Below are 56,066 nucleotides of genomic sequence, written 5' to 3' on the forward strand. Positions count from 1 at the left end.
ATGCGCGGCTTTGGCTTCAAGGCGTTTTTCGGCGACCCGACCCGCCCCGAACTCTTGACTGCGGCAGGGTTAGAAGAGGCCAAGGTTCTTGTCGTTGCGGTCGACAACAAGGAAAGCGCGGTGCGTCTTGTCACCTATGCGCGCCGCATCAGGCCAGATCTCCATATCACCGCACGGGCGCATGATCGGCTGCATGTCTACGAGCTTTATAAGGCAGGTGCAGATCATATCGTGCGCGAGATGTTCGACAGCTCACTGCGGGCCGCGCGTTATGTGCTTGAGGATATGGGCCTGTCTGATTACGAGGCCCATGAAATGGAGATGGCCTTTTACCGCCATGATCGCCAAAATCTGCGCGATTTGGCGGAACTATGGAAACCAGGCGTGCCGATTGCTGAGAACCCCGCCTATATGGAACGGGCACGCGAATTGAACGCGAACCTTGAGGCGGCGCTGCTCAGCGCATTAGACGAAGCCACGCGCGAGAACGCCATGGGGGAAGGCCCGACTGATCGCCGCCGCGCGCGCGGTGATGCCAGCGCGCTTTCGGGCAAGCTGTCGCGCGGCGGTGCGCGGGATGCCTCTTAACCCGCGCTGACGCCAGCTTCAGCAAAGCTCGCCATGCCTGAGTGGCAGGCTAGCGCCCCTTTAACAATTTGAATGGCCAAGGCGGCCCCGCTGCCTTCACCAAGACGCAACCCAAGGTTCAGCAAAGGCTCTTTGCCAATCGCATCCAGCAATTTGCGATGCCCCCCCTCAGCCGAAACATGGCCTGCCACACAATGATCCAATGCACCCTTATGGGCCTGCTCCAAACAGGCGGCTGCCGCGGTGCAGATAAATCCATCAAGGATGACGGGGATGCAGTTTGCGCGCGCCGCAGCAATCGCGCCCGCCATGGCAGCAATCTCGCGCCCGCCCAAGCATCGCAAAGCCGTCAATGGATCGCTCCGTGCCTCAGGGTTTGCGGCAATCCCCCGCGCCACCACATCCGCCTTGCGCGCAAGGCCCGCATCATCCACGCCCGTGCCGCGACCAACCCAATCGGCCCCCGTGCCACCAAACAGCGCGCAGGCCATCGCCGCAGCCGCGGTGGTGTTGCCAATCCCCATTTCCCCCACCACCAAAAGGTCAGAGGTTGGATCAACAGCCCCCCAGCCTGTTGAGAAGGCAGTCAAGAATGCGGCCTCATCCATTGCAGGGCCTTGCGTGAAATCTGCGGTTGGCTGTTCCAGATCAAGCGCATGAACATCCATCTGCGCGCCAGCAAGCTTGGACAGTTGATTGATCGCTGCACCGCCTGCCTCGAAATTAGCAACCATTTGCACTGTGACCTCAGCGGGAAAGGCACTGACGCCCTGAGCTGTGATCCCGTGGTTCCCTGCAAAGACAATCACCTGTGGGGCGTCAATTTGCGCACGCGCATTGCCGCGCCACCCGCAATACCAGATTGCCACCTCCTCAAGCCGCCCCAATGCGGCAGGGGGCTTGGTCAATTGGCTGTTGCGCAACTCGGCAGCCTCCAACGCGGTTGCATCAGGTTTGGGGGCTGCGACAAGGGCCGCGTGAATGTCGGAAAGGGTCTCAAATTGCATGACGAGCTTTGTCCACCAGATCAAAGGATTGCGTGCTGCCCCCCTATCCGATAGACAATGGCGGGGACAACAAGAACATCGCAAGAATGACCCATAACTTTCTGCATGGAAACCGACCAAAACTAGGCGATATCGCCGTTGCCTTTGCGCTTTTGAGCCGCCTTTCCCTGCCGTTCAAACCCGATTACACGCGCGGCGCAGAGGCCGCATGGGCCTATCCGCTTGTCGGCGCGGCTATCGGCGCGATTGGGATGGGGCTTGGCGGTGCGGCTTTGGGGCTGGGCCTGCCGCTTAGCGTTGCAGGCATAATCGCGCTTGCCGCCCTCATCCTCAGCACAGGCGCGATGCATGAGGACGGTCTCTCGGATGTGGCTGATGGGTTTTGGGGCGGATGGAGCGTGGAAGATCGCCTGACCATCATGAAAGACAGTCATGTGGGCGTATACGGCGTCATTGCCCTGACCTTATCGCTGCTGCTTCGCGCAAGCCTAATCATCACGGTTTTACCGCAAGCCCCGCTTGCCCTAATTGCCATCGCCGCATTGAGCCGCGCGCCCATGGTCGTGCTCATGCGCTTTTTGCCCAATCCCCGCGCCACAGGCCTGTCGCGCAGCATGGGAACCCCGTCTAACGTCACCACGGGCGGCGCGGCTATCCTTGCCTGCCTGATAACATTGGTCCTCATCGGGCCGCTTTCGGGCCTCTTGGTGATTGGCGTTGCGGCCTTGGCGGCATTTGGCCTTGGTCTGTTGGCTAAGGCCAAAATCGGCGGGCAAACGGGGGATGTGTTGGGGGCAAGCCAACAGATCACCGAAATTGTCGCCTTGGCGACAATTGCAGCTGTCTCATAACGAAAACGCCGCGCGAAGATCCCTTCACGCGGCGCATCCAATGTTTCAAGAAATGGCTTAGGCCGCGCGGGCGGTCAAAACCTCATCCACGCGCTGCTGCGCGCCGCGCTCATCCATGCCTTGCACGGCTGCCAACTCGCGGGTCAAACGCTCAAGCGCTGCTTCATACAGCTGACGCTCAGAATAGCTTTGCTCACGCTGGTCATCCGCACGATGCAAATCGCGCACCACTTCGGCAATTGCGATCAAATCGCCCGAATTGATCTTTTGCTCATATTCTTGAGCACGGCGCGACCACATGGCCCGCTTCACCCGCGCCTTACCCTTCAGCGTATCTAGCGCCTTGGACACGACATCGGGGCTCGACAGCGAGCGCATTCCGACCTCAGTGGCTTTTGCGGTTGGCACCCGCAGGGTCATTTTGTCTTTTTCAAACGAGATCACGAACAGCTCCAGATTGATGCCAGCAATCTCTTGCTCTTCAATCGAGATGATCTGACCCACACCATGGGCGGGATAGACCACATAATCATTGGGGCTGAATTCTTGCGATTTACGCGACTTGCTCATAAGCAGTGTTTCCTTTGCACGGGCCACCCACGGCAATCAGCCGAAAAAACCGCATGCAGAAAAGAGCTGCTTTTCTACATTGGCGATTGTTACGGAATGTGAGGCGATGGCCTAAGCCCGTGAATATGTTGGTTTGGGCAGTGATTCCAAAAAAGTTTGCAACAGGAATGTAACACAAAATTACGCTGATTCAAAGTTGGCGCAGCAGACCTGCGCCCGTATCCCTATTTTTTCAGATAAATTTGCGCACAAATAAAGGCCAGCACAAACAGAACACAGGCGAATCAGCACCAGAATCGCCGCGCCCTTGTTTGCTATTTAACCACCTTCACCGGGCTTTTCGGAAAAGAGATCCATTTTGCCCGGCTTACCGTCCATCTCCTCTGCCTCGGGCAGCGGGTCTTTCTTGGTGATGATCACAGGCCATGCTTCTGACCATTTGCGGTTAAACTCAACCCACTGCTCCATATCTGGCTCAGTGTCGGGGCGGATCGCATCGGCAGGGCATTCAGGCTCGCAGACGCCGCAATCGATACATTCGTCTGGATGGATGACCAGCATATTCTCGCCCTCGTAGAAGCAATCCACGGGGCATACCTCAACGCAGTCTGTATATTTGCAGGCAATGCAATTGTCGGTCACGACATAGGTCATAGGGTCATCACTCTTTTCAAAAGATCATGCGGCATGGGTTTACTGCCCTGTCGCGCATCATTCAAGCACCCCTTGGCGCAAAGAAATAGCCTGCCGCCTTTCGCGTTTTGAGGGGCGTCCATGTCCCTCCAATTGGGGCTTTTCTGGAACAGTTTCTTTGATCTCGCTCAAATCGGCGTAACAGGCCTGCGACTCCGAGGCGGGGCCGCGGCGGTCGGGCAAGGATATAACCCGCACCACGCGCACGGTCTGGCCTTGCGCGAAGGTCAGAACATCCCCCGCGCCGATGGCAGTTGCGGGTTTGGTAACCCGCGCGCTGTTCACCCGCACCGCCCCCTCCTCAACAATACGGGTGGCGAGGCTGCGGGTTTTGAAGAACCGCGCGTGCCACAGCCATTTATCAATCCGCAAGGTCGGGCGGGGTTGGGTCAACCTTTCTCCTTCAGACCCATCAAGGCCTGCGCAAATGGGTTATCGGGATCAATGCGATCTTTTTTCTCGGGCTTGGCACTGAAACTGCGCGCTGCTTCGGGCTTGCCGCCCTGACCCTTCCCTTTGGGCCCACGCTGCGGCTTGCCACCTTTGCGCGGAGGCCGTCCTGATCCATCCGTCTCACCCGCACCTTCGCGGCGCGGGTTTGGTTTACGATCCCGCCGTGGTGGCGCCCATTTGAAGTTATAGAAAACTTCCATCTCTGGGGCATCCTCTGGGGCATCGGGTGCAGCAGCATCTGCCACCTGTGGCACTTCGGCGGTTGGCTGAGGGGTGGTTTCACCGGGTTCCGCATCCGTGGCGGCATCAGGTGCTGCGATCTCGGCGGGGGCAACGACCACGGCCTTAACCTTCACCCGTTCACCCCTCTCAGCGCGATAGCCAAGACCTGTCATCAGTTCCGCGAATTGCTCCAGCGTGAGGCCCGTGATGGACAGCATATCTGCATTGCCCTCGAACCCTGCGCGGCTGTCTTCCTTGCGCAGCATATCCGCGAGACGTTCAAGCATATCAATACGGATGGCACGCGTGCCAGCGGGACGGTAGCCTGACATTGTGAAATACCCCTCTGGCGCTTCTGCGTCATTGGGGATTGTCACCAGCCCCGGAGGGGGGCTTTCGGGGAATTGATCCAACTTGCCCGCCAACGACCATAGAACCAAGCGCAACCGTGTCGGCGCAGGCTTTAGCAAGGCAGGCATGAATACTGTGAACTGACCAAAGCGCACCCCATGTTTGCGCAAGAGCGCGCGTGCCTCTTGATCAAGGGCTTTGACGTCTTCTGCGACATCGCTGCGCGGCAAGATGCCCATGGCCTCAGACAGGCGGAAGGCAAAACCGCGCGCAAGCCCCGTGATGCCCTCATCTTTTTGCATCGCTAACATGGGCTCAAACAGGGCTGCAATTTTGCGATCAATAAAATGCTGTAAGCGCCGCTGCACTTTCTGGATAACCTCGGGGCCAGCATCCTCGTCAACAAAGGCCTCAGCCAAGGGGCGTGTTGCGTCACTGCCAAAGGTGAGTTTGCCAACCGCAGATTGGCCCCACATCAGCCCACCTTGCTCGGTGAAGTCAAATTCCGTGTCGGGCGCATTATACAGACGATCTGCGCGCAGATGCAGCTCGGGCTTGAGGGCAGCCACGGCGGCTTGGCGCAAGGTTTTTGCCTCATCAGGGGTGGCAGCACTATCTTGGCGGAAGCGGAACCCGTCCAAACGACCAATGAATTGGCCCTCTACGGTGACTTCCCCGTTTTCATTCACTTCGGCCACAAGGCTCTCCTTCTGTTTCAATCGCCGCATCAAAACCGATGTGCGCCGATCGACAAATCTTTGGGTCAGTCGCTCATGGAGCGCATCTGACAGGCGGTCTTCTACCGCACGGGTTTCCTCGCGCCAATACGCGACATCATCCACCCAAGCAGCACGTTGTGCGACAAATGTCCATGTGCGGATATAAGCCAAGCGTTTCGATAATGTGTCAATGTCGCCATCTTGCCGATCAATCCGCTTCACCTGCCGCGCAAGCCAATCATCAGGCACGCGGCCCAATTCATGCAAATATTGAAAGATACCCGCCAAGAGGCTGCTATGCTCGGCGGGGCTGATCCCCCGAAAATCAGGGATACAGCATACATCCCACAAAAGCCGCACATCTTGGGCATCTCTGATCCGATGGGTCACATCGGCCCGTTCCGAAAGCGTCCGCAGCGCGATAACATCATCGGCTGCACGCGCCCGCGTCAGCCATTCATTGTCAGTTTGCGCCTCCAAAGACATCAAAAGACGCGAAATTGATCCAAATGACAGGCGACTGTTGCGCCATTGTAATTTACGGATGGGGGCAAAACGATGCTCGGTGATGGCTTTTGCCACTTCATCATCTAATGGGCTTGCCTCGCCCGTGACACCAAATGTGCCTGGCAATGTATGACGGCCCGCACGGCCCGCGATCTGGCCCAATTCATTCGGAGCCAAATCGCGCATCTTGCGGCCATCAAATTTGCGCAAACCCGAAAAGGCCACGTGTTTGATATCCAGATTAAGCCCCATGCCAATGGCATCGGTCGCCACCAGAAATTCAACATCGCCGTTTTGATACAAATCGACCTGTGCATTGCGCGTGCGCGGGCTAAGCGCACCCATCACAACCGCAGCACCGCCCTTTTGGCGGCGCAAAAGCTCGGCAATGGCATAGACGTTTTCAACCGAAAACCCGACAATGGCCGAGCGCGGCGACATGCGCGACAGTTTCTTTGAACCAGTATAGGTCAGTTCTGAAAAGCGTTCTCGGCTCAGGAATTGCGCCTTCGGCACAAGCGCCGCGATTGCGCCCCGCATTGTATCTGCGCCCAGAAACAACGTCTCATGCAGGCCCCGCGCATGAAGCAAGCGGTCGGTAAAAACATGGCCCCGCTCTGGATCAGCACAAAGTTGGATTTCATCCACAGCCAAAAAATCGCATGCGTGATTTGTGGGCATCGCCTCGACTGTGCAGACCCAATATTGCACGCGGTCAGGGATTATGCGCTCCTCACCCGTGATCAGCGCGACCACGGAAGGGCCGCGTATGGCCACGATGCGATCATAGACTTCGCGCGCCAAGAGGCGCAAAGGCAGGCCAATCACGCCCGTGCGATGCGCCAACATCCTCTCGATGGCGTAATGGGTTTTGCCCGTATTGGTGGGGCCTAATACGGCAGCGATCCGCCCTTGGCCCATCAATGTGCCCGTCATGCCGCCCATCTTGCCCGTTTTAGGCAGAGCCCTGCCCGCCTCCTGCCTAGAGGCTGATTCCTTCAAGCTGGCGCTCCAGCCGCTCCACTGCCTGTTCTAGGTCGGGGCGATGCGGATGTATAGCGCGCGCGGCACGAAAAGCGTCCAAAGCATGGGAATAGGCCTCGACCTGCTCCATAATCATGCCCAAGCCCGTGAGCGCCCCAAAATGATTGGGGTTCAGGGCCAAAGTGCGCGCGATATCATCAAGGCTTAGGCCATAATCCCCCATTTCATAAAATAGGGTCGCGCGCGCGTTCCAGCCTTCCGCAAATTCAGGCGCATGATCGGTCAAGGCCGTCAAATGGGTCAATGCAGCGGAATAATCCCCCCGTGCCATGGCCTGCCTGCCACGGCGCAGCAACAAATCCATCGCGGGAGAGCCCGAGCGCGACCAAAGGTTCAGGATTTCGGCTTCGACCCGTTCCCAATCGGGCAAAACGGGGCTTTGCAACTCACTTAACAGGGAAGCGAGCCTTGCATCGGATGCAGCCTCCTCACTTGATGCAACAGGGGCAGATTGGGCGAGGGCAGCACCGCAGAGGGCCGTATTTATTGAAAATACCGCGATCAGGATGTTGAAGCTGACCCGAAATAGCCACATCATAGTTTAGAAGTTAGCAGCCAATCACGCGACATCCAGTCCTGATTTTCAAAATCCTTGCGGTGAGGCCGCGTTATGAAAGAGAAATTCCAATGTCCGATTTGATTGCCGCAGCCGTGGATGCAATCGCCAAAAAACTGGTCAAACCTTACGATGGCGCGGCAAAATTCGTGATCGAGGGGGCAGGTTGCGTGATTATCCAAGGCGCAGACGTGCGCCCCAGTGACGAGGCTGAACCTGCCGATGTGACCATGCGTGCAACATCAGAGGTGTTCCAAGACATCCTCGCAGGGCGATTAAACCCCGCCATGGCATTTATGTCGGGCAAACTTAAACTTGAGGGCGATATGAGTGCCGCCATGCGCCTTGGTGGGGTTCTGGCGTGACCCCTCCCCCGTTTTACGGCGCAGATCGGCCCGAGGATATACGTTGGATCACCGCCGCAGACGGCAAACGCCTACGGGCGGGCCATTGGCCGAAGGGGCAAAAGGGAACAATTCTTTTGTTCACGGGGCGCACCGAATTCCTTGAGAAATACACGGATGCGGCCCAAACTTTTGCCGCGCTTGGATGGGGGATGGCCTCGCTTGATTGGCGGGGTCAAGGCCTTTCGGAGCGGCTGCTAGAAGATCCACAAATCGGTCATGTGGGTGATTTTTCCGAATATCAACGCGATGTGGATGCGTTTCTTGCCTATTGCGCGCGTTGCGATTTGCCCAAGCCATGGGTCATGTTCGCCCATTCGATGGGGGGCGCTATCGGCCTGCGCGCCCTTCACAACGGGTTTCGCCCCGCGGCTGCGGTGTTCTCTGCGCCAATGTGGGACATTCAACTGCGCCACGTCTTGCGGATCTTGGCAAAGCTTGCCTATTTCATCGCCAAGCCGATTGGCCTTGCCGCGCGCTACGCGCCCACACAAGGCCCGCATGAGCCGATGGTATTTGAAGGCAATCCTCTCACCCATGATCAGGCGCGTCTCGATTGGATGAAGGAACAAGCTAAGGCAGACCCGCTGCTGACCCTTGGGGGGCCCTCCATTTCATGGGTCTATCATGCCTTGACCGAGTGTCAGGCCCTTGCCGCACTGCCCGCGCCAAAAGGTGTTCCGACCCTTGGCTTTGTCGGCACGGATGAGCGCGTGGTCTCGCGCGAAAGAATTGCAGAGATCATGGCGACATGGCCTGATGGTCAATTTCTTGACATTGAAGGCGCCGCGCATGAGGTGTTGATGGAAACAGATCCCCTGCGCGATCAAGCCTTGCGCGCCATAGCCCAGATTTTGGGACGCGTTGCCCCTTAGGGGCGATGCGGGGCAATCTGCCCTTGGGATAACACCACCACCCGATCCATGCGCGCGGCCAAGGCGTGGTTATGGGTGGCCACAAGCGCGGCCATGTTGGAGGCGCGCACCAGATCAAGCAGCATATCAAACACCATATCCGCCGTATCAGGATCAAGATTACCCGTTGGCTCATCCGCCAAAAGCATCCGTGGTGCATTAGCCAAAGCACGGCAAATTGCCACGCGTTGCTGCTCGCCTCCCGACATTTGGGCGGGGCGATGCTGCGCCCTTTGCGAGAGGCCAACACGATCAAGCAAGGCGGCGGCGCGTGCCCACGCGGCCCCCTCACCATGGCCAAGGGCCAATTGTGGCAGCACGATATTCTCAAGCGCGCTGAATTCAGGCAAGAGATGGTGAAATTGATACACAAACCCCAGATCGCGGCACCGTGCGGCACTGCGCGCCGCATCAGTCGCGCGCGCCATGGCCTGACCGCAGAGATCAACCTGCCCCGCGTCAGGCGTATCAAGCAGGCCCGCGATATGCAAAAGCGTGGATTTACCAGCACCTGACGGCGCAATGAGCCCAACAATCTCGCCTGCATGAATGCGCAGATCCGCACCCGACAAAACACGCGTTTCATTGGGACGACCAAGGTTATAGGACTTTTCCACCCCCTCAAGGCGCAGCACAGGCTGATCACTCATAGCGCAGCGCCTCCACAGGGTTCATTCGTGCGGCACGGCGCGCAGGGAAAATCGTCACCAAAAATGACAACCCAAGCGACAGGGACATGGCGGAAAGAATATCGCCCATCTCCAATCGGGCAGGCAATTGCGACAGATATCGAACCGAAGGATCCCAGACCCCGCCCCCTGCCATCCAATTCACAGCAGCAAAAATGGGATCAATATAAATCGCGAAGGCCGACCCAAGGGCCACGCCACATAGCGTTCCCGCCACCCCTACAGAGGCCCCACAAATGAAAAAGACGCGCAAAATCGCCCCTTGCGTAAGGCCAACTGTTCGCAAAATCCCAATATCGCGCCCCTTGTTTTTAACCAACATGATAAGGCCAGAAACAATATTGAGCGTGGCAATCATCACGAGGATCGACAAGATGATGAACATCACATTGTCCTCCATTTGCAACGCTTGCAAAAAGGCGCCAGAACTGTCTTCCCAAGTCCACGCTGTGGCCATGGGCCCTGCTGCACCCAGCACAGGGGTCACGGCCGCATTTGCTTGTTCGGGGTCGTTCAGCATCACATCGATGCGATCAACCAGACCTTCGCGGTTAAAATAGGGCTGTGCTTGATCAAGTGGCATATAGACCCGCACGCGGTCGATGTCGAAACGGCCCACTTGGAAAATATACACCACTTCAGCATTCACAATCCGCGGGCTTGTGCCAAAAGCGGTGCGCGCCCCATCGGGCGAAATCAGGCGGATTTGATCCCCAACCACCACCCCTAATTCCCGCGCCACGCCCGAGCCGATGGCGACACCTTGATCAAATTGATCCAGATCGCCCCATGCGCGTTCAGGGTCCGCGACAAGGGGCAGACTGCGCAAATCTGCGCCTGTGATCCCCACAACCTCAACGCCCGCATTGCGGCCAAAAGCGGCGGCCATCACCTGCCCCGTGACCACGGGGGCCACATGGGCCACGCCATCTAGCGTTGCAATTGTCGAAGCAATATCTGTGTAATCCGAAATCTCGCGGCTCATCGCGCCTGTTGCGCTGTAATTGGGCGCACCATAGACCGAAATATGCGGGTTCGCGCCCAAAATCGTGCCAACAAATTCGTATCGAAACCCCGCCCGCACTGAGAGGGTCGCAATCAGCGCCGCCACGGCCAAAGCGATGCCAAGAAAGCTGATCCATGTCATCGCGGACACGCCCCCCTCAGCACGGCGGGCGCGCAGATAGCGCAAGGCGATCATAAATTCAAACCGCGCAAACGGGCGCGGGGAACGAGGGGCGGGGTTGGCGGTGGCAGCGGTGGTCATGACCACTCCTTCGCAGGGCTTCCTTGCCCTGATTTAGGCCTTCTTGAGGCGCTCTACAACTTGGCGCGCGTTTTCGTCAGGCGGAAACACGGGATAGATCACATCTTCGATCACCCCATCGCGACAGATCAGGGTAAGGCGCTTCAACAATACCTCCCCCGCGACCTCAAAACTGGGTAGCCGCAGCGCATCACGCAGTGCAAGCCCCTGATCCGATAGCATCGCATAGGGCAAATGCAGACGCAGAACCGCCTCAGCCTGATAGGCGCTGTCTTGAGTTGAAAGGCCAAAAAGATGATCGACCCCAAGCGCGCGCAAATCTGCGTGAAGATCACGAAACGCGCAAGATTGCGGGGTGCAGCCCCGCGCGCCGGGTATGTCATTCCACCCGTCTGGCAGCGCGACATCAGGCCGTCCCGTGCGCGGATAGGCAAAGATCACGCTCCGCCCCTGAAGCGCCGCCAAAGAGACGACCGCCCCATCAGTGGCAGGCAAAGATACATCAGGCAAGGTCATACCGCGCAAGTGATCTGCCGCGCCATCATCAACAGGCGCAGGGATGGTTGACCAATCAATCTCAAGCCCGTGCTTGGCAGATGCAGACATGGCCGCGCTCCTCAGTTCTGGATATGCCCGAAATGCGGGGCGTAAATCTCGACCAAGCGCGCAATCGCATCTTCTGGCTTCATCTCAACGCTTTTGCCCGTGCGCCGCGAGGTCAATTCAACCACACCATTGGCAAGACCACGCGGGCCAACAGTGATGCGCCATGGCAGGCCGATCAAGTCCATCGTGGCGAATTTGCCCCCTGCCCGCTCGGTGCGATCATCATAAAGCGGCTCTAGACCCTTGGCACTGAGGGTGTTGTAAATCTCGTCACAGGCTGCATCCGCGGCAGCATCACCCTGCTTGAGATTGACAATCCCGCAATGGAACGGGGTTACGCCTTCGGGCCAGATGATGCCATTATCATCATGGTTGGCTTCAATAATCGCACCCAAAAGACGGCTCACCCCGATGCCATGGCTGCCCATATGGACGGGCACACGATTGCCATCACGATCTGAGACAACAGCCCCCATTGCCTCTGAATATTTTGTACCAAAATAGAAAATCTGGCCCACCTCAATCCCGCGCGCCACGCGCTGACGCGCTTCGGGCACTTGCGCGAAAATCTCGGCATCATGTGTTTCATCTGTGCGCGCATAGCGGCTTGTGAATTCCTCCAGCACGCTTTGGCACTGGTCGACATTGTCGTAATCAATATCCCGATCACCAAAGCGCAGATCCGTGATTTCGCTGTCATAGAATACCTCAGACTCGCCCGTCTCGGCCAGAACAAGGAATTCATGGGTGTAATCGCCGCCAATTGGGCCGCCATCAGCGCGCATCGGAATTGCTTGCAGCCCCATACGTTCATAGCTGCGCAGGTAACTGACCAAATGGCGGTTATAGGCGTGCAGCGCATCCTCTTTGGTCAGATCGAAATTATACCCGTCCTTCATCAAGAATTCGCGGCCCCGCATGACACCGAAACGTGGGCGGATTTCATCGCGGAACTTCCACTGGATATGATAGAGCGTCAGCGGCAAATCCTTATAACTGCCGACATGGGCGCGGAAGATATCAGTGATCAATTCCTCATTGGTCGGGCCATAGAGCATATCGCGGCCATGGCGGTCTGTGATGCGCAGCATTTCTTGGCCGTAATCATCATAGCGTCCGCTCTCGCGCCAAAGATCGGCAGATTGCAAGGTGGGCATCAACATCGGAATATGGCCTGCGCGCACCTGCTCTTCATGCACGATCGTCTCGATGCGCTTGAGAAGCTTATAACCCAAAGGAAGCCAGCTATAGATCCCCGCGCTGGCCTGTTTGATCATGCCTGCGCGCAGCATCAAGCGGTGGCTTGCAATCTGCGCCTCGGAGGGCGTTTCTTTCAGGACGGGCAGGAAATAGCGGGTCAGGCGCATAGCGATCCTCATGGATTATGATGATGCGCCCTCTCAATCAGGCGCAATACGTTTGACAAAACCGCTTAGGCCATCATCCGCGATGCGGCAAGGGGCCTGTGGCCAAGATGCTAATGTGTGCTGTTGGAAAAAAGCTGCACCACCACAATGCCGCCCACGATCATGCCAATCCCAATGATGCCCGCAAGGTCAAGTTTTTGCCCATAAACCCACAGTCCCACCAGTGCGATTGCGGCAATCCCGGCCCCTGACCAAATCGCATAGGCCACGGCCAAATCAAAAACGCGCAAGGCCTGTGAAAGCATGACAAAGGCCAAGCCGTAACTGATCACAACCACCACGGATGGCAAAACCCGTGTGAACCCATCAGAGGCCTTGAGCGCGCTTGTTCCCGCAACTTCAGCGCATATCGCGATGGTAAGATAGATCCAATGCATGGGGTAAGCTACCTTCTACCCGAGAGAGGGTTAGTCAAAGAAGGGCATCGGATCGATGGCTTCGAACCCGCGCCGCACCTCAAAATGTAAGAAGGACGGCGAACCAGGCCCAACCTCGGCAATGGTTTGACCGCGGCTGACGCGATCCCCGCGCGAGACGGTGATGTCGCGGATATTGGCATAAACGGTCAGCAACCCATCAGCATGACGCAAAACCAAGATCGGCACTTGATCCGTATCTTGGGTAATCGCCGCCACTTCGCCCGCCTCGGCGGCACGCACGGGCGTGCCAACTGCCGAGGCGATATCAACTCCCTCATTGCTGGCCGAGAAGACACGGATGATATTGCCCGATACGGGGCGTAACAAAGCCCCCCCTGCATCTGCAACTGCGGGCGCGGCTGCTTGCGGCTGTGCAGCAGGTGCAGGCGCGGGTGCGCTGCTTTGGGTCGCGGGGCGCGGCGCAGGCGCAGTGCTGCTTGCAGGTGCGGCCGCGCTTTGTTGCGCGGGCAGCGTTTCACTGGTGATGGGGGCTGGCAAAGCTTGGCTTGCAGAAGGCGGTGGGGGTGGGGTCGAGGCACCAGGCACCGCCCCATCGGCAATGTTGCCTGTGGCGGTTTCTAGGGCCAATGGGATGATGAGATATTGCCCCTCACGCACCTCAAGATCGGGGCCAAGCCCGTTCCAATCCGACAAGGCGCGCACAGAGACATTGTAAAGACGCGCAATGGAATAGGCCGTTTCTCCGCGTGTCACGCGGTGGCGCACAGGCTCTTGACCAGATTGCACGGCGGGCGATTGCGGGCTGCGTGTCTCAGCCGCATCAATGGCCGAGCTTGCAATCTGCGTGATGTCACGCCCCGCACCGCCACTGCCCACACGCGCATCGCGCGGCAAGGCCAAAATCTCGTTCGGGCGCAGCGGATCATCCGCAGTGCGGCCATTGAACCGCGCCAAGCTGTCCGCATCAATACCGATGCGCGATGCCACGCTGCGCACTGTGTCACCAGACCGCGCGACACCAAGCTGATAATTGGGATAGGTGATTAAACCTTGCGCATCAGGTTCAGGCCGTGGAGCTGTGGCGCTGACATCCGTGTTGGAAATTGCGTTTCCACGGAAATCAAAATCCAAATCGCTGACCTCACCAACGCAGCCCGACAATAGCGCAGCGCTAAGCCCGAAGGCGAGAATATTGGTCACAGGCAAGTGGCGCGCCACCGAAAATTTGCGTTTCATCATCTGCTCTTTCAGCTTCTGGCCGCTCAGCCAGAGGGAGGGCATCGGTTTCACCGCTGCACGTTCTTTACGCTCAACTATATATCAAAGATGCGGGTCGTTTCTACCCTTTGTCCCGCGTTATTGCGCGCTTTATGGCTCGGCCAAGCCTTCGACAAGCGGGACAAAGCGCACAGGCATCAATTCTTCGTAGTCAAACCCGTCCTCATGGCGCACAACTTTGATCAGGCTTTGCACCTGATCGGATTGCCCCACAGGCAGCACCATGATGCCGCCCACCTTCAGCTGCGCCAATAAGGGTGTCGGCGGATCTTCGGCCGCGGCCGTAACGAGGATACGATCAAACGGGGCTTGTTCCTCCATCCCAAAACACCCGTCTCCTGTCACAACAGTGACATTGGGAATACCAAGCGCGGTGATCACCTCTTGCGCGGCACGGGTCAGGTTGCGATGGCGGTCGATCGTATAGACGCGGCGCGCCAGATGCGACAGCACCGCAGCCTGATATCCAGACCCTGTGCCAATTTCCAAAACCTTATCACGTTCGCTCACCTCAAGGGCTTGGGTCATCAACCCCACCACGGAGGGTTGCGAGATGGTCTGACCCGAGGCAATCGGCAACGGCATATCTTCATAGGCCCGATCCGCGAAATGGCCGCGCACAAACATGCCGCGATCGACTTTTTCCATAGCTGCCAAAACACGCGCATTGCTGATCCCCTTGGAGCGCAAGGTGAAAAGAAACTGCATTTTGCGTTCGGCCAGATCGCTCATATTGGATCACTCAAGGCGCGATTTCAGATCTGACAGCGCATCATGGGCGGTCAAATCTGCGCGCATTGGCGTTATTGAGATATAACCTGCCAAATTGGCATGGGCATCCGTATCGGGCTGGGTCGGCACATCTTGCGCGCCGCCCTTGATCCACAAAAAGCGGCGCTGGTTGGGAGCGATCATAGCCTCGACTTTAAAGCTTGTTTCGCGGCGGAAGCCCTGCGCAACAACGCGGCGCCCTTTCACATCCGCTGCGGCAACGGGTGGGAAATTCACGTTATAAAACAGCCGATAGTCATTTTGATCCCAATGCGCCTGCTGCCACAATGCGCGCAAAAGATCTGCGCCATGCGCCTCGGCAGCCTCGAACGGGTTTTCAAGATGGGCATTTTGCGGCCCAAAATATTGCGACAAAGCGATTGCAGGCAAGCCCTGCAGAGCCGCCTCCATCGCACCGCCAATCGTGCCAGAGTAGAGCACGTTCTCAGCAGAATTATTGCCGCGATTGATGCCAGACAAAACCAAATCTGGCGGGCTGTCTTGAAGCACATCGTAAAGCCCCGCCAAAACGCAATCCGCAGGCGTGCCTTCAGCGGCAAATTTTTTGGGGCCAAGTTCAGCGATCATCGTAGGATGCACATAGGAGATGCAATGTGCAACACCTGACTGCTCAAAGGCAGGGGCAACCGTCCAAACTTCGCCATCAGGGCCTGCCAGATCAGTTGCGATTTTGTAAAGGCTGGCCAGACCCGGCGCGTTGATGCCATCATCATTGGTAATCAGAATTCGCATCAATCGCACTCCTTCACGGCTATCGTTCTGTGAGTGTTGTTAGCGAAGGGGGCGGCGCACGACAAGGGCAGAGCTGCGCTGTGAGGATCGTCTAACTGATCCGAAGCGCATGATTGCGCCGCGCCGTGTAGATCGCCGAAGCGGCGGCGCCAATAGCGCAAGCGAGCATCAAATAAATCAGCGGATAGGCCTGATCCGATTGAGACAGAATGACGCCCGAAAGCGCAGAAAGACTGGCCCCACCCGCCAACATAATCGAGCCACCAAGCCCCGAAGCCGTGCCCGCCAGGTCAGGTCTGATGGACATCATCCCAGATGTCGCATTCGGCAGCACCATCCCATTTCCAAGGCCAACAAAGGTCATTGAGCCAAAAAAGACCAGTGCGGTTTTATAGCCCAAGAAAAACAGCCCCAAGCCCGTGCTAAGACCTGCAACGGTGATCAGTGCGCCCCATAGGATCATGCGGTCAACGCCCACGCGCACGGAGAAGCGCCCCGATATAAAATTACCGAAGAAATAACCCAAAGCGGGCGCGCCAAAAAACAGGCCAAGCAATGCAGGCTCTAGACCGAAGATGCGCGCGCCCACCAAGGGCGCACCGCCCAAATAGGCAAAAAAAGCGCCGGAGGCTAAAGTGCTTGATAAGCTATAGCCCCAAAAGCGGCGCGAAAGCAGCAAATTGGGATATTGCGCGAATTGATCCCGCAAGCGCCCTTCCCCCTTGCGCGCGGTCTCGCCCAAATCAGCCCATGCCAAGAGCAAGATTACGAGGCCTGCCCCGAATAAAAGCCAGAAATTGGCCTTCCATCCAAAGGCTTGCCCCAAAGCGCCGCCGATGACGGGGCCAATCATTGGAACAATCGCCATACCCATGGTGACATACCCAATCATCGAGGCTGCTTGATCCCGAGGGTAAAGGTCACGCACCACAGCACGGCCCAACACCAAACCCACAACAACGCTGGCTTGGATCATGCGAAACACCAGAAACGTGATGACATCTGGCGCCCAAAGGCACCCCAAACTGGCCAAGCAATAAATCGCCACCCCAACAAGCATCACAGGCCTGCGGCCATAGCGATCAGAGAGCGGGCCAACCAAGAGTTGCAAGGCTGCGTTCACCCCCAAATAAAGCGCCACAGAAAGCTGAACCACGCCGTATTCCGCCCCGAAATACTCGGCCATCTGCGGCAAAGACGGCAGAAATACATTCATCGACAACGCGCCCAAGCCCGTGAGCACGATCAATGTAAAAATGGATGGGGCCGTGCTGCGGTCCAAGAACCGCTGCGGAGGGATGTTAGACATAGCTCATCGCTAAGCCTGTTTGACTAAACTGTCTAGTTCAAAATCCGCACATGGCGGCAATGCTTTGAATATTTGCAGATTTGCAAAATTATTAAAAGCAAAGCGAAGTAATTTGCAAATATGCCAGAGAAGACTCGCCCGACCACATCAGATTGCGTAAGGTCAACGGAATTGTAGGGCCGCTCCATGACGCGGCACGAAGGAGGATGACCTGATGAAGGATATTTTGCAACAGCTTGAGGATCGCCGCGCGGAGGCGCGTTTGGGGGGCGGGCAAAAGCGCATTGATGCCCAGCACAGCAAAGGCAAGCTGACCGCACGCGAACGGATCGAACTGTTGCTCGATGAAGGCTCCTTCGAAGAATATGATATGTTCATCACCCATCGCTGCACCGATTTTGGCATGGGCGAAAGCAAGCCACGCGGGGATGGTGTGATCACGGGATGGGGCACCATCAATGGCCGCTTGGTCTATGTGTTTAGCCAAGACTTTACCGTGCTTGGCGGTTCCGTATCGGAAACCCACGCGCAGAAAATCTGCAAAATTATGGATATGGCCATGCAAAATGGCGCGCCTGTGATCGGCATGAACGACTCAGGCGGTGCGCGCATCCAAGAAGGGGTTGCCTCCTTGGCCGCCTATGGCGAGATTTTCCAACGCAATATTGAGGCCTCAGGCGTTATTCCGCAGATCAGCTTGGTCATGGGGCCATGTGCGGGCGGTGCGGTCTATAGCCCCGCGATGACTGATTTTATCTTCATGGTCAAAGACAGCTCTTACATGTTCGTCACAGGGCCAGATGTTGTGAAAACTGTGACCAACGAGGTCGTCACAGCCGAAGAATTGGGCGGCGCCTCGACACATACCAAGAAAAGCTCGGTCGCGGATGCCGCCTTTGAAGATGACGTTCAGGCTATCTCAGAAGTGCGCCGATTGATTGATTTCCTTCCGCTATCCAACCGCGAAAAACCCCCAGTCCGCCCCTTCTACGATACGCCTAATCGGATTGAAGAGAGCCTTGATACGCTCGTCCCCGACAACCCCAACACGCCCTATGATATGAAAGAGCTGATCGAAAAGGTCGCGGATGAGGGCGATTTTTACGAGATCCAAGAAAATTTCGCGAAGAACATTATCACGGGCTTTATCCGCCTTGAGGGGCAGACCGTGGGTGTCGTTGCCAATCAGCCGATGGTGCTGGCGGGTGTTCTTGATATCGACTCGAGCCGCAAAGCCGCCCGCTTCGTGCGCTTTTGTGACTGCTTCGAGATCCCGATCCTGACCTTGGTGGATGTTCCAGGTTTCTTGCCAGGCACGAAGCAGGAATATGACGGGGTGATCAAGCACGGCGCAAAGCTGCTCTTTGCCTATGGCGAGGCAACCGTGCCAAAAGTCACTGTCATCACCCGCAAGGCCTATGGGGGTGCTTATGTCGTGATGGCCTCGAAACACCTGCGCGCCGATGTGAATTACGCTTGGCCCACTTCAGAGGTGGCCGTTATGGGCGCGAAAGGTGCCACCGAGATCCTCTATCGTTCCGAATTGGGCGATGCCGCAAAAATCGCGCAGCGCACTAAAGATTATGAGGATCGGTTCGCCAATCCTTTCGTGGCCGCAGAGCGTGGGTTCATTGACGAGGTGATCCAACCGCAATCCACCCGCAAGCGGGTTTGTAAAGCCTTTGCCATGCTTCGCAGCAAAAAGCGCAGCATGCCATGGAAGAAGCACGACAATATCCCGCTCTAGGACAGAACGGCCCATCATGTACATGAAAATCATGTTTAATTTATATTGGGAGTTTCCTTTGACTGCGTATATGATGCGCGCAAGCCATGAGTTCATGGCCAAAGCGTTGCGCGAATTCGGAACTGAATTTGCGCCCATAACAAAGTTGAGGAGAGCAAGATGTCAGCGAGCATCAAAATTATTCTGGTTGCGACAGGTTTGGCCAGCCTTGCAGGCTGTGCGCAACGCGCGCCTGTGCAAGACGAAGTTATCTATGTCGAGCCTGCGCCAATCATGCCAGAGCCTGTTTACAACAAATACCGCTGAACCGCGCTATAATCGGTTTGGGTTCACGATGGCCGCTCCTTACGAGGTGCGGCCATGATCAAACATCGCGGTTTCCCCTCGCGCCTTCCAGGCACCGATTATCACTTCACCATCCGCCGTGAAAGCCGTGAAGGGGCCACCCCCCTTAAGCGCCGCGAGCGTTTTGCGGATCGCAAAGCCGCAGATCGCCGCGCAGATGCAGCCTTCATGGAGGCGTTGTGGCTCTATTTTGGCGAGACCCCTTTCGAGCGGGGAAATCTCGATGCAGGTCGCCTGTCGTGGCTCTTCGGGCGCGAAATCATCGCCGCCGAAGACCCGTTTGATCCAGAAAGCTATGATGCGCTTTTGCGGATTGATGTGGCCCGCGCACAGGCCGCCTTCCCCGAAGCCTTTGATGGATCAGGCGTTTGGGAGGGGCGATCGGCATGAATCTGCCCATCTTCGACAGATTTCAGCGAATTGCCGCCGATGCCAAATCTGCGCCCGCTTCCCCGCTTGAAGCGCAGCAGCCACCTGCCCATATCATTGATCACGCAACGGATTTTACCTCCTGTTCTAGCCGCTGCAGCGGGGCCCATACGGCCCCAAGATGTTCCATCTATTCCCCTTCGAAAGGGTCGGTGCGCCTCGCGCATCGACCCTCTAGGATTGCATGGATAAACCATGTATTATTTTCGCATAGAGGCAGTCATCGGACAGGAGATCCAATATGCAAAAAACACTCAAACTCTTCGGCATCGTTCTTGTTGGCGCAATGCTTTCGGCTTGCGTCTCCTCAGATATTGAGCGCGCGGGCGTTGGCGCCGCTGCTGGGGCTGGTGCAGCTGTTATCTTGGATGGCGACATTGCCACCGGCGCCATTGTCGGCGCAGCAGGTGGTGCGCTTTGTGACGATGTGGGGCTGTGCCGCCGCTAAACCAGCGCAAAACGTAAAAATTCAAATCGCCGCGTGTGGGGAACCGCCCCGCACGCGGCTTTTTGTTTGAGACAGACGGCCAGCTTGGCCCAAAAGGAAGGAACGTGAACCCATGTTCAAAAAAATTCTGATTGCCAACCGTGGCGAAATCGCCTGTCGCGTCATCAAAACCGCGCGCAAAATGGGCATCGCCACTGTGGCGATCTATTCCGATGCGGATCGCAACGCGCTGCATGTGCAAATGGCAGATGAGGCGGTGCATATCGGCCCCGCCCCCGCCAATGAAAGCTATATCGTGATCAATAAGGTGATGGCCGCCATTAAGGCAACGGGTGCCGAGGCCGTGCATCCCGGCTATGGGTTCTTGTCAGAAAATAAGAAATTCGCCGAAGCCCTCGAGGCCGCAGGCGTGGCCTTTATCGGGCCACCCGCAGGCGCGATTGAGGCCATGGGGGATAAGATCACCTCAAAAAAACTCGCCCAAGAGGCAGGCGTCTCAACTGTTCCGGGCTATATGGGGCTGATTGAAGGTGCTGAAGAAGCGGTAAAAATCAGCAATGTGATCGGCTATCCCGTGATGATCAAGGCCTCTGCGGGCGGCGGCGGCAAGGGAATGCGCATTGCATGGAATGATGACGAGGCCCGCGAAGGGTTCCAATCCTCCAAGAACGAAGCGGCCAATTCCTTTGGGGATGACCGCATCTTTATCGAGAAATTTGTAACCCAGCCGCGCCATATCGAAATTCAGGTTCTCGCCGATGGTCACGGCAATTGCGTCTATTTAGGCGAGCGCGAATGTTCAATCCAACGCCGCAACCAAAAAGTGATCGAAGAAGCCCCCTCGCCCTTCTTAGATGAAGCCACCCGCAAATCCATGGGCGAACAGGCCGTGGCCTTGGCCCAAGCCGTGAATTATACAAGTGCGGGCACAGTGGAATTTATTGTCGATGGCAATCGCAATTTCTACTTCCTTGAGATGAACACCCGTTTGCAGGTGGAGCATCCTGTGACCGAGTTGATCACGGGCGTTGATCTGGTCGAGCAGATGATCCGTGTCGCCTATGGCGAGAAACTGCCTTTCGCGCAAAAGGACGTGACGCTGACAGGTTGGGCCATGGAAAGCCGCCTCTATGCAGAAGACCCGTATCGGAACTTCTTGCCTTCAATCGGCCGCCTGTCCCGCTATCGCCCCCCTGTCGAAGTGGCTGCGGGGCCGCTGTTGGAAAGTGGCAAATGGCAGGGCGATGTCCCCAAGGGCGATACGGCGACACGCAACGATACGGGCGTCTACGAAGGCGGCGAAATCAGTATGTATTACGACCCGATGATCGCCAAGCTATGCACTTGGGCCCCAACGCGGGCAGAGTCCATTGAGGCCATGCGCCACGCCCTAGACGGGTTCGAGTTGGAGGGGATAGGCCACAACCTACCCTTCCTCTCTGCCGTGATGGATCATCCGAAATTCGTGTCAGGTGATATGACCACGGCCTTTATCGCCGAGGAATATCCCGAAGGCTTCGAGGGCGTGAGCTTGCCTGAGGATCAAATGCGCCGTGTCGTGGCCGCCGCAACCGCAATGTATCGCGTCAGCGAAATCCGCCGCACCCGCGTCTCGGGTGGGATGGACAATCACGAGCGTGTGGTTGGCAATCATTGGGTTGCGCGCGTGGGTGAAACGGAATGGCCCGTGACCATTACGGCAGATCATGACGGGGCCACAATTCGCTTTGATGATGGTCAAGACATACGAGTGACATCTGATTGGCGGCCCGGAACGATGTTGGCAAAACTGACTGTCGATGGCAGCCCATTGACTGTGAAAGTGTCAAAAATTCCGCAGGGCTTCCGCGTGCGCACGCGGGGCGCGGATTTCAAACTGTTCATTCGCAGCCCGCGCCAAGCCGAGCTTGCGCGCCTTATGCCTGAAAAGCTGCCCCCAGATACTTCGCGCCTTCTGCTTTGCCCAATGCCAGGATTGATGGTGAAACTCAGCGTTGAGGAAGGCCAAGAAGTGCAAGAGGGTCAGGCCCTTTGCACGGTTGAGGCCATGAAGATGGAAAACATCCTCCGCGCCGAGCGCAAGGGTGTTGTGGCCAAAATCAACGCCGCGGCAGGCGACAGCCTGGCGGTTGATGATGTGATCATGGAGTTCGAATAAATGAACCTTGCCGCCCAAAGCCTAGCGGTTGCGCAACTCGTCCTGACGCAAGGCGAAATTGTCAATCGCACGGGTCAGTTCGCGCACATCGCGCGGGCTGGGGCGGCGCAGTCCAACACGGCCATCTTTTTGCAAAATCACGACTGCAAAACCACGCGGGCGCAAGGTGCTGCGAATGTCACTTTGGCCATCGGGATCAGTGTCGATGATCACCACAACATCGCGCTCCAACAACGGGGCGGGGCGCGCCGAAAGTCGTGCCATTTGTTCCGCAAATCGCGGATCAGCCTCGGTGTCGGCGAAAACAATCAGCGGTCGCGCCGTCCACAGATAGTCATCCAGACTGACATCTTCGGCCCGCAAAATCGGCAACTCTCCCCCCTCATCGGCCCATATGCCATTGGGGGCAAATGCCATCCAGACTGTAATCGCGAAGGAAAGAACCCGTTTCATCACGCCTCCTGCTGATGAAAGACATATAGGACCTAAGCCACGAAACCAAAGGCCGAAGCCACGAGAAACTGCGCCAAACAAGCATTTCCGCCACAAGGATTTGCGCCGCAGATGAAGGACAGAGGAAGACGGATATGACTGTGACCAAAAAAGACTGGCAAGAGCTCGCCTCGAAAGAATTGCGCGACAAGCCGCTTGAGAGTTTGAACAAGGAAACGCTTGAGGGGATCACTGTCCAACCGCTTTACACCCAAGAGGACATCCAAGACTTGCCCCATATGGGGAATTTACCCGGATTTGCGCCCTTCACGCGGGGGGTAAAGGCCACGATGTATACGGGCCGCCCTTGGACGATACGCCAATATGCGGGTTTCTCAACTGCCGAAGAGTCAAACGCCTTCTATCGCAAGAACCTTGCAGCGGGGCAGCAGGGCGTCTCGGTCGCCTTCGACCTCGCCACCCATCGCGGCTATGACAGCGACCACCCCCGTGTCGAGGGGGATGTCGGCAAAGCAGGCGTGGCCATCGACAGCGTTGAGGATATGAAAATCCTCTTTGATGGCATCCCGCTCGATCAAGTATCGGTGTCGATGACGATGAATGGCGCCGTTATCCCCATCTTGGCCAATTTCATCGTAGCAGGCGAGGAGCAAGGCGTGTCCCGAGCCGCCCTGTCTGGCACGATCCAGAATGACATCCTCAAAGAATTCATGGTGCGTAACACCTATGTGTATCCACCAGAGCCTTCGATGCGGATAGTGGCGGATATCATCGAATATACCTCCAATGAGATGCCAAAGTTCAATTCGATCTCAATCTCGGGCTATCATATGCAAGAGGCAGGTGCCAATTTGGTGCAGGAATTGGCCTATACTTTGGCCGATGGCCGCGAATATGTGCGCGCTGCCATTGCGCGCGGCATGAATGTCGACAAATTCGCGGGCCGTCTCAGCTTTTTCTTTGCCATTGGCATGGATTTCTTCATGGAAATCGCCAAGCTGCGCGCCGCGCGCCTACTCTGGTCGCGGATCATGGACGAGTTTGACCCCAAAGATCCCCGCTCGAAAATGCTGCGCACCCATTGCCAGACTTCGGGCGTAAGCCTGCAAGAGCAAGACCCCTATAACAACGTGATCCGCACCGCCTATGAGGCCATGTCGGCGGTCTTGGGCGGGACGCAAAGCCTGCATACCAATGCGCTTGATGAGGCGATTGCGCTGCCCACCGAATTCTCGGCGCGTATCGCGCGCAACACGCAATTGGTGCTGCAAGAAGAAACACGCGTGACCGATGTGGTCGACCCGTTGGCTGGGTCTTATTATGTCGAAAAGCTCACCCATGACCTCGCCGAAGCCGCTTGGAAACTTATTGAGGAAGTCGAAGACATGGGCGGCATGACCAAAGCGGTGGCTTCGGGTCTGCCGAAATTACGGATCGAGGAATCCGCCGCCAAACGCCAAGCCATGATTGATCGTGGCCAAGAGGTGATCGTGGGCGTCAACAAATATCGCAAAGAAAAAGAAGACCAGATCGACATTCTCGAAGTCGATAATGACAAGGTGCGCGCGTCACAAATCGCGCGGCTTGAGAATATCCGCGCCACCCGAGACGGGGCGGCGGTTGAGATGGCCTTGGCCGAATTGACCCGCCGCGCAACAGAGGGTGGCAACCTTCTCGAAGCGGCCGTTGATGCGGCACGCTCAAGGGCCAGCGTAGGAGAGATCAGCATGGCGATGGAGAAAACATTCGGGCGTCACCGCGCCGAGGTCAAAACTCTCGCAGGGGTCTATGGCGCGGCCTATGAAGGCGATGCGGGCTTTGCACAAATTCAAAAAGATGTCGAAACTTTCGCAGAGGAAGAAGGCCGCCGCCCCCGCATGTTGGTGGTCAAAATGGGCCAAGATGGCCATGATCGTGGCGCCAAGGTGATCGCCACTGCCTTTGCTGATATAGGCTTTGATGTGGATGTCGGCCCCCTGTTCCAAACGCCCGATGAGGCGGCACAAGATGCCATCGACAATGACGTCCATGTCGTGGGCATTTCCAGTCAGGCGGCAGGTCACAAGACCCTAGCACCCAAATTAATCGCCGCGCTCAAGGCGCAAGGTGCCGAGGAAATCATCGTCATTTGCGGCGGCGTGATCCCGCAGCAAGATTACGACTTCCTCAAGGCTGCAGGGGTCAAGGCAATCTTTGGGCCTGGCACAAACATCCCCGCCGCAGCCGCCGATATTCTGCGCCTTATCCGCGAGGCACGGGAATAGTTTTGCAGCGCGCCTTTGGCGAAACCCCTTGAACCACAGGCAGCAATGCCGCAGATGTGAGGAAAGGAAAGTCTGGTTCAAAGGCGCGCGCAATCAATGGCATTGCCAATCAAACAACAAGCAGCGATTTGGGGTGGCATTATTGCCATCTTTTTGGCGCTGTTATGGTTCTTAGGTGATGTCATTCTGCCCTTTTTGACAGGGGGGGCGATTGCCTATTTCCTTGATCCTCTCGCAGATCGGCTTGAGAAATGGGGCCTTGGTCGCGCGGCTGCGACAACCGTGATCTCCTTGGTTGCGCTTTTTGTGGTCGTGGCAAGTATTTTTGTGATCGTGCCGCTTTTGGTCGCGCAAGCCACGGCGTTAATCCAATCCGCACCGCAAATATTCAGCGAATTGCAGGCCTTTTTGACCCAACAGTTTCCGTCATTGATGGATGATGGATCGCCTTTGCGCCAATCCTTGGTGTCGGTCGGCCAGACCATTCAGGCGCGCGGGGGCGAATTGCTCAATACGGCTCTCACCTCAGCAATCAACGTCGTAAACGCGATCGTGTTTATGGTCGTTGTGCCTGTGGTCGCCTTTTACATGTTGCTCGACTGGGATCGTATGGTGGCGCGTATCGATGAATTGCTGCCCCGCGACCATCGCCCCGTGATCCGTCAAATTGCCGCTGATGTGGATCGCACTTTGGCGGGGTTCGTGCGGGGTCAAGGCACAGTGTGTCTGATCTTGGGCACATTTTATGCCATCGCGCTCATGGTGGTTGGTTTGCAATTCGGGCTTGTGGTGGGTTTGATTGCAGGGCTTTTGACCTTCATCCCCTATGTTGGCGCCTTGGTGGGGGGGCTTTTGTCCATAGGGCTTGCCCTTTTCCAATTCTGGGGAGATTGGTGGAGCATCGCCGCCATCGCAATTATCTTTCAAGTTGGGCAGATGCTTGAGGGGAATGTATTGACCCCGAAACTGGTCGGCTCCTCCGTTGGGCTGCATCCCGTTTGGCTGATCTTCGCGCTCTCGGCCTTTGGGGCGGTGTTTGGCTTCGTCGGGCTTCTGGTTGCTGTGCCCGTGGCCGCGGTGATCGGCGTTTTGGTGCGCTTTGCCATAACCCGCTATCAGGCAAGCCTGCTCTATCGCGGGCTTGAACCCCCACAGGACGACTGACATGGCCAAACAGATGCAATTTGATCTGCCCTATCGCGCAGCTATGGGGCGGCAAGATTTCTTTCTTTCGCCCTGCAATGCGGTTGCGGTCGCGGGCATTGACGCATGGCACCATTGGCCCTTGTCAAAGATGATCTTGATCGGGCCTGAAGGCGCGGGAAAAACCCACCTCGCCCATGTGTTTGCAGCACAATCAGGGGCGCTGATCCACAACGCAAAGCGGCTGCAAGAGGCAGACATCCCAAAACTCATGCAAGCCTGCGCTTTGGTGATTGAAGATTGCGACCAAATCGCAGGCGATACTTCGCGTGAGGAAATGCTGTTTCACCTGCACAATGATGCAGCCACCCGTCAAGCGCCACTCTTGCTGACCGCTCGCGACAAGCCAGAGGCCTGGGGCATCGCCCTGCCCGATCTTGACAGCCGCTTGCGTCAGGCCGATCTGCTGCGCCTTGAGGCCCCAGATGATGCGGCCTTAATGGCGGTCACGATGAAACTGGCCCATGATCGCGGCATCAGCCTGCCTGCATCAGTCCTGCATTACGCGCTGCCCCGCATTGAGCGCAGTTTCAAAGCCGTGATCGATTTTGTGATAGAACTTGATCAACAAGCCCTTTCTGAAGGAAAATCCCCAAGCCTTTCGCATGCCCGTGCAATCCTTGGGATGGAGGGGTGAGCCAATTTTGACTGTCATTGAATTGTGATAGAGAGCCAGTAAAGACGCAGGCATGACACATTTTACAGATTTCCTGAATGCCCCCATGCCTGATCCCGTGACCCTTCCTGAGCGGGAGATCACGGGGCCTAGCCGTTATTTCAACCGCGAATTGAGTTGGTTGGCCTTCAATTGGCGCGTTTTGGATGAGGCGGAAAATCCGCGTGTTCCCCTGCTTGAGCGGGTGCGCTTTGTGTCAATCTCGGCAAGCAATCTGGACGAGTTCTACACTGTGCGCGTGGCAGGTTTGCGCGAATTGGCCCATAGTGGCAACACAACCCCATCTGACGATGGGCGCACTGCGATTGAACAGCTCAAGCTCATCAACGCGGATGCGCGCAAATTGATGACCTATCAACAACAGGTGTGGCGCAAGCTGAAATCCGAATTAGAGGCCGAAAAGATCACGGTCTGCACCCGCGCCAATCTCAAGGCACGCGACAAGGCAGATCTTGAGGAGATTTTCATCCGCCGTGTCTTTCCAATCTTATCGCCCTTGGCGATTGACCCCGCGCATCCGTTTCCCTTCATCCCAAACGAGGGGTTTGCCCTCGCCCTCCAGATGAAGCGCAGCAAAGATGGGCGGATGTTATCGGCGCTGCTGCCAATCCCTGCGCAAATTGATCGCCTCATTCGACTGCCCGCCGCAGAAGGCCAAGCGCGGTTCTTGCCCCTTGAAGAGCTGCTGCTGCTGCATCTTGGCAAATTATTTCCTGGCTATGAGTTGACGGGTTCCTGCACCTTCCGCGTCCTGCGCGACAGCGATTTGGAGGTTGAGGAAGAAGCCGAAGATTTGGTGCGTGAATTTGAAACCGCCCTCAAACGCCGCCGCCGTGGCGAAGTGGTGCGGCTTCAAATCAGCGCGGGCGCACCCGAAGATCTGCGCGATGAGATCATCGACCAATTGGGCGTGGATGACACTGAAATTGTCGAAGTGCGCGGCATGATCGGCCTTGTGCATCTCAAGGAGTTGGTGATTGACGAGCGGCCCGATTTGCTATGGCCCGCCTTTGCCCCGCGCGTGCCAGAACGGGTGCAGGATTTTGAAGGCGATATGTTCGCCGCAATCCGCCAAAAAGATATGCTTTTGCATCACCCCTATGAAACCTTTGACATGGTGATCCGCTTCCTCGCGCAGGCGGCACGCGACCCGAATGTTGTGGCGATCAAACAGACGCTTTATCGCACCTCAAATGAAAGCCCGATTGTGGCGGCCCTGTGTGAAGCGGCGGAAAACGGCAAGTCAGTTACGGCCCTTGTGGAGTTGAAAGCTCGTTTTGACGAGGCCGCCAATATTCGCCAGTCACGCAAACTCGAGCGCGCAGGCGCCCATGTGATCTATGGCTTCATCAACTATAAAACCCATGCCAAAATCAGCTCGGTTGTGCGCCGCGAGGGTGACCGATTGGTGACCTATACCCATTATGGAACAGGCAATTATCACCCGATCACGGCGCGGATTTACACTGACCTTAGCCTCTTTACCTGTGACGATTCTTTGGGGCGCGATGCGGTCAAAGTGTTTAATTATGTGGGCGGCTATGCCGAACCTGAGGGGCTGGAAAACCTCGCTATCTCGCCCATCAACCTAAAATCGCGCATCTTAGAAGAAATCGATGCCGAGATTGCCCATGCAAAAGCGGGTCGCCCTGCAATGATGTGGGCCAAGATGAACAGCCTTATCGACCCCGATGTGATTGACGCGCTCTATCGCGCATCTCAGGCAGGGGTGCGGATTGATCTGGTGCTGCGCGGCATTTGCGGCTTGCGTCCCAATATCAAAGGGCTGTCTGAAAATATCCGCGTCAAATCTATCGTGGGCCGCTTTCTCGAACATTCCCGTATCGTTTGCTTTGGAAATGGGGCGGGGCTACCTTCGAAAAAGGCGCGGGTCTATATTTCTTCGGCTGACTGGATGGGCCGCAATCTCGGTCGCCGCGTAGAGACTTTGGTCGAGTGTAAAAACCCGACTGTAAAGGCGCAGATTGTCAGCCAAATTATGGCGGCGAATATGGCAGATGTAGCGCAATCTTGGATGTTGCAGCCCGATGGAAGTTTCCTACGCCCTGATCTGAGCGTGATTGACCAACCCTTCAATTGTCACCGCTTTTTTATGGAAAACCCATCCCTTTCAGGGCGGGGGTCTGCGGGGGCAAATGATGTGCCCGAATTGACCCATACAGAAGATTGACGCAAGACCAAGCTTTGTGAAACAACCAATTCCATGAGTATCGTGGTGCCCGCTGAGAAATCCGAATTGGTGGTTGAGGATCATCCTGAATGGGGGCCTTTCGGCGCGCCACTTTTTGATGCCGATCATGCCCGTTCGCTCTCGCGGGTGGGGGTTATCGACATCGGCTCAAACTCTGTGCGGATGGTGGTGTTTGATGGGGCCGCCCGCAGCCCTGCCTATTTCTACAATGAAAAAATTCTCTGTGGCTTAGGGGAAGGCTTTGCAGAAACGGGGCGCTTGAACCCAGAAGGCCGCCAGCGCGCCCTTGTCGCGCTGCGCCGCTTTGCCATGCTGTGTAAGGGCATGGGGGTGGCACCTCTTTTGACTGTGGCCACTGCGGCGGTGCGCGATGCTCAAGATGGCGCGGACTTCCGCAAAGATGTGCTCGATCAAACAGGCCTCGCGATCCGCATCGTAACAGGCGAAGAGGAGGCCCGTCTGTCTGCGCAGGGCGTTCTCTTGGGATGGCCCGGGGCCTATGGGTTGATCTGCGATATTGGTGGCTCATCAATGGAATTGGCCGCCCTTGAAGGCGGCGGCAGCATCGGGCGGCGCGGATCCGTGGATCTTGGGCCGCTCAAGCTGATGGGGATCACAGGCGGCAAACGCGCAATCAAGGCGCATATCAGAGCGCGCATTGCTGATCTCAAGGCTGAATTTCCCGAAGATCACCAAAGGCTGTTCTTAGTCGGTGGATCATGGCGCGCTATCGCGCGGGTCGATATGGAGCGGCGCGGCTACCCGCTTAAGGTTTTGCATGAATATCGCATGACGCCAAAGGCCATTCTTGAAACGATTAAATATATTGCCAAGACCGATATCGAGACGCTGCGCGCACAGACAGGCACCAGTCTTGAACGTCTGCGCCTTGTGCCCCTTGCGGCGATCGTGCTGAAGGAATTGCTGCGGCAGTTGAAACCACGCGATGTAGCCATCTCAAGCTATGGCATCCGCGAAGGTCTGCTCTATGAACAAATGTCCGAAGAGCTGCGCCAACGCGACCCGCTGATCGAGGCCGCCCGCCACGCCGAGGCCATGTCAGCCCGCATCCCAGGGTTTGGGCGCAAACTATATCATTTTGTTGAGCCGCTTTTTCCACAGGCAAAGCCTGCAAAAAAGCGACTGATCCGTGCGGCGTGCTTGCTGCATGATGTCTCATGGCGCGCGCATCCCGACTATCGGGCCGAGACATGTTTTGACAATGCAACGCGCGCCAATTTGGGCGGGCTCGCCCATTGGGAACGCGTCTATTTGGGTCTTGCCCTATTGCATCGGTATAAATCGAACCGCGAGGCGACACATTTTGACACCAATCTCTTGACCCTTTTGCGCGAGGCCGAGGTGCAAGAGGCCGAGATTTTGGGGCGCGCCATGCGCTTTGGAGCGATGCTGACCTTGGAAAAACCGCTGGATCATTGCTATCTCGAAGTGAACAGGCGGCGCAAAAAATTGATCCTACATTTGCTCAGCGATGCAGCGGATGACCTGTTTGGCGAAGTCGCCCAAGCGCGTTTCGGGGCTTTGGCCTTGTCTATGGGTCTTACGCCCGCCGTCACCGATGAGCGCAGCAGCCGATGATCCGCGCCAAACCCCGTTTGGCCGTGCGCGGCCTGTTGGTGGTGGCAGACAAGCTGTTGCTTGTGAATGCCTATAAGGGGCGTGAAAGGGCGCTGTATTGCGCACCGGGCGGTGGGGTTGAGGCAGGCCAATCCCTGCCCGAAAACCTGCAGCGCGAGTTTCACGAGGAAACGGGGCTGACAGTTGAGGTAGCAGCGCCCTGCTTGGTCAACGAGTTCCATGACCCTCACGGCACATTTCATCAGGTCGATATTTATTTTCATGTGACCCATATCGCAGGCAATCTTACGGGAGAGTGGCGCGATCCAGAGGGTGTGGTGAGCGAAAGGCGCTGGGTGACACGCGCAGAGCTTGCGACCCTACAGGTGAAACCTGATAGCCTTGCACGCGTTGCATGGGATGGCGAGATCATGATCTATGACGCGCTAGAGCCAATTCTGCGCTAAGGCGCTTTATGCGCGCCCGTCAGACCATAGGCCACGCCACCAATGACCACGAGGCTTGCAGCGATCAAATGCAGCGTCAAAACCTCGTCCAACAGCAGCACACCGCCCAAAATTGCCAAAGGCGGAACACTGAGCTGCGCAAGCCCTGCGCGGGCGGCACCCAGATGCGGCAAGATCGTATACCACAGCGCATAGCCCATTCCCGAAGTCACCGCACCTGACAGGATCGCCAAACCCCGCCCCGTTGCATCGGCAGTCTGACCTTCGGGAAGGGGAAACAAGAACAGGGCCAAGGCGCAAAGGCCAAAGGCAATCCAAAAATTCACGGCTGTTTCAGGGATCGGGTCGCGGGCCTTTCGCCCCAAAAGCGAATAGCCCCCCCATCCTAACCCTGCGACCGCAATTGCGGTGACCGCATCTAGCGGCACAGTGATCTGCCCTTCTGGCAGAAGCAACCAAACCAACCCTGCAAGCGCGACAGCCGCGCCCCCCAAGCGGCGGGGTGACACCCCCTCCCCCAAAAGGAGCGATCCTGAAAACATGGTCAATTGCACCGCTCCAAAGAGCAGCAAAGTGCCCAAGCCCGCATCCAATTTCAAATAGGCCAATGAAAAGCCCAACATATAGGTCGCAAGGCAAAACCCGCCCGCAAGGCGCATCTTGGGATTGGCGCGCGCAATCATCAGAAACGTCCGACCGCGTAAAATCACACTCAGGCCAAGCAGCGTCACAGCGCCCGCAGCCACACGCCAAATTGCGAAATCCCCAACGCTGATATGCCCCCCCGCCACGGCCATACGGTTCAGCACCGAATTGGCAGCAAAAGCAATCAAGGTCAGAAGGGCCGCGAAGATCAACCGCGTCATGACAACAGCCTTTGCACAATATCCCCGCGCGCATAGGCAATCTGCCCGCCCGCGATTGTGGCGGCCACCGCATGGCTTTTGGCATCTAGGATAACAAAATCGGCGCGCTTGGCCGTGGCAATCACACCACGATCCTCCAAACCCAAAAGCCGCGCAGGGCCAGAGGACACGAGCGCCCAAGCCTCTGTCAAACCCATTCCCCCTTGCCACAACGTCAGCGCGGCGCGCAGCAAGGCAGGGTAGTGGTAATCTGACGCCAAAGCATCGACCAAACCCGCTTCGACCAAAAGCCGCGCAGAGATCTTGCCCGCATGCGACCCGCCACGCAGAACATTGGGCGCCCCCATCACCACGCCATGGCCTTCTGCACGCGCGGCCTTTGCGGCTTCGACTGTTTCAGGAAATTCCGCCAAGCTGACGCCAATCTCCGAGAATTGCGCATGTGCGGCGGGGGTTGCGTCATCATGGCTGCCCAACACCACCCCAAGTTCAGAAAGCTGTCCCGCCAGATCACGCAAGGCAGGCATCACTTCGGGCTTTCGGTCATGGAGGCTGTGCAGAAACGCGAGATGTGCCTCAGGCGAGCGGCCCGCCTTAAGCGCCTGCCCCGTCAAACGTGGCGGGCGTTTTCCCGCCGCTAAGGCCTCATGCGGCAGATGATCATTAAACACCACGCACGCGATTTGGTGATCGCGCACCAAGTCTATAATCGCGGCGTAATGGTCGACCATATTCATCTCAACGCGCAATTGCAGACGCAAATCACAGATCAAGCCCTGCGCATCTTGCAAGGCGCGGGCCATGGCGGCGGCAAAATCGGGGCCGCGCATCCCCCCCTCCCAAGAGTAGAATTGTGCAAGCATGGCTGTCGTTATCCCATTGGCCGCCAACTCCGCCTCGATGGGACGTATCCCCTCGCGCGGGTCAACAACGGCCCCACGGCGGGGCGCAACATGGCGTTCGAACCCATCGCCGTGAAAATCGACCAATCCCGGCAAGATGATATAGCCAGATAGATCAATACAGCGCGGGCCTTGATCTTGGGTGATAACCCCCTCCGCCATGCTCACAGGGCGCGGCGCAAGCCCCTCAGGGCCCAAGACCTCAGCCCCCATTAGCGTTAGGTTCAGACCCAACATGCGCCCTATTCCGCAGATGGATCGCGCCAGCGATTGACGATTGGATAGCGCCGATCCAACCAGAATGCGCGGGACGTCAGCCGCGCCCCCGGTGCGGATTGAAAGCGCTTATATTCCGAAATGTAGACCAAATGCTCAACCCGCTTGACTGTCGCGGCATCAAACCCTTGTGCAACCAAATCTGCAACGCTTGCCTCATGATCTATCAGCCCCTCAAGGATGGCATCCAAAACCTCATATGGCGGCAGGCTATCCTCGTCTTTTTGATCATCGCGCAATTCCGCCGATGGCGGCTTTTCAATCACCGACACTGGCATCACAGGCCCATCTGGCCCTTTCATCCAAGCGCGGTGGTTGGCATTGCGCCAATGGCACGTTGCAAAGACGCGCGTTTTATAAAGGTCTTTGATCGGGTTATAGCCCCCTGCCATGTCGCCATAGATGGTGGCATAACCTACCGCGACCTCGGATTTATTGCCTGTGGTCAACAACATTTCGCCAAATTTATTCGACAACGCCATCAGAAGAACCCCGCGCAAACGGGATTGGATGTTTTCCTCGGTCAAATCTGGATCGCGGCCTGCAAAGAGCGGGGCAAGCGTGGCCTCAACCGCCTCTTTCGGGGCCTCAATCGGCAAACTGTCAAGCCTGACCCCAAGCATCTGGGCCACATCGCGGGCATCCTCAAGCGAGGCCTGCGAGGTATAGCGCGAAGGCAGCATCACGCAATGCACGTTTTCAGGGCCAATGGCATCGGCGGCAATGGCCGCAACCAAGGCCGAATCCACCCCGCCCGACAGACCCAAAACCGCGCGAGAAAACCCTGCCTTGGCCATGTAATCACGCAGACCCAAAACCATCGCATGGTAATCCGCCTCGATGTCATCGGGTATGCGCGTCAGGTCGGTCTTGTCAATCTGCCAGCCCTCAGCCCCCTCTCGAAGTGTCAGATGGGTCATGCCTTCTTCAAAGGCGGGCATCTGCGCCACCAAGGCCCCGCCTTGGTTCAAGGCGAAACTGGCCCCATCAAAAATCTGATCATCTTGCCCACCGACAAGGTTCAGATAGATCAATGGCAGGCCCGTCTCGATCACGCGCGCGACCATATGGGTCTGCCGCAATCCCATCTTGCCGCGATGATAGGGCGAGCCATTGGTGACAAGCAAAACCTCTGATCCCGCTTCGGCGAGCGTCTCGGTAATGTCCTCATGCCACGCATCTTCACAAATCGGGATGCCGATCCGCACAGGGCCAATGCGCACGGGGCCAGACGGATTGCCTGACTTGAAATACCGCTTTTCGTCAAAAACGCTGTCATTAGGCAAATGATGTTTATTGATCCGCGCAATCTGCACGCCGCCTTGCAAAATGACATAGGCGTTGTTGATACCCCCGCCTTCGGCAGGCAAAGGCAGGCCAATCCCACAGACAGGGCCATCCTTGGTGGCCTCTGCCAAATCTTCTAAGGCCTGCACGACTGAGGCCAAAAAAGCGGGCCGCGTGACAAGGTCTTGCAGCTGATAGCCCGTCAGCGCCATTTCGGGGAACACCACCAAATCAGCCCCCGCATCCCGCGCTTCGGCCCAATAAGCCAAGACCTTTTGTGCATTGCCTGCGAGGTCACCGACTGTGGGGTTAATCTGCGCAACACTCAAACAAAACCGAGACGCCATTTAGCTGTGCCTTCCCTACTCACTCACCCGAGGTTCTAGCAGATCAAACCCGCAGGCCAAGGCCATTGCGCATATTGATCGCACCCAAAGGCGCAAAAGACGTTGCGAGATCAGGCGGGCTTCAATAGTTTCTTTGACAAGGCCAGAGGAAGCAGATGGGACATTTGCTAAATATGCGAAACAAAATGCGCCCCTTGGAAAGGACAGCACAGGCAGCTTTGCTTGGTCTTTTTTTTGGATTAGCGCCGCAGAGCGGGCTTGCCCAAGAGGGCGAAATCATCCGTGACGAACAGCAATATGACAATGGCGCGATCTATCGTGGGCAATTCCGCAACGGGCTGCAACACGGGACGGGCACCTATACTTTGCCCAACGGGTATGAATATACGGGGCAGTGGGTTGATGGCCGAATTATGGGCGAAGGCCGCGCGACCTTTCCTGATGGGTCGGTCTATGAAGGTGCGTTTGTGGCGGGCAAACCCAATGGCCAAGGCACGATCACCTTTGTCGATGGATCAACCTATACAGGCACTTGGGCAGACGGCCTCATGTCAGGCGAAGGGCGCGCCTTTTATTCCAACGGACTGACCTATACGGGCAGCTTTGTCGCGGGCCTTCAAGAGGGACAGGGACGGCTGTCCAACACAGATGGTTATGTCTATGAAGGTGGGTGGCAATCGGGCCAGAAGCATGGCCAAGGAAGCCTCACTTTCCCAGATGGCTCAACATATGTGGGGGAATTTCTCAATGACATGCGCCACGGCGCAGGACGTTTGGAAACCTCAGATGGCATGATGTTTGAGGGCGAATGGGAAAATGATCAGATCAACGGTCAAGGCAGCCTGACCCAACCCAATGGCGATATCTATGAGGGCGGTTTGGTCAATGGCGCGCGCCAAGGCCAAGCAGTAGTGCGCTATGCGAATGGCGATCTCTATGAGGGCGAATTTCTCAATGACCGCCGCCATGGCCAAGGTCGTTTCACAGGGCATCAGGGGCTTGTTTATGAAGGCGAATGGGTCGAAGGGCGCATTGAGGGGCAAGGCGTGATGACCTACCCCGATGGGGTGGTCTATGCTGGCGGATTTGAAAATGATTTGGCCCATGGGACGGGAACCATAACCTATCCTGACGGCACCAAATACGAGGGCGATTGGGTCGCGGGGGCGATGCAAGGCTTTGGCATTGCGGAATATGCCGATGGGTTGCGCTATGAGGGCCAGTTCCTGAATGGGCGCCAACACGGCCAAGGGGTAATGACCTCAACCAACGGCTATCGCTACGAGGGCGGATGGAACGCAGGCCTGCGCGAGGGGGAAGGGATCACAACCTATCCTGATGGCAGCAGCTATCGTGGGCAATTCGTAGGCGGGGCGCGCGAAGGCATAGGCCGCCTCGAGATGGCCGATGGGTTTACCTATGAGGGCGCTTGGCGCGCAGGTGAAATCACAGGCCAAGGCGTGGCGCGCTATCGCTCGGGCGATGTTTATGAAGGGACGTTTGAAAACGGAACCCGCCAAGGTCAAGGGCGACTGACCTACGCCACGGGCCAAGTGGTAGAAGGACTGTGGGAAAACGGCCAATTAGTGGGCGCGGGGGCGGCGGATTTGCCACCTGCCCCCGAAACCCCTGATGTCAGCGAACCGCAATCGCAGTAAAATCAGGCTGCAATCAGCCCCATGCTTTCGAGTTTCAACAGCACCTGCTGCGCGCAGTAATCCACGTCCGTGCCTTCGGTATCGACCACCAATTCTGCGGCGGTTGGGGCCTCGTAAGGATCAGAAATCCCCGTGAATTCCTTGATTTTGCCCTCGCGCGCCAATTTATAGAGGCCCTTGCGGTCACGGCGCTCGCATTCTTCAAGGCTGGTGGCCACATGCACCTCAACAAAAGCGCCAAAGCTTTCGACCATCTCGCGCACCGAGCGGCGGGTCGCTGTATAAGGCGCGATGGGAGCGCAAATGGCGATCCCGCCATTCTTCGTGATCTCCGAAGCGACATAGCCAATGCGGCGAATATTGATATCGCGGTGTTCCTTGCTGAACCCCAATTCCGAGGAGAGATGCTTGCGCACCACATCCCCATCAAGCAGCGTCACTGGACGGCCGCCCATTTCCATCAGCTTGACCATCAGGGCATTCGCAATGGTCGATTTGCCCGAGCCTGAAAGCCCCGTGAAAAACACTGTAAAGCCCTGCTTGCTGCGCGGTGGAGAGGTGCGGCGCAATTCCTTAACCACCTCAGGGAAGGAGAACCATTCGGGAATTTCCAACCCCTCGCGCAGGCGGCGGCGCAGTTCCGTGCCCGAAATATCTAGAACCGTATCGCCCGCTGGCACCTCATTTGCAGGGTAATATTGGGCCTTTTCTTGCACATAGACCATGTGCTTGAAATCCACCATCTCAAGGCCAATTTCATCTTGGTGCTGCTTGAACAGCTCCTGCGCGTCATAGGGGCCATAGAAATCTTCGCCGTTTGAATTCTTTCCTGGCCCCGCGTGATCGCGCCCCACGATGAAATGGGTGCAGCCATGATTGGCGCGGATCAAGCCGTGCCAAACCGCCTCGCGCGGGCCAGCCATGCGCATGGCAAGGTTCAGCAAGCTCATGGTTGTGGTTGCGGCAGGGTATTTATCAAGCACCGCCTCGTAGCAGCGCACACGGGTAAAGTGATCCACATCGCCGGGCTTAGTCATGCCAACCACAGGATGGATTAATAGGTTTGCCTGTGCCTCTTTGGCGGCGCGGAAGGTCAATTCCTGATGCGCGCGGTGCAGCGGGTTGCGGGTTTGAAAGGCAACAATCCGCTTCCACCCCAATTTGCGGAAATAGGCCCGCATCTCGTTGGGCGTATCACGGCGTGCGCGGAAATCGTAATGCACGGGCTGTTGGATGCCCGTGATCGCCCCACCCAAATAAACGGGGCCTGCCACATGATGCAGATAGTTCACCGCAGGATGGGCCAGATCATCTGCGCCAAACACCTTTTCTGCCTCGCGCGCCTTATTGGGCATCCATTTGTCAGAGATAGAGAGGATCGCAAGGATCACCCCCTCTTGATCGCGCAGTGCGATATCTTGGCCCGTCTCGACCTTGGCGGCGAAGTCCTCAGAAATATCAAGCGTGATCGGCATCGGCCAAAGCGTGCCATCGGCCAGACGCATGGTCTCGACCACGCTGTCATAATCCTCCTGCCCCAAAAACCCTTTGAGCGGGTTAAACCCGCCATTCATCAGCAATTCCAAATCGCAGATTTGGCGCGGGGTCAGATCCCATGAAACCAACTCCGCCGCCTCAAGCTTTAGCTTCTGCGCGGAGTCGTAAGAGACATAAAGTTCAGGGATCGGGGCGTGAAATTGGGCAGCCATCAAGTTTACTTTCCAACAAGGGTCAAAACATTAGGGGCCGCAAAAAACAACACGGCCCCGCATTCAGCGCCGCCATAGACCCTTAGTGTGGCGAAATTCAAGCATAGCTGTCCTTTTCAAAGAAAAAAGAAACAGCGTGCTTGCCGATCCGCCACAAACGAAATGGCGGTGCTGAAAAATCGGCAATCACGCAGCCCCTGTTCTTAGCCCTATTCGGCGGCCTTCACGTCGCCTGCCGCTTGTTCCGCCAACCACCGCTCGGCATCCAAAGCGGCCATACAGCCCATGCCCGCGCTTGTAACCGCTTGGCGATAGGTATGGTCGGTCAAATCCCCCGCCGCAAAAACGCCAGGGATCGAGGTGCGGGTCGTGCCAGGTTCAACCCAAACATAACCGCCCGAATGCAGCTTAAGCTGATCCTTGATCAAATCGCTGGCAGGTGCATGGCCAATGGCCACGAAAAACCCTTTGCAAGGCACTTCGGTAATAGCGCCTGTCTCGACATGGCGCGCTTTGACCGCCTCAACACCACGGGGGGCATCTGTCCCGACCACCTCATCCACCTCGTGGTTCCAGATCACCTCGATTTTCGGATTTTTGAAAAGGCGATCTTGCATGATCTTTTCCGCGCGCAGGCTGTCGCGGCGGTGGATCAATGTGACCTTTGAGGCGAAATTGGTGAGAAACAGCGCCTCTTCAACGGCGGTATTGCCGCCACCTATAACCACCACCTCTTGCCCGCGATAGAAGAACCCATCACAGGTGGCACAGGCCGAGACACCAAAGCCCTTAAAATGATCTTCAGAGGGCAAGCCCAACCACCGCGCCTGCGCGCCTGTCGCCAGAACCACCGCATCGGCCGTATATGTTGTGCCCGTATCGCCCGAAGCGCGGAAAGGACGCTGCGATAAATCGAGATCAGAAATATGATCCGAGATGATCTCTGCCCCCATCTCGCGGGCGTGGTTCTCCATCCGCACCATGAGATCAGGCCCCATGACGGAGGCATCACCCGGCCAGTTTTCAACATCCGTTGTGATGGTCAACTGTCCGCCCGGCTGGATGCCTTGCACCAAAATCGGCTCTAACATGGCACGGCTGGCGTAAACCGCCGCCGTGTAGCCCGCAGGGCCAGAGCCAATAATCAAAAGACGGGTATGGCGGGTTGCACTCATGAGATGGATCCTTCATTAAACCTGTCACGCGCCGCCATCGCAGCATGGGCAATGACACCCGAACGACACAGCGCGGCACGTATCTTGATCCTGATATAACCACCGATCGCCCGCGATGAAAGCCCCGCCTAAGCCTTGCAAAGCGGCGCTCAATATTCCATATATTGCGCGGGTGCGAAATAAAATTGCGTATTTCTGGCATTATCGCTCAGGATCGCAAAGTCGCGAGCGAGAGGATAACAATAATGCCAACGACCAAACTCGATCCGATTGACCGCAAGATTCTTGCGGAACTGCAAAGTGACGGGCGGATGACCAATGTGGAATTGGCCAAACGCGTTGGGATTTCTGCACCCCCTTGCCTACGGCGCGTGCGCACTTTGGAGGAGTCGGGCTATATCCGCGGCTATCACGCAGATGTCGATGCGCGGATGCTTGGGTTCGAAGTTCAGGTTTTCGCCATGGTAGGCCTGCACAGTCAGGCCGAAGCTGATTTGGTCGCCTTTGAAAACCGCTGTGCCGAGTGGCCCCTTGTGCGCGAATGTCATATGCTGAACGGCGAGATTGATTTCATCTTGAAATGCGTGGCGCCTGACCTGTCCACTTTTCAAAGCTTCCTCACCGAACACCTAACTGCCGCCCCGAATGTTGCAAGCGTACGCACATCGCTTGTCATTCGTGGGGCTAAGGATCAACCAGGCGTGCCCTTCGAAGTTCTCGAAGACCGACTGGCCAAGATGGATTAAAGCGAAGCGGATTATCCTGCCCGTTTCAAGCCAATTTCTACACGATCCGTCATTGCTGGTCGCTGCACTTCGGTTTCATCGCGCATCCAAGGCATGCGTGGCGCCTCGTGCTCGGTCATCGCGATCACCGACTCCATCCAACGTTTTTTCATCTCAGACCCTCCAAAAAGATTCGCGCAACATTGCGCTTCGATGGGTCTAAATTCGCGTCCAAATCTGTCAAAGATTGGACGAAATCCCGTCAGCATGGGGAAAGAAAAAGGTGATTTCGCGGCAAAGCCTAAAGGCGAATAGCCGAAATCAGGCGCCCGTAATCCGCTTCGCCCCGATGCGTGGCGCGGCGGTAGGAAAAGAACAGTTCTTCGTCACGATAGGTGCAATGCCCGCACCATTCTGCCTGCCCGATGCCCGCATTGCGCAGGCGCGTTAATCCGTAGCTTGGTAAATCAAAGAGATATTTATCAGGTGCCGCCCCATTGATAAAAAACCGCGCAGACTGCGGATCATCATCCACGAATTCCTCAAAGAATTCTTGCCCGACCTCATAATTGGCTTGGCTGATCGTAGGGCCAATCACCGCGTTGATTTTTTCGCGCACCGCCCCTTGTGCAACCATCAAGTCAATCGTGGCCTCAAGAACCCCTGCCCGCGCGCCCTTCCAACCTGCATGGGCAGCGCCAATCACGCCTGCCTCCGCTTCATGAAACAGGACGGGCTGACAATCAGCCGTGAGAATCGCAATGGCCAAATCCTTGCTGCAGGAAACCAGACCATCTGCCTCAGGGGTGCCGCCGCCAATCGGGCCTTCAACCAAGACAACATCTGCGGAATGCGTTTGATACACCATCACAATGCAATCTTCAGCCACCCCCATCTCACGCGCCACGCGCGCGCGGTTGATTTCGACCAAATCCGATTGATCAGATGATCCCGCACCACAATTCAGACTGCTAAAAATGCCGCTAGATGCACCACCCTTGCGTGTAAAAAACCCATGCTTTGCTGCCCCCAAAAGCGGGGATGTGATCGGGTCAATTGGAGCGAAATGCGCAGCCATCTCACATATCCCTTATTTCAAGATCATCCAAACCAGGCAGGGCGGGCGCAGACTGTTGTGTAAGACCCAGCACTTTGAATAGCTGTCCCATTTCTTCGGGGTGGGTCAACCTACGATGCGCGGCAATATGTGATTGAAGCGCGTCACCGTGCAGTTTTTGCGCAAGCGCCTGCGCCCTTGCGGTGATCCCCAGACGCTCAAGAAACAGACCTTGCGTCTGTAGCGGTGCCGCGCGGGCGGGTGCGGCACTGGCCGCCAAAGGCTGAAACGCCACATGGGCGGTCAGATCGGATGTGCCAATATCCACCAATGGATCGGCGTATCTGTGATCTTTGACGGCTTGAAAGGTGTCGCCTGCGCTGATCCAATCCCCGTAGTCAATCAAAAGCGCCGCGCCGCCCTGCGCATCAATGCGCCGCCCGATATCTGATGCAATCGCCTCGGCCGCAGCATTAACCTCGACAATCGCACCCTCTGGCATGTCACCAAAACGGGCTGTTATCCAATCGGGCGCAATGACATGGCCAAGCCCCCATATGAGCGCGCCCTGATCTGCACCGATTTGGCGTTCATGCCATCCGTCACGCCCCTTTTGAAATTGCCGAATGGGCAAGGCATCAAAAAATTCATTCGCCACCAAATAAAGCGGCCCGTCAGGTAGGGTGGCAATAGTGTTGTGAAATTGTGGTTGATACTGTTCCAAAGCCTCTGCTTGGGCCGTGCGCATCAAGGGCGAGGCTTCGACCATGTGCAGTCTGATCGTTTGGGTGAATTCGGGTAGCAGTTTCGCGGCGCGCAAAATATCGGCCATCAACGTCCCACGCCCGCCGCCAAGCTCGACCAAATTTACATCGGATGGTCTGCCTTGGTCAGACCAAACCTGCACCAACCACAACCCAATCATCTCGCCAAATATTTGCGAGACCTCGGGTGCCGTCACAAAATCCCCGCCCCCACCGATAGCGGGTTTCTTCATATAATACCCAAATTCAGGGTGAAGCAGAGCCTCGGTCATAAACTCGGCCACAGAAAGCGGGCCTGACTGCGCGATACGGCGCAACAGCCGATCCTGCGCGCGCCCTGCCCCCATTAGGCACCTGCCTTGCGCCGCGCGACCTGCCGCGCGACCAAGATCACCGCTAGCCCCACAATGACCATGGGCAATGACAAGATTTGCCCCATGCTCAGACCAATATCATCAGACAGCCACAGCGCATAACCGCGCGGATGGTTCGCGAAGAACTGTGCATCAGGTTGGCGGAAATATTCGACAATAAACCGCCCCCCCCCATAGCCTGCAAGAAACAGACCCGCCACTTGCCCTGGCACCCGCAACGCCCCTTGGCGATGGATCACATACAGGATCACAAGCCCCAAGATGAGCCCCTCAAGCAGCGCTTCGTAAAGCTGTGACGGGTGGCGCGCACAAACTTGCATGCCTGCGTCCATCACAATCCCCACAGGGCCCGAACAGCCCTGTGCCGCGGCACCAGGAAAGATCACGCCCCAAGGCGCATCGGTGGGTCGCCCCCATAGCTCGGCATTAATGAAATTGGCGCTGCGCCCCAGAAAGAGCGCAGGCGGGGTGGCCAAGGCTAACAGATCGGCAAGGCTTGCTATGCTGACCTTGTGGACACGACAAAACAAAAGCCCCGCGATGACAACACCCAAAAAGCCACCATGAAAAGACATCCCCCCCTGCCAAACCTGCAAAATCTCAGTAGGGTTTTGCAGGTAATAGCTTGGCTGATAGAACAGCACATATCCAAGCCGCCCCCCAAGGATCACGCCCAAGACCATCCATGTCAAAAGCGGTTCTACAACTTCGGGGGACATCGGGGCGGTGGCATGTCTCCACAGCGTGGATTTGCGCAAATGCCGTCCGATCATCCATGCTGCGATGAGAAACCCAGCGATATAGGCCAGTGCATACCACCGCAAGGCAAAGTGAAACCCACCAAAATCAATTGAGAAGAGCGCAGGCGAGATATCTGGAAACGGTATCGCGTAAAACATAGCGGCCCTTTTAGATGCGCGTGGGAACCCTTGTTGGATAGACCCCCATGCGGCGATGTCAACCTTGAAGCGGCGCGCCATTTACCCCATATCAAGGTCGAACGTATGAACGCGCCCCGCCGCGAGACAAGAGGACAGCCTATGCAAACCCGCAATAAGATGATGGATGACATCAGCCAATTGATGACCAACGCCATGGGTGTGGCCCAAGGCGCACGCGAGGAAGCGGAAAATGCGATGAAATCGCTGATGGATCGCTGGCTTGCGGATCGCGACTTTGTCACCCGCGAGGAATTTGATGCCGTGCGCGCAATGGCCCAAAAAGCGCGCGAAGAAAATGAGGCGCTGTCTGCGCGGCTAGAGGCATTGGAAAAGAAAAAGAAATAAGCGCGGTCACAGCGCAGTTCAACAAGGGCGGGTTTGGCCAGACCAAACCCGCCCTATCTTTATGCACAGCCCCCAATTTCTTGTGGACAGGATTAGGAAAACCGCAATTTCTGGGTGCGTCATCAAAATATTGCTTTACAGGTGAAGAAAGTAACCGCACCATATTTGGTATGGGGCCGCGCGAACCAGCCGACCCTTAGTGGAGACACCCAGCCTTAGTGGGCAAATTGGGATTAAACCCAACGCCCGCGACAGGCTGCCAAGAATGAGGCCTAGGGCAATGTCACTTTCCGAGCAGTATATGGATGTCGAAGACCTCCATCCCATCGATATCGTTGAAACCCTTGCCACACGGCATGAATGGGATTTCGACCGTGTTGCCGATGATCAAATCGCAATGGCCCTAGAGGGGCAGTGGCGCACCTATTCGGTGACGCTGGCATGGTCGAGCTATGACGAAACGCTGCGGATGATCTGCACCTTCGACATGGATCCACCCGCCGAATCTATGGGCAAGCTTTACGAGACATTGAACCTTGCCAATGACAAATGCTGGGCGGGCGCGTTCAGTTTTTGGGCCGAGCAAAAGATGATGGTCTATCGCTACGGCTTGGTTCTCGCAGGGGATCAACTGGCGAGCCCCGAGCAGATTGCCTGCATGGTTGAAACCGCGATTTTGGCAAGCGAACGCTATTACCCCGCCTTCCAATTGGCCTGTTGGGGAAGCCAATCACCAAGCGAAGCAATCCAAGTGGCCATTGCCGAAGGGTTCGGTCGCGCCTAACCTGTTGCAAACCGCAACAGGGGATGAGTGATGACGTATGACGATATTGCCGCGCGCGGCATGGTGATTTTCGGCTGTGGGAAAATGGGCTCTGCAATGTTGGCAGGGTGGCTTGCACGAGGAATACCACCTGCCTGCGTGACCGTAATTGACCCGCACCCCTCTGATTGGCTCAAGGCTGCGGGGGTAAATCTTAATACGCCCCTGCCCGCAAATGCCGCTGTGGCCATTATCGCGGTGAAACCGCAGATGATGGGCGAAGCTTTACCCAATCTTGCGGCGCATATAGGCCCCAAGACATTAGTGATCTCTGTAGCGGCAGGCACACCAATCGCCAGATTTGAAGCCGAATTTGACGCATCCACCAAAATTATCCGCGCCATGCCCAACACCCCCGCTGCAATCGGGTGCGGGATCACCGCGCTTATTGGCAACGGGCAGTGCAGCCAAGCCGATCTTGAGCTTGGCGAAGCCCTGTTATCTGCAGTCGGTCAGGTGGTGCGTCTTGAAACGGAAGATCAGATTGACGCTGTGACAGGCGTCTCGGGCTCAGGCCCTGCCTATGTTTTCTATATGATTGACAGTCTGGCTGCTGCCGCGCGCGCCGAAGGCCTGCCTGACGAGATGGCGATGGAATTGGCCAAGGCCACAGTCGCGGGCGCAGGGGCCTTGGCCCGAGAGGTCAGCGAGAGCCCAGAACAATTGCGCATCAACGTGACATCGCCCAATGGCACCACGCAGGCGGGGCTAGAGGTTTTGATGGATGAGGCAAGCGGCCTCGCCCCCCTCATCCGCGAAACAGTCAAGGCTGCGGCGGCGCGATCCCGCGCCCTGAAAGGATAAGCCTGATGGAAACCGATTTTGAAACATTCCTGAAGGTCGACATTCGCGTGGGGCGCGTCACCCGCGCCGAACCCTTTCCCGAGGCCCGCAAACCTGCAATCAAGTTATGGGTGGATTATGGGCCAGAGATTGGGGTCAAAAAAAGCTCGGCCCAAATCACCGCGCATTATGCGCCCGAGGCATTGGTGGGCAAGCTTGTTATGGGGGTGGTGAATTTTCCACCCCGCCAGATCGGCCCCTTCATGTCCGAGGCGCTTGTGCTTGGATTTCATGATGCGGGCGGGGATGTGGTTTTAGCCGTGCCCGACAAGGATGCGCCCCTTGGCGCGCGACTATGTTGACGGGCTATCCCCGATCGCTTCGCGCCAGTGACGGCGGCACAAGCTGACATAGGTTTCATTACCGCCGATTTGCACCTGCTCCCCCGATTTGGCAACGCTGCCATCAGGGGATTTTCGCACCACCATCGTGGCTTTGCGCCCGCAATGACAAATCGTTCTGATCTCACGCAGATCATCCGCCAAGGCCAAAAGCGCGGCGGAGCCTTCGAATAATTCACCACGGAAATCAACGCGAAGGCCGTAGGTCATCACGGGAAGCCCCAAATCATCAGCCACACGCGCCAATTGCCAGACCTGTGCCTTGGTGAGGAACTGCGCTTCATCCAGAAAGACGCAATCAATCGGCTGCGCTTTGTGCGCTGCCTCGATAAGCGCGAACAAGTCTGTATCAGGGGCAAAGGTTACGGCCTCTTTCGACAGCCCAATGCGGCTTGCAATACGGCCTTGGCCTGCGCGCGTATCGTGATGCGCCGTCAGCAGAAATGGGGTCTGGCCGCGTTCGCTATAATTATGAGCCGCTTGCAAAAGCAGGGTCGACTTGCCCGCATTCATAGTCGAAAAATTGAAATATAGCTTGGCCATGGCGCGCCCTATTGTTCCTTTGTCGCCATATGCCAATAGATGCACCCGCCTTGCAAGCGCGCCCTCTCACGCGAAGTTCAAAACCCGTGATCTAAAAGCAGGCTATACCCAAGCCAAGTTTTGGCAACAGGAGCGCCCACTATGATCACCCGCCGCGCAGTGATAAAGTCAGGCTTAGCACTGCCGCTCGTCACACAGCCTCTGCTTGCTCAGGCAGTCTTTCAACGTGATGGCGTGGCTTTGCGGGGGTATGATCCTGTGGCCTATTTCACCAATGGCGCCGCCACCAAAGGTCAGGCGGACTTCGCCGCGCACTGGGACAACGCCACATGGCATTTTGCATCAGCAGCCAACCACGCGCAATTCTTGAACAGCCCCGAAGCCTTTGCCCCACAATATGGGGGCTATTGCGCTTGGGCCGTATCGCAAGGTTACACGGCCCCGATTGACCCTGATGCATGGCGCATCGTTGACGGGAAATTATACCTCAACGCCAACCGGCGCATTCAACGCCGTTGGGAACAGGATATCGCGGGGCATATTGCCCGCGCAGATGCCAATTGGCCAAACCTCCGCGCGGGGTTGCAATCGGGGCTTTACCCCTGCAGCGAACGCACCGCCAATTCACCCTCACGTGCGGCTTTCATAGCCAAGGCTGCCGCATGGCTGCCTGCAAGCGTGGTGTAATAGGGGATCTTGTCATAGAGCGCGACTGTGCGCATCGAGCGGCTGTCTTCAACCGCTTGCGCGCCTTCGGTCGTGTTCAAGACCAGATCAACCATCCCGTCCTTCATCATATCGACAATCGTGCGCCCACCTTCATAGGCCTTGTTGACCACATCAGATGAAATCCCGTGATCGGCCAAGAATTTCGCCGTGCCCGAGGTGGCCAAAATCTTGAGGCCCAAATCGGTCAAGGTTTGCGCTGTCTCCACCAAGAGCGGCGATTTATCCGCATCTTTGATCGACAAGAACACTGTGCCTGCCGTTGGCAAAACAGTTCCCGCGCCAAGCTGCGCCTTGAGGAAGGCCCGCGCAAAGCTGCGATCCCATCCCATCACCTCGCCCGTTGATCGCATTTCTGGCCCAAGCAGCGTATCCACGCCAGGGAAACGGGCAAAGGGCAGAACCGCTTCCTTGACCGAGAACCACGGCGTGCGGAAATCTGACAGGCTCATCGGGTCGCCCATCGGGATAGACGCGTTGTCATCCACAGGTTGATGAGGTGCGGCCTTTGGGAAAGCCGAAAGTTTCTCTCCCGCCATCAAGCGCGATGCGATAGAGGCAATTGCGCTATCCGTGGCCTTGGCCACAAAGGGCACAGTGCGCGAAGCGCGTGGATTGACCTCAATCAGATAGATATCATCGCCTTTGACCGCAAATTGAACGTTCATCAAACCAACAACATTGAGCGCGCGCGCCAATGCCTCGGTCTGGCGGGTGATCTCTGCGATAATCGCATCGCTGAGCGTATGAGGGGGCAAGGAACAGGCACTGTCGCCCGAATGCACGCCCGCCTCCTCAATATGCTGCATAATGCCCGCGACATGAACCGCGTCACCATCGCACAGCGCATCCACATCAACCTCGGTCGCGCCATCAAGATAGCTGTCGAGAAGCACGGGGCTGTCGCCAGACACCACCACAGCCTCTGCGATATAGCGGTTAAGCTGTGCCGTATCGCGCACGATCTCCATTGCGCGACCACCCAGAACGTAAGAGGGGCGGATCACCAAAGGATACCCCAAGGCTTCAGCCGCGGCTTTTGCCTCTTCGTCAGAATGGGCAATCGCATTTTCGGGCTGCTTGAGCTCAAGCTTTTGAACAAGCTGCTGGAACCGCTCACGATCCTCCGCCAAATCAATCGCATCGGGCGATGTGCCAAGGATTGGGATACCCGCCTCATGCAGCGCGTTGGCCAATTTCAGCGGAGTCTGACCGCCAAATTGCACGATAACCCCATGCAATGTGCCTGCGTCCTGCTCCACACGCAGAATCTCCATCACATGCTCGTAGGTGAGAGGCTCGAAATACAGGCGGTCGGACGTATCATAATCTGTTGAAACCGTCTCTGGGTTACAGTTGATCATGATGGTTTCATAGCCTTGCGCGGTCAGCGCAAAACACGCGTGACAGCAGCAATAATCAAATTCGATCCCCTGCCCAATGCGGTTTGGTCCGCCGCCCAAAATCACAACTTTTTTCGCATCCGAAGGACGCGCTTCGCATTCCACATCGCCCATCGCAGGGGCCTCATAGGTGGAATACATATAGGGGGTCTGCGCCTCAAACTCGGCCGCGCAGGTGTCGATCCGCTTAAATGCGGCAACGATCCCTGCACTGGTGCGATCAGCCCGCACAGAGGCCTCGCTGCGGCCCGTCAGTGTCGCCAAACGCGCATCGGTGAAGCCCATCATCTTGATCTTGCGCAAGGCATCCGCCTCACGCGGCAGGCCATTGGTGCGAATATCTTCCTCGACATCCACGATCTCGCGAATGCGGGCCAAGAACCATGGATCAAATTTGGTGACATGGCCGATCTCGTAATTGGTCAGACCATGGCGCATGGCTTGGGCGATCACACGCAGACGATCAGGCGTCTGCAGGCTGAGCGCCTTCGTGATGGCGGCCTTATCAGGCGCGCCCGCAATCTCGATCTCGTCAAAGCCAGAAAGCCCCGTCTCAAGGCTGGCCAAGGCTTTTTGCACACTCTCATGGAAGCTGCGGCCAATGGCCATTGCCTCGCCCACGGATTTCATCGCCGTGGTCAATTCGGGCTTAGAGCCGGGGAATTTCTCAAAAGCAAAGCGTGGAATCTTGGTGACAACATAATCGATGCTTGGCTCAAAGCTGGCAGGGGTGACACGGGTGATGTCATTGTCCAACTCATCCAATGTGTAACCTACGGCCAATTTCGCCGCGATTTTCGCAATCGGGAACCCCGTGGCCTTAGAGGCAAGCGCCGATGAACGCGACACGCGCGGGTTCATCTCGATCACCACCATCCGCCCATCGGCAGGGTTAATCGCCCACTGCACGTTGGAGCCGCCCGTCTCAACGCCAATCTCGCGCAACACAGCAATCGAGCCGTTGCGCATGATCTGGTATTCTTTATCGGTCAGGGTCAGCGCGGGCGCGACTGTGATACTGTCGCCCGTATGCACACCCATCGGATCTACGTTTTCGATGGAACAGACGATGATCGCGTTATCCGCTTTGTCGCGGACGACCTCCATCTCGTATTCTTTCCAACCAAGCAGCGATTCATCGACCAAAATCTGCGCCACGGGCGAGGCCTCAAGCCCAGAGCGGCAGTAATACTCATATTCTTCGCGGTTATAAGCCACACCGCCGCCTGTGCCGCCCAAGGTAAAGGCGGGGCGAATGATGGCGGGCAGACCGATGTCTTCCAAGGCCTCCATCGCATCGCGCAGACCTGCGGCGATGTCGAATTTGCCGTTCTCTTTTTTCGGCGCGGCAACGATCGTGGCGCGCGGGTTTTCAAGGCCAATACGTTCCATCGCCTCGCGGAACAGCTTGCGGTCTTCGGCCATTTCAATCGCAGGGCGCTTTGCCCCAATCATCTCGACCCCGAATTTCTCCAACACACCCGCTTCTTCAAGTGAGAGAGCGGTGTTCAGACCCGTCTGGCCGCCCATGGTGGGCAACAGCGCATCGGGGCGCTCTTTCTCGATGATCTTTGCGACAACATCGGGGGTGATCGGCTCGATATAAGTGGCATCGGCCAGTTCTGGATCGGTCATAATGGTCGCGGGGTTAGAATTGACCAGAATAACGCGATACCCTTCTTCGCGTAGGGCCTTACAGGCTTGTGCGCCCGAATAGTCAAATTCGCAGGCTTGCCCAATGACGATTGGCCCCGCGCCGATGATCATGATGGAGCGGATATCGGTTCTTTTGGGCATCGGAAAACCTCGGTATTGGCTGCGGGCCTACAAACGGCGAAACATCAGGGTGCGACCGCGCACGCAAAGGCGCGCTTCGAGAGCGGTGCAAATTGATGGCGTTATAGTCAAGCGAGAGCGCGGCGCAAGGGCAGAAGCGCGGCAAAATTTCCGACACCCTTCCCAAGAGGCAGGATCACGCCGCGCCGGTCACTCGATTAACATGGCCCATCTTACGGCCTGCACGGGTTTCAGCCTTACCATATAGGTGGATTTGAACGCCTTTTGTCTCGGCCATTTCAGCCGCGCGCGCCACATCATCACCGATGAGATTCTCCATCTCAACATTTGCGTGACGGCTGCCATCCCCCAAGGGCCAACCAGTGATGGCGCGGATGTGCTGCTCGAACTGATCGACTGCGCAACCTGCTTGCGTCCAATGGCCAGAGTTATGCACCCGTGGTGCAATCTCATTGACGACCAAGCCCTCAGGCGTGACGAACAGCTCGACCCCCATTACGCCCACGTAATCCAAAGCCATGACAATTTTTGAGGCCAGCAAAACCGCATCTGCGCGCAGCATGGCAGGCAAGTCAGTAGGGACAGTGGTGGTTGCAAGAATGCCATCGCGGTGGATGTTTTCACCTGGATCATAGGCCGAGACACGGCCATCGCGCCCGCGCGCAATGATCACCGAAACCTCTCGGCTAAACTTTACAAAGCCCTCGGCAATTGCAGGCGCCCCATTGAGGCTAGCATAAGCGGCATCCGCCTCGGACGCGGCCATAACCCGCGCTTGCCCCTTGCCGTCATACCCAAAACGGCGGGTCTTGAGGATCGCGGGACAGCCCGTTTTTTCAAGGGCCTGCGCCACGCCCTCGGCCGCATCAATCGCACAATAAGGCGCTGTTTTCAGACCAAGACTGTTGAGAAAATCCTTCTCCACCAAGCGATCCTGAGACACTTCAAGCGCAGTGCGCGCAGGAAAGAGCGGGCGCGTATCTTCGAGCAGGGCCAAGGCCGCGCTTGGGATATTTTCAAATTCAAAGGTCAACACATCGCAAGACAGCGCAAAGGCCTTGAGCGCCTCATGATCATCATATCCCGCTTGCGTCACGGATATTGCAACATCACCCGCCGGGGCCTGTGCGCTTGGTTCGAAAATCCGAACTTTATACCCAAGGCGTGCTGCGGCCATAGCAAGCATGCGCCCCAATTGACCGCCCCCCAAAATACCAATCACGCTGCCATTGGGCAGAACCTCATGCGTCATCTTGAGGTTCCTCAGGGATCGAAGCGGAGAGATCAGCGCGCCATTGATCCAGACGCGCGGCAAGATCTGCGTCATGTCCGGCCAAAATGGCCGCCGCCATCAGCCCAGCATTGGCCGCCCCGGCAGCGCCAATCGCCATGGTCGCGACAGGAAATCCGCGCGGCATTTGCAAAATCGAATAAAGCGAATCAACCCCAGACAAGGCCTTGGTTTGCACGGGCACGCCGATGACGGGCACCCGGGTCTTTGACGCCATCATACCCGGCAAATGCGCGGCCCCACCTGCGCCTGCGATAATCACCTTCAAGCCACGGCTTGCGGCGGTTTTACCATAGTCCCACAGCCGATCAGGCGTGCGATGCGCAGAAACGATTTTCGTTTCGTAAGGAACGCCCAACGCGTCAAGCATTTCGGCGGCTTCGCGCATGGTGGGCCAATCAGACTGGCTGCCCATGATGATGCCAATTTCGATATCCGCCATGGGGAGGATCCTTTGCAATAAGCCTTGTGAGAGGGGCGCACTATAGCGAGATCAAACCGCTATGCAATGATGTCAGGGGTGAGTTCATCCTCAATGCGGGTGATCGCATCTTTGAGGGACAGCTTCTGCTTTTTCAGACGGCGCAGCGTCAATTGATCAGGGCTTGGCCGTGTCTCAAGGGCGGCAATCGCCTCGTCCAAATCCCGATGCTCGCGCTTAAGCACCTCCAAGCGGATGCGCAGCACGTCTTCGTGGCTCATTTCGGTCGGGGCGTTCATGGGGCGCTTATGTCTTTCTGAATCTGGGGTGGTGCCGCACCATACTGTGACATTGCACGCCACGCAAAGGAAATGGCGCGCCTGCGTAATCCAGATGCAAACAGGGCTTGCAGGGGGATTGGGCAGGCCCCATATTTATCTCAGATCCAGTTGCCGAATTACGGGGCTGGCGCTTGCACAGATCGCTTATCAAAGGATGTGCCTTATGACGAAACTAACCCTAGGGACGCACCCGTTTCTGTTGGGCTTTGATCAACTCGAACGTTTGGTCGAACGCACTGTGAAATCTGGGAATGATGGTTACCCCCCCTATAATATCGAAGAACGCGGCGACACGGCTTATCGCATCACTTTAGCGGTGGCAGGCTTTGCCGAAACAGATCTCTCAATCACAGAAGAAGATCGCCAATTGGTGATCCGTGGCCGCCAATCAGATGAGGATGCGGAGCGCATCTTTTTACATCGTGGGATTGCGGCGCGGCAATTTCAGCGCAGCTTTGTCTTGGCCGATGGGGTCGAGGTGACAGGCGCCACGATGGAGCATGGGCTGTTGCATATCGACCTGCATCGCCTGCAGCCCGATAGCGTTGTGCGCAAGATTGAGATTTCAAATTCTGGTGCAGCCTCAAAATCGCTGCAAACGAAAGGGGGAAGATCATGACCAATCCCGAACACCCAAATAGCAAGTCCGAGCGGCCTATCGTTTATATCCGCCCCGTTGATGTGGCGCGCCTGCCTTCGGAGATTCGCGCCCAAGCGGGTGCGCGCGAACAGCTTTACGCAATTGGAACCGAGGAAGGCACGCAATTGGCCCTAGTCAAAGATCGCGCCTTGGCCTTCGTTGTGGCGCGCCAAAATGATCTGACACCTGTAAGCGTCCATTAACACGCAACGGTTTCATTTACCCCAAATGAAAAAAGGCCCGCGTGACGCGGGCCTTTCCTTTGTCTAAAGCCACGGGGCCTTGGGGGCATGATTACATCATGCCGCCCATGCCGCCCATGCCGCCCATGTCAGGCATTGCAGGTGCGTCATCTTTCTTTGGCTTGTCGGCCACCATTGCTTCGGTGGTGATCAAGAGGCCTGCAACAGAAGCTGCATCCTCAAGCGCAGTGCGCACCACTTTCGCAGGGTCGATCACACCGAATTTGAACATGTCGCCATATTCTTCGGTCTGAGCGTTGAAGCCAAACTTGACGTCTTTGGATTCGCGGATTTTGCCCGCAACAACCGCACCGTCAACGCCTGCGTTTTCCGCAATCTGGCGCAGTGGCGCTTCAAGCGCACGGCGCACGATGGCGATACCTGCGTCTTGATCCGCGTTTTCACCAGACAGGCCGTCTAGAGCTTTTGCACCTTGAACGAGGGCAACACCGCCGCCCACAACGATGCCTTCTTGAACGGCAGCGCGGGTTGCGTTCAACGCGTCATCCACGCGGTCTTTGCGCTCTTTCACTTCGACTTCGCTCATGCCGCCGACTTTGATAACCGCAACACCGCCGGCCAATTTGGCAACGCGCTCTTGCAGTTTTTCTTTGTCGTAATCGGAAGAGGTTTCTTCGATCTGCTGACGGATCTGCGAAACGCGTGCTTCGATTTCGGCCTTATCGCCTGCGCCGTCAACGATGGTGGTGTCGTCTTTCTTGATCATCACCTTCTTCGCGGAGCCGAGCATATCAAGCGTAACGCTTTCCAGCTTCATGCCGAGATCTTCGGAGATCACCTGACCACCGGTCAAAATGGCGATATCCTGAAGCATCGCTTTGCGGCGATCGCCAAAACCAGGTGCTTTCACCGCAGCGATTTTCAGACCGCCACGCAGCTTGTTGACCACGAGGGTCGCCAAGCCTTCGCCTTCTACATCTTCAGCGATGATCAGAAGGGGCTTCTGAGACTGGATCACGGACTCGAGCAGTGGAACCATTGGCTGCAAGGAAGACAATTTCTTCTCATGCAACAGGATCAAGCAGTCGTCCAACTCTGCAACCATTTTGTCAGGGTTGGTGACGAAGTAAGGCGAAAGGTAACCGCGGTCGAACTGCATGCCCTCTACGACCTCAACATCGGTCTCAAGGCCTTTGTTCTCTTCAACAGTGATCACGCCGTCATTGCCGACTTTCTGCATCGCGTCTGCGATCATGCGGCCGATTTGCGCTTCGCCATTTGCAGAGATCGTGCCGACCTGCGCAACCTCATCAGAATCTGCAACAGGGCGTGCAGATGCTTTGATGCTGTCGATGACTTTCGTCACTGCGCTATCGATGCCGCGCTTCAGATCCATTGGGTTCATGCCCGCCGCAACCGACTTCATGCCTTCGCGCACAATGGCTTGGGCCAGAACAGTTGCAGTGGTGGTGCCGTCACCCGCTTCGTCATTGGTGCGCGATGCCACTTCTTTGACCATCTGCGCGCCCATGTTTTCGAACTTATCTTCCAGTTCGATTTCCTTCGCCACGGAAACACCATCTTTGGTGATGCGTGGTGCACCGAAGGATTTTTCAAGAACCACATTGCGGCCTTTTGGGCCGAGGGTCACCTTTACCGCATTGGCAAGGGTGTTGACGCCTTTGAGCATACGGTCGCGGGCATCGGTATTGAATTTGACTTCCTTGGCAGCCATTTCAGGGCTCCTCCTTGGATGAAATCAGGTTAAAAATTCGATCAGGAACGGTCTCAGGCGATGATGCCGAGAATGTCCGATTCCTTCATGATCAGCAGTTCTTCGCCATCAACCGTGACTTCGGTGCCAGACCATTTGCCGAACAAGACGCGGTCGCCAGCTTTGACGCTCATTGCGATCAGCTCGCCCGAGTCCTTGCGTGCGCCTTCGCCAACGGAGACGATTTCGCCCTCTGCGGGTTTCTCTTTTGCGCTATCAGGGATGATTAGACCGCCTTTGGTCTTTTCGTCGCTCTCTACGCGGCGAACCAGCACGCGGTCATGCAGTGGTTTCAATGCCATCTGTCGAACACTCCTTAAGGTTCGTATGTTTCACTGTATTAGCACTCAGTCTATGCGAGTGCTAACGACAGGCAGATAGGCAGGGGATGCGGAGGTGTCAACGGGCCGCATGCGGAAAATTTCGAAAAAATTTTCCGGGCAGACGAACCCTGCCGAAATTATGGAAATTAAAGCCAGAGCCGCGACAAATTCCCGCCTTTGCCCCCCGTGACATGGCCAAAGCCCTGCCCTATAAGGCGCGCGAGTTTTCACAAAAATAGATGGATAATGACATGAGCACCTTGGTCTTTGGCCACAAATCGCCAGACACAGATTCCACTGGCTCCCCGATTTTGTGGGCATGGTATCTTAATCAGGTGAAGGGCGTAGAGGCAGAAGCCGTTCTTTTGGGTGAGCCAAACACCGAAGCAGCCTTTGTTTTGCAGAAATGGGATTTGCCAAAACCGCGTCTTATTGACGATGTTGCAGAAGGTCAGGCGTGCGTTGTGGTCGACACCAACAACCCTGCAGAACTGCCTGCCTCAATCAACGCTGCCGATGTTCAGGCCATCATTGACCACCATAAACTGGTGGGCGGGCTTGAGACGAAAGGGCCGATTGATATCACCATCCGCCCCTTGGCCTGCACAGCGACCTTGATGATTGACCTGATGGGTGATGATGCGGCGAAAATGCCAAATTGGGCGAAAGGTGCTGCCTTGTCCTGCATCCTGTCTGATACGTTGGAATTCCGCTCCCCGACCACAACCGATCATGATCGCGCCGTGGCCGAAGGCCTCGCTGCTGATCTGGGCGTGTCTATCCCCGATTATGCTGCTGAAATGTTTGCGGCGAAATCTGATGTCTCGCGCTT

Annotated in this window: 57 protein-coding genes (2 of these 57 only partly in view); 25 read left to right on the top strand and 32 right to left on the bottom strand. The window is 56.7% G+C overall.

What is annotated here, in order from left to right; translation table 11 throughout:
- Positions 1-588: the 3' portion of a cation:proton antiporter domain-containing protein gene (locus AAC637_RS05190; RefSeq protein ID WP_340302608.1), read on the top strand. It extends 1,383 nt beyond the left edge of the window; only the last 588 of its 1,971 coding nucleotides appear in the window; its start codon lies off the left edge, out of view; it ends in the stop codon at positions 586-588.
- On the opposite strand, the gene cobT is transcribed toward AAC637_RS05190, so the two are convergent.
- Positions 585-1,595, bottom strand: coding sequence for a nicotinate-nucleotide--dimethylbenzimidazole phosphoribosyltransferase (gene cobT, locus AAC637_RS05195; RefSeq protein ID WP_340302609.1), 1,011 nt, complete (start codon positions 1,593-1,595; stop codon positions 585-587). The two genes, AAC637_RS05190 and cobT, sit on opposite strands and share 4 nt — an antisense overlap.
- An 86-nt stretch (positions 1,596-1,681) precedes the next feature.
- Between cobT and AAC637_RS05200 the strand changes: the two genes are divergently transcribed.
- Positions 1,682-2,446, top strand: a complete 765-nt coding sequence (locus tag AAC637_RS05200; protein ID WP_340302610.1) for an adenosylcobinamide-GDP ribazoletransferase — start codon at positions 1,682-1,684, stop codon at positions 2,444-2,446.
- 57 nt (positions 2,447-2,503) lie between these two features.
- Here AAC637_RS05200 and AAC637_RS05205 read toward each other — a convergent pair whose 3' ends face one another.
- The 5 genes from AAC637_RS05205 to AAC637_RS05225 all read right to left on the bottom strand — a co-directional run bounded on the left by AAC637_RS05205 (position 2,504) and on the right by AAC637_RS05225 (position 7,543).
- Complete coding sequence (locus AAC637_RS05205) at positions 2,504-3,016, bottom strand: CarD family transcriptional regulator (RefSeq protein WP_317656207.1); 513 nt, start codon at positions 3,014-3,016, stop codon at positions 2,504-2,506.
- 318 nt (positions 3,017-3,334) lie between these two features.
- Positions 3,335-3,670, bottom strand: coding sequence for a ferredoxin FdxA (gene fdxA, locus AAC637_RS05210; protein WP_317656208.1), 336 nt, complete (start codon positions 3,668-3,670; stop codon positions 3,335-3,337).
- A gap of 57 nt (positions 3,671-3,727) precedes the next feature.
- Positions 3,728-4,102, bottom strand: coding sequence for an RNA-binding S4 domain-containing protein (locus tag AAC637_RS05215; RefSeq protein WP_340302611.1), 375 nt, complete (start codon positions 4,100-4,102; stop codon positions 3,728-3,730).
- Entirely contained in the window at positions 4,099-6,897 is a 2,799-nt protein-coding gene (locus AAC637_RS05220) for a helicase-related protein (protein ID WP_340302612.1), read from the bottom strand. The genes AAC637_RS05215 and AAC637_RS05220 overlap by 4 nt, the downstream gene beginning before the upstream one ends.
- A 46-nt stretch (positions 6,898-6,943) precedes the next feature.
- Entirely contained in the window at positions 6,944-7,543 is a 600-nt protein-coding gene (locus AAC637_RS05225; protein ID WP_340302613.1) for a tetratricopeptide repeat protein, read from the bottom strand.
- A gap of 89 nt (positions 7,544-7,632) precedes the next feature.
- Between AAC637_RS05225 and AAC637_RS05230 the strand changes: the two genes are divergently transcribed.
- Together AAC637_RS05230 and AAC637_RS05235 are read left to right on the top strand one after the other, a co-directional pair.
- On the top strand, positions 7,633-7,926 hold the full coding sequence (locus tag AAC637_RS05230; protein WP_340252356.1) for an SCP2 sterol-binding domain-containing protein: 294 nt from the start codon (positions 7,633-7,635) through the stop codon (positions 7,924-7,926).
- Positions 7,923-8,840: an alpha/beta hydrolase gene (locus tag AAC637_RS05235; protein ID WP_340302614.1), complete on the top strand. Its 918-nt coding sequence runs from the start codon at positions 7,923-7,925 to the stop codon at positions 8,838-8,840. Before AAC637_RS05230 ends, AAC637_RS05235 begins: the two co-directional genes overlap by 4 nt.
- Here AAC637_RS05235 and AAC637_RS05240 read toward each other — a convergent pair.
- From AAC637_RS05240 to AAC637_RS05280, 9 genes are all read right to left on the bottom strand, one after another.
- On the bottom strand, positions 8,837-9,529 hold the full coding sequence (locus tag AAC637_RS05240) for an ABC transporter ATP-binding protein (RefSeq protein WP_340302615.1): 693 nt from the start codon (positions 9,527-9,529) through the stop codon (positions 8,837-8,839). The two genes, AAC637_RS05235 and AAC637_RS05240, sit on opposite strands and share 4 nt — an antisense overlap.
- Positions 9,522-10,835 carry a lipoprotein-releasing ABC transporter permease subunit gene (locus AAC637_RS05245; RefSeq protein WP_340302616.1) on the bottom strand — a complete coding sequence of 438 codons (1,314 nt, stop codon included), beginning with the start codon at positions 10,833-10,835 and terminating at the stop codon, positions 9,522-9,524. The genes AAC637_RS05240 and AAC637_RS05245 overlap by 8 nt, the downstream gene beginning before the upstream one ends.
- A gap of 33 nt (positions 10,836-10,868) precedes the next feature.
- Positions 10,869-11,441, bottom strand: coding sequence for a peroxiredoxin (locus AAC637_RS05250; RefSeq protein WP_340302617.1), 573 nt, complete (start codon positions 11,439-11,441; stop codon positions 10,869-10,871).
- 11 nt (positions 11,442-11,452) lie between these two features.
- Positions 11,453-12,808 carry a proline--tRNA ligase gene (proS, locus tag AAC637_RS05255; protein WP_340303149.1) on the bottom strand — a complete coding sequence of 452 codons (1,356 nt, stop codon included), beginning with the start codon at positions 12,806-12,808 and terminating at the stop codon, positions 11,453-11,455.
- Positions 12,809-12,918: 110 nt separating this feature from the next.
- On the bottom strand, positions 12,919-13,245 hold the full coding sequence (locus AAC637_RS05260; RefSeq protein ID WP_340243338.1) for a DMT family transporter: 327 nt from the start codon (positions 13,243-13,245) through the stop codon (positions 12,919-12,921).
- Between the two features lie 30 nt (positions 13,246-13,275).
- Entirely contained in the window at positions 13,276-14,484 is a 1,209-nt protein-coding gene (locus AAC637_RS05265; protein WP_445322725.1) for a peptidoglycan DD-metalloendopeptidase family protein, read from the bottom strand.
- A gap of 132 nt (positions 14,485-14,616) precedes the next feature.
- The gene (locus tag AAC637_RS05270) at positions 14,617-15,258 is read right to left on the bottom strand and encodes a protein-L-isoaspartate(D-aspartate) O-methyltransferase (RefSeq protein ID WP_340302619.1); all 642 of its coding nucleotides are present in this window, start codon (positions 15,256-15,258) and stop codon (positions 14,617-14,619) included.
- 6 nt (positions 15,259-15,264) lie between these two features.
- Complete coding sequence (gene surE, locus AAC637_RS05275) at positions 15,265-16,050, bottom strand: 5'/3'-nucleotidase SurE (RefSeq protein ID WP_317656226.1); 786 nt, start codon at positions 16,048-16,050, stop codon at positions 15,265-15,267.
- A 91-nt stretch (positions 16,051-16,141) separates the two neighbouring features.
- Positions 16,142-17,359, bottom strand: coding sequence for a multidrug effflux MFS transporter (locus AAC637_RS05280; protein ID WP_340302620.1), 1,218 nt, complete (start codon positions 17,357-17,359; stop codon positions 16,142-16,144).
- Between the two features lie 214 nt (positions 17,360-17,573).
- Here AAC637_RS05280 and AAC637_RS05285 point away from each other — a divergent pair, with 214 nt between their 5' ends.
- The 5 genes from AAC637_RS05285 to AAC637_RS05305 all read left to right on the top strand — a co-directional run bounded on the left by AAC637_RS05285 (position 17,574) and on the right by AAC637_RS05305 (position 22,486).
- On the top strand, positions 17,574-19,106 hold the full coding sequence (locus AAC637_RS05285; RefSeq protein ID WP_340302621.1) for an acyl-CoA carboxylase subunit beta: 1,533 nt from the start codon (positions 17,574-17,576) through the stop codon (positions 19,104-19,106).
- 159 nt (positions 19,107-19,265) lie between these two features.
- The gene (locus AAC637_RS05290; protein WP_340302622.1) at positions 19,266-19,412 is read left to right on the top strand and encodes a hypothetical protein; all 147 of its coding nucleotides are present in this window, start codon (positions 19,266-19,268) and stop codon (positions 19,410-19,412) included.
- Positions 19,413-19,466: 54 nt separating this feature from the next.
- Complete coding sequence (locus AAC637_RS05295) at positions 19,467-19,841, top strand: hypothetical protein (protein WP_340302623.1); 375 nt, start codon at positions 19,467-19,469, stop codon at positions 19,839-19,841.
- A gap of 280 nt (positions 19,842-20,121) precedes the next feature.
- A complete protein-coding gene (locus AAC637_RS05300) occupies positions 20,122-20,328 on the top strand; it encodes a hypothetical protein (RefSeq protein ID WP_317656234.1) in 207 nt (68 codons plus the stop codon).
- Between the two features lie 112 nt (positions 20,329-20,440).
- Positions 20,441-22,486 carry an acetyl/propionyl/methylcrotonyl-CoA carboxylase subunit alpha gene (locus AAC637_RS05305; protein WP_340302624.1) on the top strand — a complete coding sequence of 682 codons (2,046 nt, stop codon included), beginning with the start codon at positions 20,441-20,443 and terminating at the stop codon, positions 22,484-22,486.
- 21 nt (positions 22,487-22,507) lie between these two features.
- On the opposite strand, the gene AAC637_RS05310 is transcribed toward AAC637_RS05305, so the two are convergent.
- Positions 22,508-22,939 carry a DUF4174 domain-containing protein gene (locus AAC637_RS05310; protein ID WP_340302625.1) on the bottom strand — a complete coding sequence of 144 codons (432 nt, stop codon included), beginning with the start codon at positions 22,937-22,939 and terminating at the stop codon, positions 22,508-22,510.
- Positions 22,940-23,073: 134 nt separating this feature from the next.
- Between AAC637_RS05310 and scpA the strand changes: the two genes are divergently transcribed.
- The 6 genes from scpA (at position 23,074) to AAC637_RS05340 (ending at position 31,339) form a co-directional block, all read left to right on the top strand.
- Positions 23,074-25,203 (top strand): methylmalonyl-CoA mutase, encoded by a 2,130-nt coding sequence (gene scpA / locus AAC637_RS05315; protein WP_340302626.1) that lies wholly within the window; start codon positions 23,074-23,076, stop codon positions 25,201-25,203.
- Positions 25,204-25,299: 96 nt separating this feature from the next.
- Positions 25,300-26,367 carry an AI-2E family transporter gene (locus tag AAC637_RS05320; RefSeq protein ID WP_340302627.1) on the top strand — a complete coding sequence of 356 codons (1,068 nt, stop codon included), beginning with the start codon at positions 25,300-25,302 and terminating at the stop codon, positions 26,365-26,367.
- 1 nt (position 26,368) lies between these two features.
- Positions 26,369-27,043 (top strand): DnaA ATPase domain-containing protein, encoded by a 675-nt coding sequence (locus AAC637_RS05325; RefSeq protein ID WP_340302628.1) that lies wholly within the window; start codon positions 26,369-26,371, stop codon positions 27,041-27,043.
- Positions 27,044-27,095: 52 nt separating this feature from the next.
- On the top strand, positions 27,096-29,273 hold the full coding sequence (locus tag AAC637_RS05330; protein WP_340302629.1) for an RNA degradosome polyphosphate kinase: 2,178 nt from the start codon (positions 27,096-27,098) through the stop codon (positions 29,271-29,273).
- Positions 29,274-29,306: 33 nt separating this feature from the next.
- Complete coding sequence (locus AAC637_RS05335) at positions 29,307-30,893, top strand: Ppx/GppA family phosphatase (protein WP_340302630.1); 1,587 nt, start codon at positions 29,307-29,309, stop codon at positions 30,891-30,893.
- Positions 30,890-31,339 (top strand): NUDIX domain-containing protein, encoded by a 450-nt coding sequence (locus tag AAC637_RS05340; protein WP_340302631.1) that lies wholly within the window; start codon positions 30,890-30,892, stop codon positions 31,337-31,339. Before AAC637_RS05335 ends, AAC637_RS05340 begins: the two co-directional genes overlap by 4 nt.
- Here AAC637_RS05340 and AAC637_RS05345 read toward each other — a convergent pair.
- From AAC637_RS05345 to AAC637_RS05355, 3 genes are read right to left on the bottom strand one after another with little or no spacing between them, the layout of a single operon-like run.
- Positions 31,336-32,205 carry a DMT family transporter gene (locus AAC637_RS05345; protein WP_340302632.1) on the bottom strand — a complete coding sequence of 290 codons (870 nt, stop codon included), beginning with the start codon at positions 32,203-32,205 and terminating at the stop codon, positions 31,336-31,338. The two genes, AAC637_RS05340 and AAC637_RS05345, sit on opposite strands and share 4 nt — an antisense overlap.
- Positions 32,202-33,344, bottom strand: coding sequence for an alpha-D-ribose 1-methylphosphonate 5-triphosphate diphosphatase (locus tag AAC637_RS05350; RefSeq protein WP_340302633.1), 1,143 nt, complete (start codon positions 33,342-33,344; stop codon positions 32,202-32,204). The genes AAC637_RS05345 and AAC637_RS05350 overlap by 4 nt, the downstream gene beginning before the upstream one ends.
- Before the next feature lie 5 nt (positions 33,345-33,349).
- Positions 33,350-35,017, bottom strand: coding sequence for an NAD+ synthase (locus AAC637_RS05355; RefSeq protein ID WP_340302634.1), 1,668 nt, complete (start codon positions 35,015-35,017; stop codon positions 33,350-33,352).
- Positions 35,018-35,190: 173 nt separating this feature from the next.
- Here AAC637_RS05355 and AAC637_RS05360 point away from each other — a divergent pair, with 173 nt between their 5' ends.
- Positions 35,191-36,675, top strand: coding sequence for a 2-isopropylmalate synthase (locus AAC637_RS05360; protein WP_340302635.1), 1,485 nt, complete (start codon positions 35,191-35,193; stop codon positions 36,673-36,675).
- A 2-nt stretch (positions 36,676-36,677) separates the two neighbouring features.
- On the opposite strand, the gene AAC637_RS05365 is transcribed toward AAC637_RS05360, so the two are convergent.
- Both AAC637_RS05365 and trxB read right to left on the bottom strand, forming a co-directional pair.
- The gene (locus tag AAC637_RS05365; RefSeq protein ID WP_340302636.1) at positions 36,678-38,384 is read right to left on the bottom strand and encodes a bifunctional sulfate adenylyltransferase/adenylylsulfate kinase; all 1,707 of its coding nucleotides are present in this window, start codon (positions 38,382-38,384) and stop codon (positions 36,678-36,680) included.
- Positions 38,385-38,593: 209 nt separating this feature from the next.
- Positions 38,594-39,559 carry a thioredoxin-disulfide reductase gene (gene trxB, locus AAC637_RS05370; protein WP_340302637.1) on the bottom strand — a complete coding sequence of 322 codons (966 nt, stop codon included), beginning with the start codon at positions 39,557-39,559 and terminating at the stop codon, positions 38,594-38,596.
- A gap of 245 nt (positions 39,560-39,804) precedes the next feature.
- Between trxB and AAC637_RS05375 the strand changes: the two genes are divergently transcribed.
- Positions 39,805-40,305 (top strand): Lrp/AsnC family transcriptional regulator, encoded by a 501-nt coding sequence (locus tag AAC637_RS05375; protein WP_340243371.1) that lies wholly within the window; start codon positions 39,805-39,807, stop codon positions 40,303-40,305.
- A gap of 11 nt (positions 40,306-40,316) precedes the next feature.
- Here the strand turns inward: AAC637_RS05375 and AAC637_RS05380 are convergent, their stop codons facing one another.
- From AAC637_RS05380 to lgt, 4 genes are all read right to left on the bottom strand, one after another.
- Positions 40,317-40,457, bottom strand: coding sequence for a hypothetical protein (locus AAC637_RS05380; RefSeq protein WP_340302638.1), 141 nt, complete (start codon positions 40,455-40,457; stop codon positions 40,317-40,319).
- Positions 40,458-40,585: 128 nt separating this feature from the next.
- Positions 40,586-41,362 carry a peptidoglycan editing factor PgeF gene (gene pgeF, locus AAC637_RS05385; RefSeq protein ID WP_340302639.1) on the bottom strand — a complete coding sequence of 259 codons (777 nt, stop codon included), beginning with the start codon at positions 41,360-41,362 and terminating at the stop codon, positions 40,586-40,588.
- A gap of 1 nt (position 41,363) precedes the next feature.
- Entirely contained in the window at positions 41,364-42,452 is a 1,089-nt protein-coding gene (locus AAC637_RS05390) for a class I SAM-dependent methyltransferase (RefSeq protein WP_340302640.1), read from the bottom strand.
- Positions 42,452-43,378 carry a prolipoprotein diacylglyceryl transferase gene (gene lgt, locus AAC637_RS05395; RefSeq protein ID WP_340302641.1) on the bottom strand — a complete coding sequence of 309 codons (927 nt, stop codon included), beginning with the start codon at positions 43,376-43,378 and terminating at the stop codon, positions 42,452-42,454. Before lgt ends, AAC637_RS05390 begins: the two co-directional genes overlap by 1 nt.
- Before the next feature lie 141 nt (positions 43,379-43,519).
- Here lgt and AAC637_RS05400 point away from each other — a divergent pair, with 141 nt between their 5' ends.
- The 4 genes from AAC637_RS05400 (at position 43,520) to AAC637_RS05415 (ending at position 45,733) form a co-directional block, all read left to right on the top strand.
- Positions 43,520-43,765, top strand: a complete 246-nt coding sequence (locus AAC637_RS05400) for an accessory factor UbiK family protein (RefSeq protein ID WP_317656693.1) — start codon at positions 43,520-43,522, stop codon at positions 43,763-43,765.
- Positions 43,766-44,045: 280 nt separating this feature from the next.
- Positions 44,046-44,549 (top strand): type III secretion system chaperone family protein, encoded by a 504-nt coding sequence (locus tag AAC637_RS05405; protein WP_317656260.1) that lies wholly within the window; start codon positions 44,046-44,048, stop codon positions 44,547-44,549.
- Between the two features lie 30 nt (positions 44,550-44,579).
- A complete protein-coding gene (proC, locus tag AAC637_RS05410; RefSeq protein ID WP_340302642.1) occupies positions 44,580-45,392 on the top strand; it encodes a pyrroline-5-carboxylate reductase in 813 nt (270 codons plus the stop codon).
- Positions 45,393-45,397: 5 nt separating this feature from the next.
- The gene (locus AAC637_RS05415; RefSeq protein WP_340243381.1) at positions 45,398-45,733 is read left to right on the top strand and encodes a tRNA-binding protein; all 336 of its coding nucleotides are present in this window, start codon (positions 45,398-45,400) and stop codon (positions 45,731-45,733) included.
- Here AAC637_RS05415 and AAC637_RS05420 read toward each other — a convergent pair.
- Entirely contained in the window at positions 45,725-46,315 is a 591-nt protein-coding gene (locus AAC637_RS05420) for a thymidine kinase (protein ID WP_340302643.1), read from the bottom strand. The genes AAC637_RS05415 and AAC637_RS05420 overlap by 9 nt on opposite strands.
- 141 nt (positions 46,316-46,456) lie before the next feature.
- On the opposite strand from AAC637_RS05420, the gene AAC637_RS05425 reads away from it, so the two are divergent.
- Complete coding sequence (locus AAC637_RS05425; protein WP_340302644.1) at positions 46,457-47,002, top strand: YHS domain-containing (seleno)protein; 546 nt, start codon at positions 46,457-46,459, stop codon at positions 47,000-47,002.
- On the opposite strand, the gene carB is transcribed toward AAC637_RS05425, so the two are convergent.
- The 4 genes from carB to AAC637_RS05445 form a co-directional block, all read right to left on the bottom strand.
- Complete coding sequence (carB, locus tag AAC637_RS05430) at positions 46,912-50,241, bottom strand: carbamoyl-phosphate synthase large subunit (RefSeq protein WP_340302645.1); 3,330 nt, start codon at positions 50,239-50,241, stop codon at positions 46,912-46,914. The genes AAC637_RS05425 and carB overlap by 91 nt on opposite strands.
- 175 nt (positions 50,242-50,416) lie before the next feature.
- Positions 50,417-51,493, bottom strand: coding sequence for a 5-(carboxyamino)imidazole ribonucleotide synthase (locus AAC637_RS05435; RefSeq protein WP_340302646.1), 1,077 nt, complete (start codon positions 51,491-51,493; stop codon positions 50,417-50,419).
- A complete protein-coding gene (purE, locus tag AAC637_RS05440; protein WP_340302647.1) occupies positions 51,483-51,974 on the bottom strand; it encodes a 5-(carboxyamino)imidazole ribonucleotide mutase in 492 nt (163 codons plus the stop codon). Before purE ends, AAC637_RS05435 begins: the two co-directional genes overlap by 11 nt.
- A 59-nt stretch (positions 51,975-52,033) precedes the next feature.
- Positions 52,034-52,252 carry a YdcH family protein gene (locus tag AAC637_RS05445; protein ID WP_317656269.1) on the bottom strand — a complete coding sequence of 73 codons (219 nt, stop codon included), beginning with the start codon at positions 52,250-52,252 and terminating at the stop codon, positions 52,034-52,036.
- Between the two features lie 205 nt (positions 52,253-52,457).
- Between AAC637_RS05445 and AAC637_RS05450 the strand changes: the two genes are divergently transcribed.
- Both AAC637_RS05450 and AAC637_RS05455 read left to right on the top strand, forming a co-directional pair.
- Positions 52,458-52,913: an Hsp20 family protein gene (locus AAC637_RS05450; RefSeq protein ID WP_340302648.1), complete on the top strand. Its 456-nt coding sequence runs from the start codon at positions 52,458-52,460 to the stop codon at positions 52,911-52,913.
- Positions 52,910-53,137: a DUF1150 family protein gene (locus tag AAC637_RS05455; RefSeq protein ID WP_340302649.1), complete on the top strand. Its 228-nt coding sequence runs from the start codon at positions 52,910-52,912 to the stop codon at positions 53,135-53,137. The genes AAC637_RS05450 and AAC637_RS05455 overlap by 4 nt, the downstream gene beginning before the upstream one ends.
- 91 nt (positions 53,138-53,228) lie before the next feature.
- Here the strand turns inward: AAC637_RS05455 and groL are convergent, their stop codons facing one another.
- Together groL and groES are read right to left on the bottom strand one after the other, a co-directional pair.
- Positions 53,229-54,872: a chaperonin GroEL gene (gene groL, locus AAC637_RS05460; RefSeq protein WP_340302650.1), complete on the bottom strand. Its 1,644-nt coding sequence runs from the start codon at positions 54,870-54,872 to the stop codon at positions 53,229-53,231.
- A gap of 53 nt (positions 54,873-54,925) precedes the next feature.
- The gene (gene groES, locus AAC637_RS05465; protein WP_317656274.1) at positions 54,926-55,213 is read right to left on the bottom strand and encodes a co-chaperone GroES; all 288 of its coding nucleotides are present in this window, start codon (positions 55,211-55,213) and stop codon (positions 54,926-54,928) included.
- A gap of 272 nt (positions 55,214-55,485) precedes the next feature.
- On the opposite strand from groES, the gene AAC637_RS05470 reads away from it, so the two are divergent.
- Positions 55,486-56,066 carry the 5' portion of a manganese-dependent inorganic pyrophosphatase gene (locus AAC637_RS05470; protein WP_340303150.1) on the top strand. It continues 343 nt past the right edge of the window, so 581 of the gene's 924 nt are visible here — the first part of the coding sequence; it begins with the start codon at positions 55,486-55,488; the stop codon falls past the right edge of the window.

This window comes from Roseobacter sp. HKCCD7870 (assembly GCF_037830315.1).
In the GTDB taxonomy this organism is placed as follows: Bacteria; Pseudomonadota; Alphaproteobacteria; order Rhodobacterales; family Rhodobacteraceae; genus M30B80.

Excerpts from the sequence above, each read along its gene's own strand:
- cobT (WP_340302609.1), bottom strand. The coding sequence starts at position 1,595 with ATGCAATTTGAGACCCTTTCCGACATTCACGCGGCCCTTGTCGCAGCC.
- AAC637_RS05200 (WP_340302610.1), top strand. The coding sequence starts at position 1,682 with ATGACCCATAACTTTCTGCATGGAAACCGACCAAAACTAGGCGATATC.
- AAC637_RS05205 (WP_317656207.1), bottom strand. The coding sequence starts at position 3,016 with ATGAGCAAGTCGCGTAAATCGCAAGAATTCAGCCCCAATGATTATGTG.
- fdxA (WP_317656208.1), bottom strand. The coding sequence starts at position 3,670 with ATGACCTATGTCGTGACCGACAATTGCATTGCCTGCAAATATACAGAC.
- AAC637_RS05220 (WP_340302612.1), bottom strand. The coding sequence starts at position 6,897 with ATGACGGGCACATTGATGGGCCAAGGGCGGATCGCTGCCGTATTAGGC.
- AAC637_RS05225 (WP_340302613.1), bottom strand. The coding sequence starts at position 7,543 with ATGATGTGGCTATTTCGGGTCAGCTTCAACATCCTGATCGCGGTATTT.
- AAC637_RS05230 (WP_340252356.1), top strand. The coding sequence starts at position 7,633 with ATGTCCGATTTGATTGCCGCAGCCGTGGATGCAATCGCCAAAAAACTG.
- AAC637_RS05240 (WP_340302615.1), bottom strand. The coding sequence starts at position 9,529 with ATGAGTGATCAGCCTGTGCTGCGCCTTGAGGGGGTGGAAAAGTCCTAT.
- AAC637_RS05245 (WP_340302616.1), bottom strand. The coding sequence starts at position 10,835 with ATGACCACCGCTGCCACCGCCAACCCCGCCCCTCGTTCCCCGCGCCCG.
- AAC637_RS05250 (WP_340302617.1), bottom strand. The coding sequence starts at position 11,441 with ATGTCTGCATCTGCCAAGCACGGGCTTGAGATTGATTGGTCAACCATC.
- proS (WP_340303149.1), bottom strand. The coding sequence starts at position 12,808 with ATGCGCCTGACCCGCTATTTCCTGCCCGTCCTGAAAGAAACGCCCTCC.
- AAC637_RS05260 (WP_340243338.1), bottom strand. The coding sequence starts at position 13,245 with ATGCATTGGATCTATCTTACCATCGCGATATGCGCTGAAGTTGCGGGA.
- AAC637_RS05265 (WP_445322725.1), bottom strand. The coding sequence starts at position 14,484 with ATGAAACGCAAATTTTCGGTGGCGCGCCACTTGCCTGTGACCAATATT.
- AAC637_RS05270 (WP_340302619.1), bottom strand. The coding sequence starts at position 15,258 with ATGAGCGATCTGGCCGAACGCAAAATGCAGTTTCTTTTCACCTTGCGC.
- surE (WP_317656226.1), bottom strand. The coding sequence starts at position 16,050 with ATGCGAATTCTGATTACCAATGATGATGGCATCAACGCGCCGGGTCTG.
- AAC637_RS05280 (WP_340302620.1), bottom strand. The coding sequence starts at position 17,359 with ATGTCTAACATCCCTCCGCAGCGGTTCTTGGACCGCAGCACGGCCCCA.
- AAC637_RS05285 (WP_340302621.1), top strand. The coding sequence starts at position 17,574 with ATGAAGGATATTTTGCAACAGCTTGAGGATCGCCGCGCGGAGGCGCGT.
- AAC637_RS05290 (WP_340302622.1), top strand. The coding sequence starts at position 19,266 with ATGTCAGCGAGCATCAAAATTATTCTGGTTGCGACAGGTTTGGCCAGC.
- AAC637_RS05295 (WP_340302623.1), top strand. The coding sequence starts at position 19,467 with ATGATCAAACATCGCGGTTTCCCCTCGCGCCTTCCAGGCACCGATTAT.
- AAC637_RS05300 (WP_317656234.1), top strand. The coding sequence starts at position 20,122 with ATGCAAAAAACACTCAAACTCTTCGGCATCGTTCTTGTTGGCGCAATG.
- AAC637_RS05305 (WP_340302624.1), top strand. The coding sequence starts at position 20,441 with ATGTTCAAAAAAATTCTGATTGCCAACCGTGGCGAAATCGCCTGTCGC.
- AAC637_RS05310 (WP_340302625.1), bottom strand. The coding sequence starts at position 22,939 with ATGAAACGGGTTCTTTCCTTCGCGATTACAGTCTGGATGGCATTTGCC.
- scpA (WP_340302626.1), top strand. The coding sequence starts at position 23,074 with ATGACTGTGACCAAAAAAGACTGGCAAGAGCTCGCCTCGAAAGAATTG.
- AAC637_RS05320 (WP_340302627.1), top strand. The coding sequence starts at position 25,300 with ATGGCATTGCCAATCAAACAACAAGCAGCGATTTGGGGTGGCATTATT.
- AAC637_RS05325 (WP_340302628.1), top strand. The coding sequence starts at position 26,369 with ATGGCCAAACAGATGCAATTTGATCTGCCCTATCGCGCAGCTATGGGG.
- AAC637_RS05330 (WP_340302629.1), top strand. The coding sequence starts at position 27,096 with ATGACACATTTTACAGATTTCCTGAATGCCCCCATGCCTGATCCCGTG.
- AAC637_RS05335 (WP_340302630.1), top strand. The coding sequence starts at position 29,307 with ATGAGTATCGTGGTGCCCGCTGAGAAATCCGAATTGGTGGTTGAGGAT.
- AAC637_RS05340 (WP_340302631.1), top strand. The coding sequence starts at position 30,890 with ATGATCCGCGCCAAACCCCGTTTGGCCGTGCGCGGCCTGTTGGTGGTG.
- AAC637_RS05345 (WP_340302632.1), bottom strand. The coding sequence starts at position 32,205 with ATGACGCGGTTGATCTTCGCGGCCCTTCTGACCTTGATTGCTTTTGCT.
- AAC637_RS05350 (WP_340302633.1), bottom strand. The coding sequence starts at position 33,344 with ATGTTGGGTCTGAACCTAACGCTAATGGGGGCTGAGGTCTTGGGCCCT.
- AAC637_RS05355 (WP_340302634.1), bottom strand. The coding sequence starts at position 35,017 with ATGGCGTCTCGGTTTTGTTTGAGTGTTGCGCAGATTAACCCCACAGTC.
- AAC637_RS05360 (WP_340302635.1), top strand. The coding sequence starts at position 35,191 with ATGCGAAACAAAATGCGCCCCTTGGAAAGGACAGCACAGGCAGCTTTG.
- AAC637_RS05365 (WP_340302636.1), bottom strand. The coding sequence starts at position 38,384 with ATGGCTGCCCAATTTCACGCCCCGATCCCTGAACTTTATGTCTCTTAC.
- trxB (WP_340302637.1), bottom strand. The coding sequence starts at position 39,559 with ATGAGTGCAACCCGCCATACCCGTCTTTTGATTATTGGCTCTGGCCCT.
- AAC637_RS05375 (WP_340243371.1), top strand. The coding sequence starts at position 39,805 with ATGCCAACGACCAAACTCGATCCGATTGACCGCAAGATTCTTGCGGAA.
- AAC637_RS05380 (WP_340302638.1), bottom strand. The coding sequence starts at position 40,457 with ATGAAAAAACGTTGGATGGAGTCGGTGATCGCGATGACCGAGCACGAG.
- pgeF (WP_340302639.1), bottom strand. The coding sequence starts at position 41,362 with ATGGCTGCGCATTTCGCTCCAATTGACCCGATCACATCCCCGCTTTTG.
- AAC637_RS05390 (WP_340302640.1), bottom strand. The coding sequence starts at position 42,452 with ATGGGGGCAGGGCGCGCGCAGGATCGGCTGTTGCGCCGTATCGCGCAG.
- lgt (WP_340302641.1), bottom strand. The coding sequence starts at position 43,378 with ATGTTTTACGCGATACCGTTTCCAGATATCTCGCCTGCGCTCTTCTCA.
- AAC637_RS05400 (WP_317656693.1), top strand. The coding sequence starts at position 43,520 with ATGCAAACCCGCAATAAGATGATGGATGACATCAGCCAATTGATGACC.
- AAC637_RS05405 (WP_317656260.1), top strand. The coding sequence starts at position 44,046 with ATGTCACTTTCCGAGCAGTATATGGATGTCGAAGACCTCCATCCCATC.
- proC (WP_340302642.1), top strand. The coding sequence starts at position 44,580 with ATGACGTATGACGATATTGCCGCGCGCGGCATGGTGATTTTCGGCTGT.
- AAC637_RS05415 (WP_340243381.1), top strand. The coding sequence starts at position 45,398 with ATGGAAACCGATTTTGAAACATTCCTGAAGGTCGACATTCGCGTGGGG.
- AAC637_RS05420 (WP_340302643.1), bottom strand. The coding sequence starts at position 46,315 with ATGGCCAAGCTATATTTCAATTTTTCGACTATGAATGCGGGCAAGTCG.
- AAC637_RS05425 (WP_340302644.1), top strand. The coding sequence starts at position 46,457 with ATGATCACCCGCCGCGCAGTGATAAAGTCAGGCTTAGCACTGCCGCTC.
- carB (WP_340302645.1), bottom strand. The coding sequence starts at position 50,241 with ATGCCCAAAAGAACCGATATCCGCTCCATCATGATCATCGGCGCGGGG.
- AAC637_RS05435 (WP_340302646.1), bottom strand. The coding sequence starts at position 51,493 with ATGACGCATGAGGTTCTGCCCAATGGCAGCGTGATTGGTATTTTGGGG.
- purE (WP_340302647.1), bottom strand. The coding sequence starts at position 51,974 with ATGGCGGATATCGAAATTGGCATCATCATGGGCAGCCAGTCTGATTGG.
- AAC637_RS05445 (WP_317656269.1), bottom strand. The coding sequence starts at position 52,252 with ATGAACGCCCCGACCGAAATGAGCCACGAAGACGTGCTGCGCATCCGC.
- AAC637_RS05450 (WP_340302648.1), top strand. The coding sequence starts at position 52,458 with ATGACGAAACTAACCCTAGGGACGCACCCGTTTCTGTTGGGCTTTGAT.
- AAC637_RS05455 (WP_340302649.1), top strand. The coding sequence starts at position 52,910 with ATGACCAATCCCGAACACCCAAATAGCAAGTCCGAGCGGCCTATCGTT.
- groL (WP_340302650.1), bottom strand. The coding sequence starts at position 54,872 with ATGGCTGCCAAGGAAGTCAAATTCAATACCGATGCCCGCGACCGTATG.
- groES (WP_317656274.1), bottom strand. The coding sequence starts at position 55,213 with ATGGCATTGAAACCACTGCATGACCGCGTGCTGGTTCGCCGCGTAGAG.